This window comes from Agrobacterium sp. CCNWLW32, from assembly GCF_037083425.1.
In the GTDB taxonomy this organism is placed as follows: domain Bacteria; phylum Pseudomonadota; class Alphaproteobacteria; order Rhizobiales; family Rhizobiaceae; genus Agrobacterium; species Agrobacterium radiobacter.
Window position 1 is genome coordinate 1 of the sequence record NZ_JBAOJM010000015.1, and the last position, 56,925, is coordinate 56,925.

General features: G+C 59.8%; 54 protein-coding genes and 1 tRNA gene (1 of these 55 only partly in view). 34 read left to right on the plus strand and 21 right to left on the minus strand.

All coding sequences use genetic code 11. From position 1 onward, the window contains the following. Positions 1-449: 449 nt before the first annotated feature. On the minus strand, positions 450-1,433 hold the full coding sequence (gene dgcA / locus V6R85_RS22485) for an N-acetyl-D-Glu racemase DgcA (RefSeq protein WP_087744088.1): 984 nt from the start codon (positions 1,431-1,433) through the stop codon (positions 450-452). Positions 1,434-1,576: 143 nt separating this feature from the next. Between dgcA and V6R85_RS22490 the strand changes: the two genes are divergently transcribed. The 5 genes from V6R85_RS22490 to V6R85_RS22510 all read left to right on the plus strand — a co-directional run bounded on the left by V6R85_RS22490 (position 1,577) and on the right by V6R85_RS22510 (position 6,652). Next, complete coding sequence (locus V6R85_RS22490) at positions 1,577-2,737, plus strand: ABC transporter permease (RefSeq protein ID WP_060726288.1); 1,161 nt, start codon at positions 1,577-1,579, stop codon at positions 2,735-2,737. 11 nt (positions 2,738-2,748) lie between these two features. Next, positions 2,749-3,585 (plus strand): ABC transporter ATP-binding protein, encoded by an 837-nt coding sequence (locus tag V6R85_RS22495; protein WP_065656139.1) that lies wholly within the window; start codon positions 2,749-2,751, stop codon positions 3,583-3,585. Between the two features lie 8 nt (positions 3,586-3,593). Next, positions 3,594-4,964 carry an MCE family protein gene (locus tag V6R85_RS22500; RefSeq protein ID WP_080866167.1) on the plus strand — a complete coding sequence of 457 codons (1,371 nt, stop codon included), beginning with the start codon at positions 3,594-3,596 and terminating at the stop codon, positions 4,962-4,964. Positions 4,965-4,979: 15 nt separating this feature from the next. After that, positions 4,980-5,585, plus strand: coding sequence for an ABC-type transport auxiliary lipoprotein family protein (locus tag V6R85_RS22505; protein ID WP_060725760.1), 606 nt, complete (start codon positions 4,980-4,982; stop codon positions 5,583-5,585). A 101-nt stretch (positions 5,586-5,686) separates the two neighbouring features. Beyond that, positions 5,687-6,652: an alpha/beta hydrolase family protein gene (locus V6R85_RS22510; protein WP_111834535.1), complete on the plus strand. Its 966-nt coding sequence runs from the start codon at positions 5,687-5,689 to the stop codon at positions 6,650-6,652. A gap of 34 nt (positions 6,653-6,686) precedes the next feature. Here the strand turns inward: V6R85_RS22510 and V6R85_RS22515 are convergent, their stop codons facing one another. Further along, positions 6,687-7,124 (minus strand): PACE efflux transporter, encoded by a 438-nt coding sequence (locus V6R85_RS22515; RefSeq protein ID WP_003502966.1) that lies wholly within the window; start codon positions 7,122-7,124, stop codon positions 6,687-6,689. A gap of 266 nt (positions 7,125-7,390) precedes the next feature. Between V6R85_RS22515 and V6R85_RS22520 the strand changes: the two genes are divergently transcribed. Together V6R85_RS22520 and V6R85_RS22525 are read left to right on the plus strand one after the other, a co-directional pair. Continuing rightward, positions 7,391-7,549: a hypothetical protein gene (locus V6R85_RS22520; protein WP_003502964.1), complete on the plus strand. Its 159-nt coding sequence runs from the start codon at positions 7,391-7,393 to the stop codon at positions 7,547-7,549. 153 nt (positions 7,550-7,702) lie between these two features. Beyond that, positions 7,703-7,951 carry a hypothetical protein gene (locus tag V6R85_RS22525; RefSeq protein ID WP_003502962.1) on the plus strand — a complete coding sequence of 83 codons (249 nt, stop codon included), beginning with the start codon at positions 7,703-7,705 and terminating at the stop codon, positions 7,949-7,951. Positions 7,952-8,091: 140 nt separating this feature from the next. Here V6R85_RS22525 and V6R85_RS22530 read toward each other — a convergent pair whose 3' ends face one another. From V6R85_RS22530 to V6R85_RS22540, 3 genes are all read right to left on the minus strand, one after another. After that, complete coding sequence (locus V6R85_RS22530; RefSeq protein ID WP_020012681.1) at positions 8,092-8,280, minus strand: hypothetical protein; 189 nt, start codon at positions 8,278-8,280, stop codon at positions 8,092-8,094. A 287-nt stretch (positions 8,281-8,567) separates the two neighbouring features. Continuing rightward, the gene (locus tag V6R85_RS22535; RefSeq protein ID WP_003502959.1) at positions 8,568-8,798 is read right to left on the minus strand and encodes a hypothetical protein; all 231 of its coding nucleotides are present in this window, start codon (positions 8,796-8,798) and stop codon (positions 8,568-8,570) included. A 202-nt stretch (positions 8,799-9,000) separates the two neighbouring features. Further along, a complete protein-coding gene (locus V6R85_RS22540; RefSeq protein WP_020812120.1) occupies positions 9,001-9,252 on the minus strand; it encodes a hypothetical protein in 252 nt (83 codons plus the stop codon). A gap of 78 nt (positions 9,253-9,330) precedes the next feature. On the opposite strand from V6R85_RS22540, the gene V6R85_RS22545 reads away from it, so the two are divergent. Then, positions 9,331-10,167, plus strand: coding sequence for a hypothetical protein (locus tag V6R85_RS22545; protein ID WP_223564857.1), 837 nt, complete (start codon positions 9,331-9,333; stop codon positions 10,165-10,167). Positions 10,168-10,339: 172 nt separating this feature from the next. Here V6R85_RS22545 and V6R85_RS22550 read toward each other — a convergent pair. Continuing rightward, a tRNA-Lys gene (locus V6R85_RS22550) sits at positions 10,340-10,415 on the minus strand. Positions 10,416-10,570: 155 nt separating this feature from the next. Beyond that, a complete protein-coding gene (locus V6R85_RS22555; RefSeq protein WP_060725837.1) occupies positions 10,571-10,825 on the minus strand; it encodes a GlsB/YeaQ/YmgE family stress response membrane protein in 255 nt (84 codons plus the stop codon). Between the two features lie 122 nt (positions 10,826-10,947). On the opposite strand from V6R85_RS22555, the gene V6R85_RS22560 reads away from it, so the two are divergent. The 5 genes from V6R85_RS22560 to V6R85_RS22580 all read left to right on the plus strand — a co-directional run bounded on the left by V6R85_RS22560 (position 10,948) and on the right by V6R85_RS22580 (position 19,210). Further along, on the plus strand, positions 10,948-13,617 hold the full coding sequence (locus V6R85_RS22560; RefSeq protein WP_162692717.1) for a mechanosensitive ion channel family protein: 2,670 nt from the start codon (positions 10,948-10,950) through the stop codon (positions 13,615-13,617). A gap of 232 nt (positions 13,618-13,849) precedes the next feature. Continuing rightward, the gene (locus V6R85_RS22565) at positions 13,850-15,154 is read left to right on the plus strand and encodes a hypothetical protein (protein ID WP_336377218.1); all 1,305 of its coding nucleotides are present in this window, start codon (positions 13,850-13,852) and stop codon (positions 15,152-15,154) included. Beyond that, the gene (locus V6R85_RS22570) at positions 15,124-15,486 is read left to right on the plus strand and encodes a hypothetical protein (RefSeq protein ID WP_026364123.1); all 363 of its coding nucleotides are present in this window, start codon (positions 15,124-15,126) and stop codon (positions 15,484-15,486) included. The genes V6R85_RS22565 and V6R85_RS22570 overlap by 31 nt, the downstream gene beginning before the upstream one ends. Before the next feature lie 216 nt (positions 15,487-15,702). Beyond that, a complete protein-coding gene (locus V6R85_RS22575) occupies positions 15,703-18,216 on the plus strand; it encodes a GcvT family protein (RefSeq protein WP_003502951.1) in 2,514 nt (837 codons plus the stop codon). A 160-nt stretch (positions 18,217-18,376) separates the two neighbouring features. Further along, positions 18,377-19,210: a response regulator gene (locus V6R85_RS22580; RefSeq protein ID WP_111834439.1), complete on the plus strand. Its 834-nt coding sequence runs from the start codon at positions 18,377-18,379 to the stop codon at positions 19,208-19,210. A 22-nt stretch (positions 19,211-19,232) separates the two neighbouring features. Here V6R85_RS22580 and V6R85_RS22585 read toward each other — a convergent pair whose 3' ends face one another. Continuing rightward, complete coding sequence (locus tag V6R85_RS22585; RefSeq protein ID WP_107675587.1) at positions 19,233-20,792, minus strand: phospholipase D family protein; 1,560 nt, start codon at positions 20,790-20,792, stop codon at positions 19,233-19,235. A 156-nt stretch (positions 20,793-20,948) separates the two neighbouring features. Between V6R85_RS22585 and V6R85_RS22590 the strand changes: the two genes are divergently transcribed. From V6R85_RS22590 to V6R85_RS22600, 3 genes are read left to right on the plus strand one after another with little or no spacing between them, the layout of a single operon-like run. Next, positions 20,949-21,263: an ArsR/SmtB family transcription factor gene (locus tag V6R85_RS22590; protein WP_003502944.1), complete on the plus strand. Its 315-nt coding sequence runs from the start codon at positions 20,949-20,951 to the stop codon at positions 21,261-21,263. Then, a complete protein-coding gene (locus V6R85_RS22595; protein WP_003502941.1) occupies positions 21,260-21,616 on the plus strand; it encodes an SRPBCC family protein in 357 nt (118 codons plus the stop codon). Before V6R85_RS22590 ends, V6R85_RS22595 begins: the two co-directional genes overlap by 4 nt. Positions 21,617-21,659: 43 nt before the next feature. Then, on the plus strand, positions 21,660-22,268 hold the full coding sequence (locus V6R85_RS22600; protein ID WP_111834438.1) for an ATP-dependent Clp protease proteolytic subunit: 609 nt from the start codon (positions 21,660-21,662) through the stop codon (positions 22,266-22,268). Positions 22,269-22,276: 8 nt separating this feature from the next. Here the strand turns inward: V6R85_RS22600 and V6R85_RS22605 are convergent, their stop codons facing one another. Both V6R85_RS22605 and parE read right to left on the minus strand, forming a co-directional pair. Further along, complete coding sequence (locus V6R85_RS22605) at positions 22,277-23,167, minus strand: NAD-dependent epimerase/dehydratase family protein (RefSeq protein WP_111834437.1); 891 nt, start codon at positions 23,165-23,167, stop codon at positions 22,277-22,279. A 67-nt stretch (positions 23,168-23,234) separates the two neighbouring features. Continuing rightward, a complete protein-coding gene (gene parE / locus V6R85_RS22610) occupies positions 23,235-25,349 on the minus strand; it encodes a DNA topoisomerase IV subunit B (RefSeq protein ID WP_035212455.1) in 2,115 nt (704 codons plus the stop codon). Positions 25,350-25,573: 224 nt separating this feature from the next. Here parE and V6R85_RS22615 point away from each other — a divergent pair, with 224 nt between their 5' ends. The 4 genes from V6R85_RS22615 (at position 25,574) to V6R85_RS22630 (ending at position 29,796) form a co-directional block, all read left to right on the plus strand. Continuing rightward, positions 25,574-26,455: an alpha/beta fold hydrolase gene (locus V6R85_RS22615; protein WP_080866159.1), complete on the plus strand. Its 882-nt coding sequence runs from the start codon at positions 25,574-25,576 to the stop codon at positions 26,453-26,455. 211 nt (positions 26,456-26,666) lie between these two features. Then, positions 26,667-27,437 (plus strand): triose-phosphate isomerase, encoded by a 771-nt coding sequence (gene tpiA, locus V6R85_RS22620; RefSeq protein WP_087744079.1) that lies wholly within the window; start codon positions 26,667-26,669, stop codon positions 27,435-27,437. Positions 27,438-27,552: 115 nt separating this feature from the next. Next, entirely contained in the window at positions 27,553-28,008 is a 456-nt protein-coding gene (gene secG, locus V6R85_RS22625) for a preprotein translocase subunit SecG (protein ID WP_003502931.1), read from the plus strand. Between the two features lie 159 nt (positions 28,009-28,167). Beyond that, on the plus strand, positions 28,168-29,796 hold the full coding sequence (locus V6R85_RS22630; RefSeq protein ID WP_003502929.1) for a CTP synthase: 1,629 nt from the start codon (positions 28,168-28,170) through the stop codon (positions 29,794-29,796). 95 nt (positions 29,797-29,891) lie between these two features. Here the strand turns inward: V6R85_RS22630 and V6R85_RS22635 are convergent, their stop codons facing one another. Continuing rightward, positions 29,892-30,824, minus strand: coding sequence for an alpha/beta hydrolase (locus V6R85_RS22635; RefSeq protein WP_060726281.1), 933 nt, complete (start codon positions 30,822-30,824; stop codon positions 29,892-29,894). Positions 30,825-31,019: 195 nt separating this feature from the next. Then, a complete protein-coding gene (gene fumC, locus V6R85_RS22640; protein WP_373426353.1) occupies positions 31,020-32,489 on the minus strand; it encodes a class II fumarate hydratase in 1,470 nt (489 codons plus the stop codon). Between the two features lie 422 nt (positions 32,490-32,911). On the opposite strand from fumC, the gene V6R85_RS22645 reads away from it, so the two are divergent. Further along, entirely contained in the window at positions 32,912-34,780 is a 1,869-nt protein-coding gene (locus V6R85_RS22645; protein WP_162695541.1) for a L,D-transpeptidase family protein, read from the plus strand. A gap of 312 nt (positions 34,781-35,092) precedes the next feature. Here V6R85_RS22645 and gph read toward each other — a convergent pair whose 3' ends face one another. Beyond that, positions 35,093-35,794 carry a phosphoglycolate phosphatase gene (gph, locus tag V6R85_RS22650; protein ID WP_087744075.1) on the minus strand — a complete coding sequence of 234 codons (702 nt, stop codon included), beginning with the start codon at positions 35,792-35,794 and terminating at the stop codon, positions 35,093-35,095. Positions 35,795-35,984: 190 nt separating this feature from the next. Here gph and rpiA point away from each other — a divergent pair, with 190 nt between their 5' ends. The 3 genes from rpiA (at position 35,985) to gor (ending at position 38,820) form a co-directional block, all read left to right on the plus strand. Next, entirely contained in the window at positions 35,985-36,680 is a 696-nt protein-coding gene (rpiA, locus tag V6R85_RS22655) for a ribose-5-phosphate isomerase RpiA (protein WP_080825029.1), read from the plus strand. 16 nt (positions 36,681-36,696) lie between these two features. After that, on the plus strand, positions 36,697-37,263 hold the full coding sequence (locus V6R85_RS22660; RefSeq protein WP_003502923.1) for a DUF2059 domain-containing protein: 567 nt from the start codon (positions 36,697-36,699) through the stop codon (positions 37,261-37,263). A 168-nt stretch (positions 37,264-37,431) separates the two neighbouring features. Continuing rightward, positions 37,432-38,820 (plus strand): glutathione-disulfide reductase, encoded by a 1,389-nt coding sequence (gene gor / locus V6R85_RS22665; RefSeq protein WP_080866155.1) that lies wholly within the window; start codon positions 37,432-37,434, stop codon positions 38,818-38,820. A 41-nt stretch (positions 38,821-38,861) separates the two neighbouring features. Here gor and V6R85_RS22670 read toward each other — a convergent pair whose 3' ends face one another. Continuing rightward, positions 38,862-39,722, minus strand: a complete 861-nt coding sequence (locus V6R85_RS22670; RefSeq protein WP_111834436.1) for a LysR family transcriptional regulator — start codon at positions 39,720-39,722, stop codon at positions 38,862-38,864. A 144-nt stretch (positions 39,723-39,866) separates the two neighbouring features. On the opposite strand from V6R85_RS22670, the gene V6R85_RS22675 reads away from it, so the two are divergent. Together V6R85_RS22675 and V6R85_RS22680 are read left to right on the plus strand one after the other, a co-directional pair. Then, positions 39,867-40,052 carry a hypothetical protein gene (locus V6R85_RS22675; protein ID WP_003502917.1) on the plus strand — a complete coding sequence of 62 codons (186 nt, stop codon included), beginning with the start codon at positions 39,867-39,869 and terminating at the stop codon, positions 40,050-40,052. Between the two features lie 201 nt (positions 40,053-40,253). After that, positions 40,254-41,630, plus strand: a complete 1,377-nt coding sequence (locus V6R85_RS22680) for a class II 3-deoxy-7-phosphoheptulonate synthase (RefSeq protein ID WP_003502915.1) — start codon at positions 40,254-40,256, stop codon at positions 41,628-41,630. A gap of 66 nt (positions 41,631-41,696) precedes the next feature. On the opposite strand, the gene V6R85_RS22685 is transcribed toward V6R85_RS22680, so the two are convergent. The 6 genes from V6R85_RS22685 to V6R85_RS22710 form a co-directional block, all read right to left on the minus strand. After that, a complete protein-coding gene (locus V6R85_RS22685; protein WP_111780761.1) occupies positions 41,697-43,436 on the minus strand; it encodes a TadG family pilus assembly protein in 1,740 nt (579 codons plus the stop codon). Between the two features lies 1 nt (position 43,437). Then, positions 43,438-43,860 carry a TadE/TadG family type IV pilus assembly protein gene (locus V6R85_RS22690; RefSeq protein WP_020012601.1) on the minus strand — a complete coding sequence of 141 codons (423 nt, stop codon included), beginning with the start codon at positions 43,858-43,860 and terminating at the stop codon, positions 43,438-43,440. A 137-nt stretch (positions 43,861-43,997) separates the two neighbouring features. Continuing rightward, positions 43,998-44,840, minus strand: a complete 843-nt coding sequence (radC, locus tag V6R85_RS22695) for a RadC family protein (RefSeq protein WP_003502909.1) — start codon at positions 44,838-44,840, stop codon at positions 43,998-44,000. Positions 44,841-44,853: 13 nt separating this feature from the next. Next, entirely contained in the window at positions 44,854-45,693 is an 840-nt protein-coding gene (map, locus tag V6R85_RS22700; protein ID WP_065115772.1) for a type I methionyl aminopeptidase, read from the minus strand. Positions 45,694-45,724: 31 nt separating this feature from the next. Continuing rightward, a complete protein-coding gene (gene sfsA, locus V6R85_RS22705; protein ID WP_111784453.1) occupies positions 45,725-46,444 on the minus strand; it encodes a DNA/RNA nuclease SfsA in 720 nt (239 codons plus the stop codon). 33 nt (positions 46,445-46,477) lie between these two features. Continuing rightward, the gene (locus V6R85_RS22710) at positions 46,478-48,337 is read right to left on the minus strand and encodes a PHA/PHB synthase family protein (RefSeq protein WP_060725784.1); all 1,860 of its coding nucleotides are present in this window, start codon (positions 48,335-48,337) and stop codon (positions 46,478-46,480) included. A gap of 138 nt (positions 48,338-48,475) precedes the next feature. Between V6R85_RS22710 and V6R85_RS22715 the strand changes: the two genes are divergently transcribed. Further along, the gene (locus V6R85_RS22715; RefSeq protein WP_223567027.1) at positions 48,476-48,901 is read left to right on the plus strand and encodes a hypothetical protein; all 426 of its coding nucleotides are present in this window, start codon (positions 48,476-48,478) and stop codon (positions 48,899-48,901) included. Between the two features lie 408 nt (positions 48,902-49,309). Here the strand turns inward: V6R85_RS22715 and fnrN are convergent, their stop codons facing one another. Next, positions 49,310-50,035, minus strand: coding sequence for a transcriptional regulator FnrN (gene fnrN, locus V6R85_RS22720; protein ID WP_111834434.1), 726 nt, complete (start codon positions 50,033-50,035; stop codon positions 49,310-49,312). Positions 50,036-50,247: 212 nt separating this feature from the next. Between fnrN and hemN the strand changes: the two genes are divergently transcribed. The 7 genes from hemN to V6R85_RS22755 form a co-directional block, all read left to right on the plus strand. Further along, positions 50,248-51,597 (plus strand): oxygen-independent coproporphyrinogen III oxidase, encoded by a 1,350-nt coding sequence (gene hemN / locus V6R85_RS22725; RefSeq protein WP_111834433.1) that lies wholly within the window; start codon positions 50,248-50,250, stop codon positions 51,595-51,597. 114 nt (positions 51,598-51,711) lie between these two features. Beyond that, positions 51,712-51,996 (plus strand): acyl carrier protein, encoded by a 285-nt coding sequence (locus tag V6R85_RS22730; protein WP_003495848.1) that lies wholly within the window; start codon positions 51,712-51,714, stop codon positions 51,994-51,996. Positions 51,997-52,085: 89 nt separating this feature from the next. Beyond that, complete coding sequence (locus tag V6R85_RS22735) at positions 52,086-52,565, plus strand: 3-hydroxyacyl-ACP dehydratase FabZ family protein (protein ID WP_099085397.1); 480 nt, start codon at positions 52,086-52,088, stop codon at positions 52,563-52,565. Positions 52,566-52,773: 208 nt separating this feature from the next. After that, positions 52,774-53,970, plus strand: a complete 1,197-nt coding sequence (locus V6R85_RS22740; RefSeq protein WP_107675573.1) for a beta-ketoacyl-ACP synthase — start codon at positions 52,774-52,776, stop codon at positions 53,968-53,970. An 11-nt stretch (positions 53,971-53,981) separates the two neighbouring features. Then, complete coding sequence (locus tag V6R85_RS22745; protein ID WP_111834432.1) at positions 53,982-55,265, plus strand: beta-ketoacyl-ACP synthase; 1,284 nt, start codon at positions 53,982-53,984, stop codon at positions 55,263-55,265. 145 nt (positions 55,266-55,410) lie between these two features. Then, the gene (locus V6R85_RS22750; RefSeq protein WP_020810302.1) at positions 55,411-56,439 is read left to right on the plus strand and encodes a zinc-binding dehydrogenase; all 1,029 of its coding nucleotides are present in this window, start codon (positions 55,411-55,413) and stop codon (positions 56,437-56,439) included. A gap of 5 nt (positions 56,440-56,444) precedes the next feature. After that, positions 56,445-56,925, plus strand: partial view of a lipid A biosynthesis lauroyl acyltransferase gene (locus tag V6R85_RS22755; RefSeq protein ID WP_003502881.1) — the 5' portion only. It continues 449 nt past the right edge of the window; 481 of the gene's 930 nt are visible here — the first part of the coding sequence; its start codon is at positions 56,445-56,447; its stop codon lies off the right edge, out of view.

Below are 56,925 nucleotides of genomic sequence, written 5' to 3' on the forward strand. Positions count from 1 at the left end.
CCACCAGACAAACCCACAAACCAAAACCAGATGGCCTTCCAATGGCCGCAAATTTAAACCGGACAGTAGTGGGCTTGACCCGAGGATGACGACGGAGGTTTAGATTCGCCGGTTGCTTTCGTGAAAGCGAGCGCGGATGGAATTACGGCGCGCATCGCGTCATTCTTAGCCCGCGCGAGGGCGGCGCCCCAAATTCCTGGTAGGCCGGATAAATCAGTGACCCTGTCGAGACATGCCCCAGCTCTTTCATGTGAGGAGAGCGCGTGCCGCTTGTTTCTTCTCCCCTAGGGGAAGAAGGTCGCGGCAACGGGATGAGGGGGCGAGGGTAGAGATATCAGGAGAGCTTGCCACCCATCTGATCCTTCGGGCCGTCTTCTCCCCGGCGGGGAGAACAAACAAGCGGTGAGGTCGTGCCTTTATCTTGTTTCTCTGCCTTCAATATCTAGGGCTTACCCCCACAATTCCGGCCGCGCCGGATAAACCAGTGAACCCTCATAAACCAGCCCCGGCTCGCGATCCTCGGCCAGCAGCAGCGGCCCGTCGAGATCGGAAAAGGCTGCTCCCTGGGCGGCGAGTATGGCGGGGGCCATGCCGAGCGAGGTGCCGAGCATGCAGCCGACCATGATGGTGAAACCGAGCCGTTCCGCTTCCGCCTTCATGACAAGCGCTTCCGTCAACCCGCCGGTCTTGTCGAGCTTGATGTTGATCGCGTCGTAGCGGTCGCGCAGGTCGGCGAGGTCCTTGGTGGAATGCACGCTTTCATCGGCGCAGATCAGCACCGGATGGTCGATACGGGAGAGAATGGCGTCCTTGCCGGCGGGCAGCGGCTGCTCGATCAGCGATATCTTCAGTTCCGCCGCAAGTCTCAGATAATATTCGATATTATAATCGTTCCAACCCTCATTGGCGTCGATGATGATGCGCGCCTCCGGTGCTGCGGCGCGCACGGCGCGCAGGCGTGCCTCGTCATCGGCGGTTCCGGTCTTGATCTTCAGCAGCGGGCGGCCTGCGTTTTCCGCCGTTTTCGCGGCCATGGTCTCGGGGTCGGCGAGTGAAATCGTATAGGCGGTGACAAGCGGTTTTGCCGCCTGTCCGAGAATGCTTTCGGCGGCGCTTTTACCGCTCATCTTGGCTTCGAGGTCCCACAGCGCGCAATCGACCGCATTACGGGCGGCGCCGGGTTGCATCGCCTGCTGCAATTCCTGTCGGGTCAGGCCGTCGGCGATCCGCTCCGCCATCGTCTCGATATCGGCGATGACGCCCTCGATGCTTTCGCCATAACGCGGATAGGGCACACATTCACCTCTGCCGGCGAAGGAACCATCGAGGATGGTGCACGTTACGACATCCGCATGCGTGCGGGTGCCGCGTGAAATGGTGAAGCTGCCGGCAACGGGAAAACGTTCTGTTGTGGCTTGCAGGTAACGGGGCATGTTTTTTCACTTCCGATTGGGCGGCAAAAGACACATGACGCCAAATTTATCACGAATTGTCGGCGGTCACTGTGGCTTGCCGAAGGCCAAACCGTTATGAAACCTTTAAGAATCTCGTGACGGCTGCACTCGCTCGGAGCATTATGCAAGAACAGGACACACGGCAACAGGCGAACCCGGCCGCCATCACCGAAGACGATAACGTCTCCGGCGGCGGTTTGCGTTTTGTCATGAGCGGCTCCTGGCGCAATAGCAATCTCTCCGGTGTTTTCCCCAGTCTCGAAAAGATCGAAAAAAGCAGATCCGCCGGCGCGGTGGAAATCGATCTTTCTGCCGTCGAGGCCATCGATACCACGGGCGCATGGATCATCCAGCGTCTGCGCAAGGACCTTGAGGTCAACGGCGCCACCGTCACCGTGACGGGTAATGACCATATTGAAGAGGTCATCGGCCAGTTGCCCGAAAAGGTGGAGATGGAGGGCGAAGCCGGCCCGAAGGAGGGGCTTGCCGAGCGTATTTTTGCGCCCATCGGCAAGGCCGTGATCCAGAACGGCGCGGATTTCCTGGCGGGCATGTATATTCTCGGCTCCGCCGTACGCGGCGCGCAGATGAAGCTCGGGCGCGGACGGGGCGTCTCACCGGCGGCGATCGTCAACCAGATCGACCATATGGGCGTGCGCGCCGTACCGATCATCATGTTGATGTCGTTCCTGATCGGCGCGATCATCGCCCAGCAGGGTGCGTTCCAGCTCAGATATTTCGGTGCGGAAGTCTTCGTTGTCGATCTCGTCGGCATTCTGCAATTGCGTGAAATCGGTGTGCTTCTGACCGCGATCATGATCGCCGGCCGTTCCGGCAGCGCCATCACTGCGGAAATCGGCTCGATGAAGATGCGCGAGGAAATCGATGCGCTGAAGGTGATCGGTCTCAATCCCGTCGGCGTGCTGGTGTTTCCGCGGCTGGTGGCGCTCACCATCGCACTGCCGCTTTTGACCATTCTCGCCAATTTTGCAGCGCTTTTCGGCGCGGCCATCGTGGCGCTGCTTTATTCCGGCATCACGTTCGAGGTGTTCCTGTCGCGCCTGCATGGCGCTGTCGAGGAATCGACCATTGCAGCGGGCATGATCAAGGCGCCGTTCATGGCGCTCATCATCGGCATTGTCGCGGCGGTTGAGGGCATGAAGGTGGGCGGTTCGGCGGAATCGCTTGGCCAGCACGTCACCTCCTCGGTGGTGAAGTCGATCTTCGTCGTCATTCTGGTGGATGGTCTTTTCGCCATCTTCTACGCAGCCATCGATTTTTAAGGGAGGGCGCGTTGGAGAAACTGGACCAGAAACCGCACGAGACCAGAACCGGAAAAGACGGCCGCGAGGTGGTGCTTTCCGTCGAGGGCGTGACCGTCGGTTTCAACGGCCGGAACGTGCTCGAAAATCTCGACCTCGATGTCTATCGCGGTGAAATCCTAGGCTTTATCGGCCCCTCCGGCGCTGGCAAATCCGTGTTGATGCGCGCGATCTTGCGGCTCCTGCCGCGGCAGGCGGGTGCGATCCGCATTCTGGGCACCGATTACGACAAGGCGAGCGAAGACGACCGCATGATGCTCGACCAGCGTCTTGGCGTGCTGTTCCAGCAGGGGGCGCTGTTTTCCGGCCTGACGGTGAAGGAAAACATCCAGCTGCCGATGCGCGAATATCTTGATCTGCCGAAAAAGCTGATGGACGAGCTTGCCTATCTCAAGATCGAGATGGTGGGGCTGAAGCCCGATGCGGGCGACAAATATCCATCCGAACTGTCAGGCGGCATGATCAAGCGCGCAGCCCTTGCCCGGGCGCTGTCGCTCGATCCCGACCTCGTTTTCCTCGACGAGCCGACATCCGGCCTCGATCCCATCGGGGCGGCGGAATTTGATATGCTGATTGCGCGCTTGCGCGATTCGCTCGGCCTGACCGTCTATATGGTGACACACGACCTCGACAGCCTGTTCTCCGTCTGCGACCGCATTGCGGTGCTCGGCCAGAAGAAGGTGCTGGTGGAAGGGACATTGCAGGACATGTTCGCCTGCGACGACCCTTGGGTGCAGTCCTATTTCCGCGGCAAACGGGCGCGCTCTGTCGTTCTTCCGGACGGCAGACACGAAAATCCGGTGGAGTAACAAGAAGCATGGAAACCAAGGCGAACTACACCATAGTCGGAATTTTCACGCTGATCGTGATCGCCGCCGCATTCGGCTTCGTTTACTGGATGGCGGAATTCGGCCGTGGCGGCCCGACGGCGCAGCTTGTCGTGCGTATTCCCGGTTCGGCCAACGGCTTGTCCGTCGGTTCTCCCGTGCGCTTCAACGGTATTCCTGTCGGCACCGTGCGCGGCCTTGCCATCGACCGCGACGACCCGGCCTATTCCATAGCCTTTACTGAAGTGCAGGCCGATGCCCCGGTTTTCCCGTCCACGCGCGCCGTGCTTGAAATCCAGGGCCTGACGGGCGCTGCCTATATAGAGCTTTCCGGCGGCAACAAGGATGGCGAGCGTATTCTGCAGAAAGCCGTCGAAAGCGGCGTTCCCGCCGAGCTGACGGCCGATCTTTCCAGTGTCACCAACCTGCTTGCCACCGCAGACAAGATCCTGAAACGTGCGGACGGAGCGATCGGCGAGCTGCAGGGCTTCGTGCAGGATGCGCGCGGCCCGCTGACGCAGACGGTGCGCAACGCCGAGAAATTCTCCGATGCGCTGGCGGCCAATTCCGACGGCATCAAAAACTTCATTGCAAGCCTCAGCTCGCTTTCGACCACCGTGCAGTCGGTCTCGGTGCGTCTCGATGGCACGCTGACCGCGATCGAAGATCTGGTGAAGGCTGTGGATGCCGGCAAGATCGATTCCATCCTGTCGAATGTCGACAAGGTGACGAAGGATGTGGCCTCGGCTTCGAGCGATATCCAGGGCATCATGGAGACGGTGCAGAGCACGGCGCGCAATTTCGAGGCGGCGAGCACGGAAGTGCAGACGGTCGTGAAGCGCGCGGATGAGCTTCTCGCCTCGGTTGATCCCGCCAAGGTGGGCACCGTCGTCAACGACGTCTCGGCTGCCACGGCCGATGCGCGCGACGCGGTGGCGAACTTCAAGCGGATCGCCGACGATGTCGGCGCGCGCCGCGCCGATATCGACCAGGCGGTTTCCGATTTCACCGAAATGGGCCGCAAGCTGAACCTCGCCTCCAGCCGCGTTGATGGCATTCTCGCCAAGGTGGACGGCATGCTCGGCACGGATGACGCCAATTCGCTGTTTGCCAAGGCGCGCGAGACGCTCACCTCCTTCAAGGCGGTGGCGGACAATCTCAACGCCCGCATCGGGCCGATTGCCGACAACCTGACCCGTTTCTCCAGCTCGGGCCTCAAGGATTTCCAGGCGCTCGTCGGAAGCACACGGCAGACGGTCGACAATCTCAACAACGCCATCACCAATATCGACCGCGATCCGCAGCGGTTGATCTTCGGCGGCGAAACCGTGAAACAATATGACGGCAGAACAAGGCGCTAAGAGGGGTATGGGCCAATGAGACTATCGATGAACGGCCAAAAACGCCGCGCCCTCGTTCTGGCTCCGCTGCTTGCCGCGATGATGGCGGGCTGTGCGGGTGCGCCGAAGAACGATACTTTCGATCTCTCCGTCTCTTCGGCGACGGTGACGCAGGGGCCTTCGCTTAGGAGCCGACAGCTGCTGATCGCCGATCCGACGGCGCTGAAGGCGCTGGACAGTGAGAACATCGTGGTGCGCCTTTCCGGCTCGGAGGTGCAGTATCTCGGCAATTCGCAATGGAGCGACCGCCTGCCGCGCATGGTGCAATCCAAGCTCGTGGAAGCCTTCGAGGATACCGGCAAGCTCGGCGGCGTCGGCCGGCCAGGGCAGGGGCTGGCAATCGACTATCAGGTCGTGACCGATATTCGCGCTTTCGAAATCGATACGGCGAAGAACCTCGCCAATATCGAAATCTCGGTGAAGCTGCTGAATGACCGCAACGGTACGGTGAAGGCGCAGGAAGTGTTCCGCGCCAGCGCCCGTGTCAGCGGCTCCGGCAACGCCAATTTCGTAAAGGCGCTGGATCAGGCTTTCGCTGCCGCCACGCGGGAGATCGTGGCCTGGACGCTGAAATCGCTCTAGGCGTTTCAGCGGTCATTGCCGTCAGAAGAAATCGCTTTATGTTTGCGTCAGACCGGTTGCCGATCGGTCCATATGCAATATTGCCGATCCGTGAGTTCGTGATGCGATTTCTGCTGCTGCTTTGCCTTGTGCTTTCCACCCTGTCTGGAGCCGGTGCCGCCATGGCGGCCGGTCTCCGGCTGATCGAGGTTCCAGCCGCGAATGGCAAAGCTGCCATGAAGGCTGCGGTGTGGTCGCCCTGCGCGGCCGCGCCGGTGGAGGTCAGGATTGGCCCCTTCCTTTTACCCGCTGTCAGGGATTGCCCTGTGCCCGAAGGGAAATATCCGCTCGTCGTCATCTCTCATGGTTTTGGCGGCACCTATTTCAGCCATCGGGACACGGCGGCGGCGCTGGCGGATGCCGGCTTCATTGTCGCGGCGATCAATCACCCCGGAGACAATGCGCTTGAAATGCAGAAGGCGGGTGAACTTTCCGCGCTGACGGGCCGGCCGGCGGATATTGCCCGCTTGCTGGATCATCTGCTCGCTGGCTTTAGCGAAGCCGGTTCCATCGATGCCGGGCGGATCGGCGTTTTCGGATTTTCGCGTGGCGGTTATACCGCGCTGGTGCTTGCCGGCGGCACTCCCGACTTTGCCAATGCCGCGCTGCCCTGTCCGGACCCGCAGGCGCCGATTTGCGCGCAGATGCGGCAGAAGACGACATTACCGCAGCACGGCGGTCAGGATGCACGTGTGAAGGTTGTGGTTGCTGCCGACCCGTTGAATGCCTTTCCCGGCGCGGGCGACCTGAAGAATATCACGATCCCGGTCCAGCTCTGGAGTTCGGAACGCGGTGGTGACGGTGTCGCGCCGCAGGATGTTTTGCGGCTGCGCGGCGATCTGCCGGCGAAACCGGACTATCGGATGGTGAAAGGGGCGGGGCACTTTTCGTTTATCGCCCCTTGCCCCGCCGAGATGGAAAAGGCCGTGCCCCAGATTTGCAGCGATGCGGCTGGCTTCGACCGGGTGGAGTTCCATGGCGGCTTCAACGCCGATGTCGTTAGCTTCTTCAAGGCATCGCTGCGCTGAGGCGCTTTCCTAGCGTGGCAGTGGAAGCCGTCGATCAGACGGCGTCCTGCTGCGACTTCCATTCCGGAAGGGGGAAAACCCGGTCGTAGCTCCAGTTGAAGACAAAAGCATAGACCACGTAAAACAGCGCAAACGAGATATCCATCACCAGGGCGTGCGCAAGGCTGATATTCAGATACCAGGCAATGAAGGGCATCAGCACGATCAGGAGGCCCAGTTCGAACAGCACGGCGTGGGCGACCCGAAGAGCGGGCGTTTTCAGCGTCGTGCCTTTCAGCCGCTGCATGGCGTGGTCGAAGCCGAGATTATAGACATAGTTCCAGACCGTCGCCAGCGTGGCGCTGACGAGGCCGACAATGCCGATATCTTCCATAGGCATGCCAAAGAGCAGTGCGCCCAAGGGAATGACGAGCAGAAGGCCGATGATTTCGAAACTGAGGGCGTGGCGGATACGATCTTGCAGGGAACGCATTTCATTCTCCGGTATGTGACCGGGCCGTCCCGCATGCTGTCGCCGATATGGCCGAGGTCGTCCTCGCGCTGGGTCATATAGAACCTTTGGGCGGAATTTTCAAGCGCTGCGCATTTGGGGGCTGGGAGTGTTCCGCCTGTTTCCTCTCCCGGGCGGGGAGAAGAAAACATACTGCAACGCGTTCGTTTCTCTCGCGCGCACCAACGAAACCGTGATCGGAACAAGACCGGCGCATTTTCGTTATCGCTTATGGAAGGAGGCGTGCCATGCAGCAGAATTCCTCTGAAGGAAGAACGATCAAGGCCGCCAACACGGCGAAGGTTTCGACTTACACGCCAAGCCTCATTTCCCTCAAGGGAAGCTATGTGGCGATGATATTTCGCAGACCGCTTTGCCGAAATCCGCTGGATGTGCGGAAGAAATAAGGGCAGGGGAATCTGCCTGTTACTTGGCCCCGCACATTGATGACGACGACTGCCGAAATGATCGAGAGCTTTAGATGTCTCTAAAGTGTGATTTTCAATCCGGCCCGTCTCCACCTAGACTGGAGATCGCCACAAGAGCGAAGGGAGAATGACATGAAATCAGTTCTCATTATCGCCGCTGTCTTTGGTTTTTCCGCCAGTGCAGCGCTTGCGGAATGCGCAGGTCATCAACAGATCAACGCTTCCGTTCCTGCCGTAGACCGTGAATTCAAAACTGCAAGCATCGTTCCGCCGACGGACCCGGTCGAGAAGCCTGTCGTCATCCTGAAAAAGACCGACCGCCTTCCGGCTGCGGTTGCGACGACCGGTGAGCCCGAAGCCGCAATGCAGCGCATGCAATAGACAGAATAATAACCTCTTCATTCAGAAATCCCGTGCGTGAGGTGATCCGCACGGGATTTTGCTTTTTGAAGACGAGGGGAGGCAGGAATACTAACGGTAAAGGCCTGCTTCGCGAGCCTTCTCCGGCATTTCCAGGGCGACTAGCTGTCGAGTTTCAGCGACAGCTGTTTCGGCCCTTCGTTCTTTTTCAGCACGTAAAGCGGCCGGGTGATGATGACTTCCGTTCGCCGTTGCAGTTCGCGGCGTCGTTCGAGCGCGCGCTCGCGCATGTCGCGGGAGCGGGCGACGACAGAAAGGGCATTTTCTATGGTTGCGTCTGCTGTGTTCATCGCTGACCTCCATAATGTTCACTTTATGTTCTCATTATTGGTGGCTTGTGTCAACACTATGGCAGGGTTGCGGGCAGGTAATCGATACGCCCCGCCACGCTGGGCACGGCGGCGCGAAAGGCTGCGTGGGAGGCGTGGCCGTATGGGATCGGCTTTGCTCCACGCGGCGACCTTCACGACATGATCTGTTCCGGCAGTGTCGACAGGGACACTCCGGGCCAGCTACGTCGATTTTCACGATGATGTTTCGAAGGCGCGGGGCTGATCCGCCCGGCTTCAGGAGGGGATCAGGAGAGGGGACGTTGATCCGGCGCGGGAAGGCCGCCGGCGGTCAAGAGATCGGTGAGATGCTCGCTGGCGAGCGCGACGATGGCAAGGGCGGCCTGCTGGCGGTTCCAGCCGGCATGTTCCGCTTTTTCGATCAGCCCTTGAATGGAAGGCTCCAGCGCGAACTGGCACTCTGCCTGATAGTCCATGGTGTCGATCGAAAGCGACGGGGAATTGATTGCGGCCCGCATCCTTTGGTCTCCCTGTTTTCCGGCATGCCATCATACGCAAGACGCAAATCGGAACATGCACATTCAGAGGCCGGTGATATCGGGTATGGTCATGAGGCCCGCATATCACTGGCAGCGAATCCCCCAGCAGGCGGACGTTAACGGTAAGTCTTGATCGCTGTCAACGAGCGTGGGGTGGCAGGGGATGTCGCCATGCTCGTTTTCAGAGCCTTCCGCTCCGGAAAGGCTTTCGCCGCCAGATCAGCAGCGCCATCACGTAAAGCGCAAAAAGCACGAACCAGGTGACGGGCAGCACCATGAAAAGCGCCGCATAAGCGCAGTTTCCCTCAAAACAGGAGCCGAGAAATCCGGAATCGGCAAGCGCTGCCGACAATAAAAACGCACATATCCCGCTCCCGACTGCGCCGAGAATGAAAAGCAATATGTTGATGAACAATCTCATGACCCCGATCATAGGGATGATTGAGACAGCTTTGGGGAAACGGCGTCACGGCGAGACCTATATTCACCGTTTCGGCAGCCTTGAGAAGGAATGAAGATCTTTTCCAGTCGCAACGAATTGACGAAAACATTAAGTCGAATTTTAAATATGACTCGCGTTTTACGGGAATTCTGGTTTTATTACTTCGGGGTTATAAATGGGGATTTTCAGATGATCAGGGTCGTTTTTATTACGCTCGCATTTTTTCTCTTCGCCATATCGCCGTCTGTTGCTCAGGATACAGCTCCTGACTGGAAAAAATTTGGTTCCGAATATTTGACCTATAATGGTCAGGCCCTGACGTTCGACGCGGCAGACCTGCAGCGCCACCAGAACCGTTTGCGTTGCGTTAAAATGAATAATTACGGATGCGTTATGGGGAGAAGCTGGCAAGGGGCAGCCGGCAACGACAGGGCCGGTCATGCCATCTTCGAGCATCCGAAATGGTCGGTACGCGCAGTTGTCCGGGATTATTGCTCGAAGAACCGCAGGGGATTGCGATCTGCAATGCAGATTGCCGAGACCTATTCACCCTGGTGCGATACGCTCGGCACCGTCGGGGTTCGAAACGGCTGGGGCAGATCATGCACTGGCGGTCCGCAGCCGCCCGCAGGCTTCAAAGGTCCTCTCTGCGCAAAACCCGCAAACGGCACTCCGGCGGCCGGCCAGTGCGGAAGCTGCAATTGCCCCGATGGCGTTGCGCGGGGCATGGCGGCCAGCGTGAACGCCGGGATCAATGACAATCTTGCGCTTTTTGGTGCTGACGGCTCACCGAATGTCGGCAATCTGGTTGCCGTTCTCGGAAGCAAATTCCGGCGGGAGACCGGTTTTGCGGTCAATGAAGGGTTGATCAAGGAAGGTATCGAGCTGGCGGGGCAATGCCGCTGACAGGCTTTTTGCTCCGCGTGAACAATGCGCTTTGGAAATGCTGACAGAGGCGGCGCAAGCCGCCTTTTTAACGGACGGCGTCAAGGCTCGCAGCTTGCCCCCCGGGGCATCATCGGCCCGTATGGCCGACGCTGGCTGCGTCCGTTAATTTTATGATAAATCAAGGAGTTAATGGTGGGTGATGTAGGGCTCGAACCTACGACCCGCTGATTAAGAGTCAGCTGCTCTACCAACTGAGCTAATCACCCGACCGGCACCGTGTGGCGGTGTGAGGGGGCGTATAAAGGGGAAGTTTGGGCTTGTCCAGCGCGGAAATGAAATTTCTTCGATTTTTGTGACGAAAAAATTTCAGTCGCGCTGGAAAAGCCTGGAAATCCGGGGTTTTACGGATTTTTCCTTTTATTCATCCGCGTCTGAAAGCCCGGCCGATAAGGATGAGGATGCAGGCGCCGATGAAGCCGGCGATGAGATAACCGAGCCAACCTTGCAGAACGATTCCAAATAGCGAAAGGATGGCGTTGGCGACGATCGCACCGACGATTCCAAGAAGGATGTTCATGAAAACACCCATATTGCTTTTCATGAATTGTTCGGCGAGCCACCCGGCGACACCACCGATGATGATGGCTGCGATCCAGCCAATGCCAGCAGATTCCATGATTTCCTCCCATGTTGCTGCATCATCAAAGGTGATGATTCCCGTGGTGAAAAGCAAGGCAAACTCCTGAAAACCTCGCTTTATGCGGGTGGTTTTCCGCACGGCAGGCGCTAAATAGCCTGATGCGGCGCAAAGAGACGAAAGGCATGGATGTGCGGTTGATGTTGGGCGGATTGATGGACGGCAAACGGGTGTTCGACGGCTTGACGCGGGATCGGCGGCAAAGGACCGCAATAGCGGCGATAATGGCCATGGTGCTGTTCCTGGTCGGCGGTCTTTTGTCGGCAATGCCCGCCTCGGCGCAGGAGGGAACGACATCGCCCGCCCCAGTGGCTATCCAGGCTTCGACCGTCGAACAGGCGAGGGCGGAGCTGGAGAAATGGAAGGCCGATGTCGCGGCAATCGCCCGGCAGGTGGAAGCGGGCGGCAGCGACGACGTGCAGCTTGTGGACCTCAAGGGACGGGCCGATACCATTGCCGCCGATGCGGCCGCCGCCAACACCAAACTGCGCACCCGTCTCGACCAGATCAAGACCCGGCTGGATGCGCTGGGTGCGGCGCCTGCGGACGACCAGCCGCCGGAAGCCAGCATGGTGACGGAAGAGCGAAACCGGCTGACGGCGGAACGGGCCGAGGTGAATGCGATTGCCGGCGAGGTGGAGAGCACGGCCACCAATGCCGCGCAGATCTCCAACAATATCACCGCCGTTCGCCGGGCGCTTTTCGCCGCCACGCTGTTCAAGCGCACGGAAGTTTCGGCACAGACGCTGGGCGATGCGTCCTCCGCCTTTCTGACCGAGCTGACCAACCTGAACAACGCTTTCAGCGGTTGGGCGAGTTTCGTCTGGAATTACAAGCGCCTGCCGATGTTCGGGGCCGTGACGCTGTCGATCATGGCGGCGCTCCTGTTTCTGGTGGGTGGTTACCGCTTTTTCGGCAGCCGCATGGACCGGCGGGCGTTTACGGGCGAGCCTTCCTACCTGAGACGGCTTTCGGTGGCCTTCTGGTCCACCATGGTGCAGTCGCTGTCGCTTTTCCTGTTTCTCGTCACCTCGGCGTTTTTCCTCGATAATTTCAACGTGCTGCGGTCTGATATCGCGCCGATCCTGTTCGGGGCGATGGCGGTCACGGGCTTCGTTTATTTCGTGTCGCGGCTGAGCTATGCGATCTTTGCGCCGACGCAGTCGGAATGGCGTCTGCTGCAGGTTTCCAATCGCGGCGCACACACGCTGTCCTCGGCCGTGCTGCTGATGGCGCTCGTCAACGGGCTCGATTATCTGTTCGGCACGATCAGCGAGACGCTGTATTCGCCGCTGATCGTCACCGTTGCCAAGAGTTTCGTCGCCTCGATCATTATCGGCCTTATCCTGCTCACCGTGTCGTTCCTGCGGCCGGTCATCGGCGAAGGGCAGGATTACGAGACCGGCAACCAGCGACTGCCGCGCTGGCTCGTCATTCTGCTGCGGGTTGGCGGTCTCGTTCTCATCGGCGCCTGCCTGACGGGTTATGTCGGTCTTGCGCGCTTCCTCGCCACGCAGATCGTCGCCACCGGCGCGGTGCTGGCGACGATGTATATCGGCATTCTCTCCGGCAAGGCGATTTCACGGCAGGGGGCCTTTTCGGAATCCCTTGCCGGCCGTTATCTCGGACGACGGTTCGGCCTCGGCCCGGTAGCGCTCGATCAGGCCGGTCTTGCCGCCGGGCTCGGCATCTATGCGGTAGCACTTGCCTTCGGCGTGCCGCTCATCCTGTTTTCCTGGGGGTTCCAGCCGGGCGATATTGAAAGCTGGGCCTATCGCCTGCTGACCGGCATCACCGTCGGCAATGCCTCGATTTCGCTGATCGGCCTCTTTGGCGGTGTTCTCGTCTTCGCCATCGGTTATATCATCACCCGCTGGTTCCAGAAGTGGCTGGACAACAACGTCATGGCGCGCGGGCAGGTGGATGCCGGCGTGCGCAACTCGGTCAAGACAGGTATCGGTTATCTCGGTATCGCAGTTGCGGCCATCTTCGGTGTCTCTTCCGCCGGTCTCAACCTTTCAAGCCTGGCGCTGGTGGCTTCTGCCCTTTCGGTCGGTATCGGTTTCGGCCTGCAGAACATCGTCTCGAATTTCGTCTCCGGCCTCATCCTGTTGGTCGAGCGCCCCTTCAAGGTGGGGGACTGGGTGGTGACAGGCACGACGGAGGGCACCGTCAAGCGGCTTTCCGTGCGCGCCACCGAGATCGAAACTTTCCGTGGACAATCGATCATCGTGCCGAATTCCGAATTCATCAATTCCTCTGTTGGTAACTGGACACACCGCAACCGCATCATGCGCGCCGAAATCCCGGTTTCCGTGTCGTACGATTCCGATCCGCAGAAGGTCATGGATATTCTGCTGGAACTCGTGCGCGCCCAGCCGCCGGTGCTGCGCAATCCCGAGCCGCATGTGGAATTCCTGCGCTTCGGCGATTTCTCGCTGGATTTCGAACTGCGTTTCCATCTCGCCGATCTCTCGAACGGGCTTGGCGTGAAAAACGCGCTGCGCATCGCGATCCTCCAGCGCTTCCGGGAGGAGGGGATCGACATCCCGTTCCCGCAGCGCAACCTCAATATCCACGTCGAAGGCGACGCCAATCCGCAGATGCTGGCGGCGCTGCTTTCGGAAGAGGGCGACAAGGCGGTGGTGGCCCATACGGGTGCGGCATCGCCCGTTGCCGGCAATGCGCCGGAAAAGGATGCCGGCAAGGCGGGCGACAAGACTGTTGCGGAACAGCCAGCCGCGGCAAAAGCGGTCGGAAAGGACAAGTGAGCGGCTGCGGCTGGTATCAGTCCGGACGGGTGCGGGGCAGGCTTCGCATCCGACTGTCTTGCGGTGAATGATGGGCGCGCCGGGGCGGCTTTTACTTGATGGAGGCCGGATATGCCCGACCGCCGTCATGAAAATATAATCAGAATACCCGTAATGACTGTATTGTTGTGTAAACTGTAAGTTGATATATTGTGGTTATTATTTAGTTTATTTCTTTTCTGTCGGGGTTCAAATGCCGGATCCAATCGATGAGAATGCCCAGCCTGCCCAGCCTGCCCAGCCTGCCCAGCCTGCCCAGCCTGCCCAGCCTGCCCAGCCTGCCCAGCCTGCCCAGCCTCCGGGCCCGGTTTCTGCAAAAACATCTCTTCGGGAAAGACTGAAGGGTTTTTGGGCGTGGATGCAGCCCCACGCCGCCCGGCTGTCCCTTCTGACGGCGGGGGTCGCTATCGGCTCGGCGGGTCTGTTTTTCCTGATGGGCGAGACGGATGTGACCGACGATTACCTGCCCAAACGCTGGAACGAATCCATCCGCCGGTTGGGTATCACGCCGGTCTACCCGCCCCAGGAGGACATTTACGTTGGCGATATCATCGCCGAGGTCGTAGATTCAGGCCACAAGTTCAAATCCCTGCCGGACGACCTCCAGAGCGAATCCTTCATCGGCCGCTACGTCAAGGTGACGCAGATACCGGATCTTCGACGATACCTTTCCCTGAAATCGGAAGCCCCTTATTTCGGCGACAATACCTGGCAGCAGAGTGAGGAAAAGCTTGCTCTTTCGCAGCCGCGCACCGAAGTCCAGAATAATGGCAAGACGTCGGGTCTCGAGGTGAAGGATGTGCTTTTCCCGGTTATCAAGATCGAGCGACGAGAAGGTATGGCCGGGCTCTGGAACACTATCGGTTTCGGCGGCGCGCGTGCGGATGTCGAGGAAATCGAGCTGCAGAACGTTCAGACGTACGCCATCAATCCTTTTCACGCTCAATACGCATTGATTCAGTTTTGTGCCGGCGAGAAAACGCAGCTTCTTTGTAACGATGAATATCTGCGGGAGAAGCTGTCCTATATTCTCGGCCGCGACATTTTGAGAAGTGCGGAAACCAAGGATTGCGGTCTGCGCTACATCTACGACATCCGGCTGCTTGTGGGGCGCCAGGCATTCCTGACGCGTGGTGTGAAGGTCACCAACGGCCGTGGCCGGTTGGTTGAGGCCAATCTGGCCGGTAGCAAGCCAGACATGAAGCAATTGCAGGATGCCGTGAATTCGGCGGCAACCGACCGACCCAAGGAAACCCCGGCGAACGCCGCCGTGAAGGAAAAGCTCGCTGCTGAAAATACCATCCGCAGCGCCAATAGTTCGGGCCTGTTCTCCGAACGTCGTTTTGCCCGGCCCCTCGTTATTGGTTTCAATTCCGTTTCGCTGGGTATGCGCGGCAGTACACCTGCCTGGAGGGATGATCTGGCAAAGGCAGCCGCCGATGAGAAAGTAAAAGGCACGACGCTGGCATGCGCGACATCAACGGAGGCGCAGAAATGAAAAACGCATCGATTTTGTTCGGACTTTTCTGCTTCTTTCTCGCCAGTACTCAAAATGCCCTCTCGCAGCCTGTTGGTGGCAACGGTTCCCCGATCAACGCCGATTGCCAATTTGAGATTCCGCCTTGCGAAACTCCAATCGTCAGTGTTCCAGGTAAGCCTCCGGTCTCTCCACCACCGGCAGCAGGGGGAGGAGGCATTCACAATCTGCCTGGAGCCTCCGTTTTCAAGGAAACGATAATTATTCCCGGCAACAACATGTTCGAAGAATTCAAACTGGATCAGCCCAAGATGCTTGAGATGCAGAAGCAGCTTCAGAATCGGTCACCCTGAATATCGGATCGATACTATCCAGCCTGTGTCGCCGTCTCCACAGGGGCGGCGGCAGTCGAACCAAAGCCCACCCCGGTGGAGGCAATTTCTTCCCTGTCGCAGCACCCTATGGCCATGTCGCAATCAGGCGGCTGAACGGTCGACAAGCGCTTCATATTCCTCCCATCCAATGTCGGCGGAATAAGGCAAGGCCGGCGCTTTTCAGGGGTTCTGTAAATGAAGACACATGCACGGGCGGTGGTGATCGGTGGCGGCGTCGTCGGCGTTTCGACGCTTTATCATCTTGCCAAGAAGGGCTGGAGCGACAGCGTTCTCATCGAGCGCAAGGAGCTCACCTCGGGTTCCACCTGGCATGCCGCCGGGCTTCTGCCGCTGTTCAACATGAGCTATTCGGTCGGCCAGATCCACAAATATTCCGTCAAGTTCTATGAGGAGCTTCAGGAAGAGACCGGCATGAATGTCGGCTTCTCCAAGGTCTCCAACATCCGTCTCGCCCGCACCAAGGATCGCTGGGACGAATATATGTATTATGCCGGCATTGCCGAGACCATCGGTGTGCGGGTCAACATGCTGACGCCGGAGCAGGTGAAGGAAATCTGGCCGCTCTGCGAGACGGACGGCCTGCTGGGCGCCATCCAGCATCCGGATGACGGTTATATCCAGCCCGCCGATCTGACGCAGGCGCTGGCCAAGGGTGCGCGTGATCGTGGCGCGACCATCTATCGCAACACCACCGTCACCGCCATCGAGCAGCTGGAAGACGGTCACTGGAAGGTGACGACGGATAAGGGCGAGATCATCGCCGAACATATTATCTCCTGCACGGGCTCCTTTGCCCGCAAGACCGGCGAGATGGTCGGCATCAACATTCCGGTCATTCCGGTCGAACATCAGTATATCGTTACCGAGCCGCACCCGGCCATTCAGGAACGTCGCCGCCAGGGCCTGCCGGAAATGGGCGTTCTGCGCGAATCCGACTCGGCCTGGTATATGCGCGAAGAAGCGGGCGGTCTGATCCTCGGTCCTTACGAAGTCGGCGCGCCGGTCTGTTATGTCGACGGCCCCTCCGACGACAGCGAATATGAGCTGTTCCAGGAAGAACTCGACCGCCTGATGCCGCATATCGAAACCGCCATGGTGCGTGTTCCGGCCTTCGGCGAAGTGGGCATCAAGAAGGTCTATAACGGTGCTATCGCCTATACGCCCGACGGCAACCCGATTGTCGGTCCCGCACCGGGCCTGAAGAATTTCTGGCTGAACGAAGGCCATTCCTTCGGCATCACCGCCGCCGGCGGCGCCGGCTGGCAGCTGGCCGAATGGATCGTCGACGGCGAGCCGACGCTCGACCTGATGGGTGTCGATCCGCGCCGCTTCGGGCCTTACGCAACGGAAGGTTACCTCATCGCCAAGAACGAGGAAGCCTATGCCAACGTCTTCACCATGCATTATCCGGATGAGGAGCGTTCCGCCGCCCGTCCGCTGAAGACCACGCCGGTTTATGACCGCCTGAAGAAGCTCGGCGGCGTGTTCGGCTCGGTTTATGGCTGGGAACGTGCCAACTGGTATGCGCCGGAAGGTTATTCGCTGCGCGAGGAAGACTTGGGCGTGGGGGCCGATGTCATCACCAGCCACAATCATGCGCCGGCTCTGGATGATGGCCGTATCGTTGAAAAATGGTCCTTCCGCCGCTCGAATTATTTCGAACATGTCGGCAACGAGGTGAAGAACGTTCACCAGAATGTCGGCGTGCTTGATATGTCCGCCTTCGCGAAGATGGAGGTTTCCGGCCCCGGTGCACGGGCATGGCTCGACAGCATTCTCGCCAACATCGTGCCGAAGAAGCGTGGCCGCATCGCGCTCACCCATCTTCTGACGCCGACTGGCGGCGTGAAGGCGGAATTCACCGTCTATGAGTGGGCGCCGGGCCGCTTCTACATGGTTTCGGCCGGTGGTCTCGAGACGCATGACCATGACGTGCTGCGCCGCCTTGCGCCCACCGACGGGTCCGTGGTGCTGCAGCCGATCACGCAGAAATACGGCGTGCTGGTTCTGGCCGGTCCGAAGTCGCGCGATCTCCTGAAGAAGCTTACTCGCACCAGCCTTGATAACAAGGATTTCCCCTGGCTCACCGGCAAGCAGATTTCCGTCGGCGTGGCGACGGCGCATGCGCTGCGCGTCAACTTCGTGGGCGAACTGGGCTGGGAACTACACCATCCGATCGAGATGCAGAACTACATCTTCGACCGGCTGATGGAAGCGGGCGCCGAATTCGGCATCAAGCCTTTCGGTATTCGCGCCATGGTGTCCATGTCGCTCGAAAAATCCTACCGCAATATGGGCCGCGAACTGTCGGTTGAATATAACGCCTATGAATCCGGCCTCGACCGCTTCGTGCGCCCGGAAAAATCCTTCATCGGCCGCGATGCGCTGGTGGCTTACAAGGAAGCCGGCGCGAAATGGGTGTTCTCGACGCTGACCGTATCAGGCAATACGGATGTCGATGCGCGCGGTTCGGAAGCAATCGTTGATGAAAACGGCGTGCTTGCTGGCCGCGTGACAAGCGGCGGTTTCGGCTGGCGCATGGGCAAGTCAATTGCGCTCGCTATGCTCAAGCCGGATTATGCGGCCGTCGGCACCAAGCTCAAGATCCGCATTCTCGGCACGTCCTATGATGCCGAAGTGGTTGAAGAGAGCCCGTTCGACACCGAAAATGCGCTTCTGCGCGTATAAGACCACATCCCCTCCCAAAGTCGGAATACGGCCCCTCGCGGGCCGTATTTCCTTTTAAGTAAGCATGTGCTCAACTGGCTTTCACGCAAAAGTGTTATTAATCATTCTGAAAAATGAGCCTGCTATCTTTCCCTGACATACGATGGGGGATCGGGGCAGAATGAATTTCCTGGGCATTACGGGCATGCAATATTCTGGCGTGCCTTTTACCAACAGCCGCATCTTGCTGGCGGAAGATACAAATGTGTTCACCCAGATGGTGAGCATGCGCCTGAATGAATTACTGGGCGTTACCGTGGAAGTGTGCCGCAATTTCGAGGAGTTGCAGGCCTGTTACGAACATTCTCCCGAACCGGTGACGCTGGCGATTTCCAACATCAACCTGCCGGGGGCGGAAAAGGGCGAGGCGCTGGAATATCTGATCGATCTTTCGATCCCGACCATCGTTTTCACCAGCACCTTTCACGAGGGGACGCGCGAAACGCTGATCGCCAAGGATGTGGTCGATTATATCCTGAAGGACAATATTTTCGCCGTGGATATGCTGACGGAATCCGTCTGCCGCTTTCTCACCAACCACCGCCACCATGTGCTGATCGTTGATGACAGCCCGACGGCGCGGGCGCTGCTTTCGAGCCGTCTCAAGCGCTATAATTTCCGCGTCAGCCTGGCAGATAGCGGCGCCAAGGCGCTCGAAATCCTGAAGGCCAATTCCGATATTGGCCTCGTGGTGACCGACTATAACATGCCCGACATTGACGGCTTCGAACTGACGCGGCGCATCCGCACCGTGCGCGGGTCGCATGAGCTGCGCATCATCGGCGTGTCTTCCTCCACCAACCGGCTGCTTTCCGCACGGTTCCTGAAGGCGGGCGGCAATGATTTCATGCTGCGGCCCTTCATCGACGAGGAGTTCTATTGCCGCGTCAATCAGAACCTCGATACGCTGGTTCAGATACGGCTGGCGAAAGCGGGGGGCAGGCCGGCGGCCTGAAGGGGAGCGGCGTGACGGCCTGTCAAAGCTGCGATTCAAACGGCAGGAAGCGCATGATACCGGCGACGATGCGGCGGCTGATGGCGGCGTCGGGTTCGCGCCGGTAGGTTTTCGTCCGCCCCTGTTCTTCCGTCATCCAGACAATGTGCCTGCCTTTGTCGATTTCCAGCTCGAAGCTCATGGTGCGGCGGATTTCGTCGGCGAATATCTCATCCATGCGGGCAACCAGCGGGGCTGAGTTGAACACGACGCCCATTTCCGTATTGAGCGAGGCGGAGCGTGGATCGAAGTTGAGCGAGCCGATATAGCCGCTCTTGCCATCACGGGTGAAGGCCTTGGTGTGCAGGCTCGCCTGTCCCGAGCCGCGCAGGGTGAAGTTCGACTGATCCGCCTGCGCGCGCAGCTCATGCAGATGCACCCCGCCGGAGAGAAGCGGTTTTCGATAGCGGGCATAACCGGCGTGAACGGCGGCAACATCGGTCGCCGCCAGCGAATTGGTGAGGATGGCGACTGACACGCCATTTTCGGCGAGTTGCAGGAATATTCCCACCCCCTGTTTGCCGGGAATGAAATAGGGGGAGGTGATGTGCAGGCTGTCACCCGCCGCCTGCATCAGCGGCAGCAGGCTCTCCATCAGGAAGTTATGACCCTTGCGGCGTTTGCCCGCCGCTTTCTCCGGCGGGTCGGCGAGGATATCCGCCGCCTCGACCCAGTGCAGACGGTCCGACATCAGGAAATGGTCGCGGCCATGCTGGCTTTCGACGCGTTCCAGATAGGGTTTGGCCGCCTCGCTTTTCGGCAGGGCATCCAGTTCGCGGCGCAATTTGGCGAGTTTGTTTGGCCGTCTTGCCAGAAGCGACCGCACGGGAACGGAAACGGCGCTGTTCCAGTAATCGTCGAATATTTCGGTGGCGTCGGCGACGATCCTGCCGAAACCGAGAATATCGAAATCATGGAAATTCGCGCGCTCGGCGGCATCGAAATAGGCGTCGCCAATATTGCGTCCGCCGACGATCACGGCCCGCCCATCGGCAATCCACGCCTTGTTATGCATGCGCCGGTTGACGCTTCGGAAACGCAGCACCAGTTCGATGCCTCGATGCAGCATGTTTTCCCGCGCCCGGGTGGGATTGAACAGCCTGAGTTCGATATTGGGGTGGCTGTCGATGGCGTGGAAGATACGGTCTGAGATGGAAACGCCGAGATCGTCGAGGAGCAGACGCACGCGCACACCGCGATCGGCGGCGGCGATGACTTCGCGCATCATCAGCCGTCCGGTCAGGTCGGCATTCCACATGTAATACATGAGATCGAGGCTGCGCCCCGCCGCCCGGGCCGCCGCCACGCGCACCGCAAAGGCATCGAGATTGGAATGTAAGAGGCAGAGCGCATTCTTCTCGTTCCAGCCGTTTCTGATCGATTGCCAGTGCCGGTCCAGCGCCGTTTCATCTTCGGCAACGGGCAGGGCGGTGGAAGGGCGCTTGGGAATGGCCTTTTCCCGCTGCTTGCCGATGACGACGAACAGGCTCGGTCCTATGACCAGGAGAAGAATGATGATGATGAAGACCGTAAATGCAGTCACTTGTTTTGATCGCTCCCGGCCCGAAGAGTATCAGGCGCAGTGAAAACGCGCGAGGGGAGAAAGCGTTCACGGAATTGGACGCTGTGGATGAAAAACGCTGCCTTCCGCCCGCCGAAGGGACTTGTGAATCAGATAAGTGTGTGCTTATGTGTTGTCATGACTGAGAACGATATTTTCCGTGCGCTGGCCGATCCGACACGCCGCGCCATTTTCGAGAAGCTGGCGGACGGCGCCATGAACGCTTCCGCCTTGCGCGAAGGCATCGAGATTAGCCAGCCGGCCATGTCGCAGCATCTTTCTGTCCTGCGCGGGGCGGGGCTGGTGGTTGAAAGACGGCAGGGCCGTTTCGTCAATTATGAGGTCGATCCGGGAGGATTGACCCGCATTGCGGCATGGCTCGCCAAATATCGCGCCTATTGGCCGCAGCGCATCGAGGCTCTGAAGCTCCTGCTGAAGGATATGGATCAATGAACAGGCAAATACCGGAAGCACCGAAAAACGGTCTGGAGCTTGAATATGATCTGGACGAGCCGCCGCAGAAAGTGTGGCGTGCGATCAGCATTCCCGCTTTTCGCGAACACTGGTTGCCGAGGCAAGCCCTGGCGGAATCAGAGGCGATAAAAACCACGCCGGGGCAGGAGGTCTGCTACCGGCTGCGGGAGGATCATCCGCCATTTCTGGAAAGCACCGTCACGTTCCAGATCGCAGCGAATGACCGTGGCGGCACCAGCCTGCGCATCATTCATGACCTGCCCGTAAATACCGGCCGCATGACGAAGGCCGCCGCAAACCACAACGGTTCGCCGATCAAGCTCGCAGCCTGATCCGGCACGTTTCCCAATATTCTTAAACGACAGGAGTTCGCCGATGCGCGAAACGATGCAACTCGTCCCTATGGTAGTCGAACAGTCGTCAAGGGGAGAAAGGTCTTTCGACATCTACTCCCGCCTGTTGCGCGAGAGGATCATCTTCCTCAACGGAGAGGTGAACGATACGGTTTCCGCGCTGGTTTGCGCGCAATTGCTGTTTCTTGAAGCGGAAAACCCGAAGAAGCCGATCCATCTCTACATCAATTCGCCGGGTGGCATGGTGACCAGCGGTTTCGCCATGTATGACACGATGCGTTACATTCGCGCGCCGGTGCATACCTTGTGCATGGGGACGGCCCGTTCCATGGGCTCGTTCCTGCTGATGGCGGGCGAACCCGGCACGCGGACGGCGCTGCCCAATGCCAGCATCCTCATTCACCAGCCATCAGGCGGTTTTCAGGGGCAGGCGTCGGACATGCTTATCCACGCCGAGGAAATCAGGCAGACAAAACACCGCATGACGCGGCTTTATGCCGAACATTGCGGGCGCAGCTACGAGGAGTTCGAGAGGGCGATGGATCGCGACCGCTTCATGACGGTGCAGGAGGCTCTGGAATGGGGCCTGATCGACCGCATTCTGGAAGTCCGCGAGGATGCGGCGGCATAGGGCCGGACTTACTCGGATTTCCGGCTGATATTGGCGCCTGCTGGCAGGACTTCCAGGCTGCACCGGGCAAGCTCAGCCACTACTTCCTCGAAACCGAAGCGGGATGTCCAGCCCAGCCCCTCTGCGGCGCGTGCGGGTGAATAGATCCGGTCAATGGTCGCCGGCAACGTCCACCCCATCTGCGCGAAAGTGGCGGCGAGGGCCGGGGTCCGCTGCCGCAGGATGAAGGCTGCATCCCGAGCGAGAATGTCGCAGTCATCAGCGGAAAACGGGGTCGCGGCCGATATGATATAGCGTTGGAAATCGTCTCCAGCATTGCTCAGCGCCTGCACATGGGCATCGGCGACATCGCGGATATCGACGCCGCGATGCAGCCGGTAGGCCGCCATCACATCGGCGGGCTCCGGGAAACTTCTGGACATGCGCAGCACGCGCACGGCGAGATGCGGGCCGGCCATCTCCGCCAGCACCTGCTCGGCTTCGAGCTTGGTGCGGTGATAGATGCTTTTCGGCCGGGGCGGCGTCTCTTCATCGATAAATGTGCAGGACCCTGCAGATACCGCCTGTCCGTAAAGCGCCGTGGTGCTGGTGAAAACCAGCCGTGGCACACCCGCCGCCATGGCCGCTTCCGCCAGCATGCGCGTCCCGTCGACGTTGATGCGCTGAAATTCTGCGTCTGGAACGATGCCGACATGCGGTGCATGGAGCGCTGCCGCATGGATCACCGCATCCGCTCGCTCCAGAGCGGAACGCAGCAGTTTTATGTCCGCGAAATCGCCGACAATGTGAGTGGTGGAAAAGGGGGAGCGGTCAATGCCGGTAACATCGTGCCTGCCGGCCAGGGCGCTGAAAATCGCGCGGCCGACCCGACCGGAACTGCCCGTCAGCACTATCCGCATGAGGTTCCCTCCACATCAACACAAAAGGCAGCGCCATGCGCTGCCTTTCAGGGGTGCATCCGGATGATCAGATATCCAGATTATCCGCGAAGGCCGCTCGTTCCTGAATGAAACGGAAGCGGGCATCGGCCTTGGTGCCCATCAGATTGTCGACGGCCTCGCGGGTGCCTTCGAAATCCACATCGTCGATCTCGACGCGCAGCAAGGTGCGCTTTTCGGGATCCATGGTGGTTTCCTTCAGCTGCTGGGCCATCATTTCGCCAAGGCCTTTGAAGCGGCCGATTTCGACCTTCTTGCCCTTGAAGACGGTTTCCATCAGTTCGGCGCGGTGGGCGTCGTCGCGGGCATAGGCGCTCTTGGCGCCCTGACGGATGACGTAGAGCGGCGGCACCGCCAGATAGAGGTGATTGCCGCGAATGAGTTCCGGCATTTCCTGATAGAAGAAGGTGATGAGCAGCGAGGCGATATGGGCGCCGTCGACATCGGCATCGGTCATGATGATGATGCGTTCATACCGCAGGTCTTCTTCGCGGTATTTGGTGCGGGTGCCGCAGCCGAGCGCCTGGATGAGATCGGCGATCTGCTGGTTGGCCGAGAGCTTTTCGCGGCTGGCGCTGCCGACGTTGAGGATCTTGCCGCGCAGCGGCAGAATGGCCTGATTGGCGCGGTTGCGGGCCTGCTTGGCGGAGCCGCCCGCCGAGTCACCCTCGACGATGAAGAGTTCCGCATTTTCCGCCGTGTTCTGGGCGCAGTCCGCCAGCTTGCCGGGCAGGCGCAGCTTGCGCACCGCGGTCTTGCGGTTGACTTCTTTTTCCTTGCGGCGGCGCAGGCGCTCTTCGGCGCGCTCGATCACCCAGTCGAGCAGCTTCGCCGCTTCGCCCGGATTGCCGGCGAGATAGTGGTCGAAGGGATCGCGCAGCGCGTTTTCAACGATGCGCTGGGCCTCGACGGTGGCGAGCTTGTCCTTGGTCTGGCCGACGAATTCAGGCTCGCGGATGAAGACCGAGAGCATGCCGGCGGCAGAGATCATCACGTCGTCGGTGGTGATGTCCTTGGCGCGCTTGTTCTGCGTCAGATCAGCGTAATTTTTGAGGCCCTTGGTGAGCGCGATGCGGAAACCCGCCTCATGCGTGCCGCCTTCGGGCGTCGGGATGGTGTTGCAATAGGAATGAATCTGCGTATCGCCGCCATACCAGGTGACGGCCCATTCCAGCGCGCCGTGGCCGCCGGTCTTTTCGGTGCGGCCAGAGAAAATCTCGCGGGTGACGGTGAATTCCTTGCCGAGCGTGGCGGCAAGATAATCCTTGAGGCCGCCGGGGAAATGGAACACGGCCTTCTCAGGGATTTCGCCGCCGGCCGGCACCATGCCGGGATCGCAACTCCAGCGGATTTCGACGCCGCCGAAGAGATAGGCCTTGGAGCGGGCCATGCGGAAGATGCGGGCCGGTTCGAACTTGGCGTGATCGCCAAAGATTTGCGGGTCCGGATGGAAACGCACGCGGGTGCCGCGACGGTTGTGCACGTCGCCCAGCTCCTCCAGCCCGCCGATCGGCGCGCCGCGCGAAAAACGCTGGCGGTAAAGCTTGCGATTACGCGCCACTTCCACTTCCAGAAGATCGGACAGCGCATTGACCACGGACACGCCGACGCCGTGCAGGCCGCCCGATGTCTCATAGGCCTTGCCGTCGAACTTGCCGCCGGCATGCAGCTTGGTCATGATGACTTCGAGCGTCGACTTGCCCGGAACCTGCGGATGGTTTTCCACGGGAATACCACGGCCGTTATCGGTGACTGTCAGGAAACCTTCGGTATCGAGATGGACTTCGATGAAGTTGGCGTGGCCGGCGACGGCCTCGTCCATGGAGTTGTCGATGACTTCGGCAAAGAGGTGGTGCAGCGCCTTTTCATCGGTGCCGCCAATATACATGCCGGGGCGCATGCGCACCGGTTCCAGCCCTTCGAGCACGCGGATCGACGAAGCACCGTAGTCGTCACCAGAAGGAGACACGGGGGCAGGCGGCGTGACGGCCGCAACGGCTGCGGGTTTCGGCTGCACATTCAGGTTGGCGGGCACGTTGGCGGCCGCGGTCGCCGGCGTCTTCGCGGCGTCCTCGTTCGTTTCCGTATCGCTGTTTCGTGCTGCCGGAAGACCGGAGAAGAGATCGTTGCTGTCGTCCATCATGTCCAAAGTTCAAAAGCGTGTGTCAGAATTTCGCCATGCGAATCATTATGCCAGTAGCGTCAATCATAACGCCAAACGCGGTTCCCGTCCGATTGAAGTGGGTCCGTCGGGCAAACGCGGCGCATCCTATGCCACGATTGTGTCAGGGTTTCGCAACAGGAGGATTGCGCTGCCGGCCTTGCAATGGCAAGTCTCGCAGCCACGAATGAACGGTTAGCCAAGGCATGTCCACAGCTCATTTCACGTTTTGTACTCTTTTCAGCCTGACTGTTGCGGCCATGCCGGTTGCGGCTTCGGCCTCCGACGGGCCGCTGCGCCCCTTCAAGGATGAGCTGTTTTCCGCCCAGACGTTGCTTTCCACCGGAGATGGCGGCGCATCCGAGGTCATCGACTATCAGGAAATGCGCGACATCAACGGCCGCGACGAAGTGCCGGAGCGGCGGGTGAAGCGGCAATATGTCGATATGACGCCGAAGAAGGCGCAGGCGCTTGAAACCGTGTCGGTCGAGGGCAGGGCGCTCGAGGTGGGGCGCGTCGGGCCGGCAAGCGGTCAGGCATTCACCGTCATCTTCATCCACGGGCGCGGCGGTGACCGGCGGCTCGGCATGAATGACTACACCTTCGGCGGCAACTTCAACCGGCTGAAGAATCTGGCCGTCGCCAATGGTGGCACCTATTATGCGCCGAGCGTGCGTTCCTTCGATGAGAACGGCGTTGCAGATGTCGCGGCGCTGATTGCCGATGCGGCCAAAAAATCGGGCGGGAAGCCGGTCGTACTGACCTGTGCCTCGATGGGCAGCTTCATCTGCTATGGCATCAGCCGCGACAAGGCTGCTGTCGCCAACCTCAAGGGCATGGCGATCCTCGGTGGTGCGGTCGATCCCGATTTTCCGAAAAGTGCCTTTGCCAAGGCCAGGAAGCCGGTGTGGTTCACCCATGGCAGCGCCGACAAGGTCTATTCGGTCGATCAGCAGGCGACGATCTTCCGTACCCTGCTGAAGGCCGGTGAGCCGGCGCGGTTCACGCGGTATGAGACCGGCAGCCACGGCACGCCGGTGCGCATGACCGACTGGCGGGCGGTTTTGAACTGGATTTTGAGCCGCTGAGGCCTCAATTTGGGTCAGCGGCGGTGAAATTTGCGAAATCGGCCGTCGTTTTGAACCTAAGGGCCGCTTTTTTGTACCATTTGCGGCCTTCTGCGGTTAAAGGAATATCCCGGGATTTCCGGCAGTATTTCTGTCGTGATTAAGGGCCGCTTGCGGCTGAGGGATGGGGCGCCGCCAAAGGCGGGGCCAGAGACAAAGGGAATGGATACGCATGACGCCGAATGTTCGACCGCTTGTTGCCGGAAACTGGAAGATGAACGGCACCCGTGCCTCGCTCGATCAGATCAAGGCCATGGCAGAAGGCGTCAAGGGCGCGCTGTCCGAAAAGGTGGATGCGCTGATCTGCCCGCCCTCGACACTGCTCTATGTCGCAACAGCGCTCTGTGATGACAGCCCGCTGATGATCGGCGCGCAGGATTGCCACCAGAACGCATCCGGCGCTCATACCGGCGATATTTCCGCCGAGATGATCGCCGACTGCTTCGGCACCCATGTCATCGTCGGCCATTCCGAGCGCCGCACCGACCATGCCGAGACGGATCATCTGGTCCGCGCCAAGACCTCTGCCGCCCATCAGGCCGACCTCATCGCCATCGTCTGCATCGGCGAGACGGCGGATGAGCGCAAGGCGGGCCAGACGCTCGATATTCTCAAGCGCCAGCTTGCCGGCTCGCTGCCGGATGAGGCGACGGCCGAAAATACCGTCATCGCCTATGAGCCTGTCTGGGCAATCGGCACGGGCCTGACGCCGACGGTCGAAGACGTGCGCGAGGCCCATGCCTTCATGCGCGACGAACTCGTCAAGCGCTTCGGCGATGCCGGCAAGACCATGCGCATCCTCTATGGCGGCTCGGTAAAGCCGGCCAATGCGCTGGAACTGATGGGCGTCGAGAACGTCGATGGTGCGCTGATTGGCGGTGCGAGCTTGAAAGCTTCCGACTTCCTTTCCATCTATGCGGCATACGAGCAACTGACGGCTTGATCCAAGCTTTCCTGCACGAGTGGCGGGAAAGGGGCTTGGAATAAGCCGTCGCCTCATGTAAAGAGCCGCAAAACCTTCTTTATGGTGCTCCGCGCGGGGCATGGAATGGATTGTCATGCAGACCGTTTTGATTGTTATTCACCTCATGATCGTGCTGGCGCTTGTCGGCGTGGTCCTGATTCAGCGTTCCGAAGGCGGCGGCCTCGGTATCGGCGGCGGTTCGGGCTTCATGTCCGCGCGCGGAACGGCCAATGCGTTGACCCGCACAACCGGCATCCTCGCCGCGCTGTTCTTCCTGACGTCGCTCGGCCTTGGTCTTATGACCCGCTACGAATCGCGCCCGACCGACATCCTGAACCGTATTCCGGCCACGCAGGGTCAGGGCAACGGCATTCTCGACACGCTCGGTCCGGCAACGACGCCGGCCCCGGCTCCGGCTGAAAATGGCGTTCCGACAAATAATGGTGCGGCCGCTCCGGCGCAGACGACACCGGCCCCTGCCGCTTCCGGCACGGCCGCCCCGGCACCGGCGCAGCCCGCCGATCCGAACGCAGTTCCGACCGGTCAATAAGCCCGGTTTTGATTTAACGCTCCGGCAGGCCAAAAGCCTGCCGGTTTTCTTTTGTTCGCATTCCGGCTCGCCCCATCGCGGATTCGTCAACAGCGAATTTTCGAAACCATTAATTTTGGGCTGGCGGAATCAGAGGTAAAAAGGTATCCGGTGAATCCCATGGCGCGATATGTATTCATCACAGGCGGCGTGGTCTCCTCTCTAGGCAAGGGCATCGCCGCGGCAGCACTCGGAGCTTTGTTGCAATCCCGTGGTTATCGGGTGCGGCTTCGCAAACTCGACCCCTATCTGAACGTTGATCCCGGCACCATGAGCCCGACACAGCACGGCGAAGTGTTCGTGACGGATGACGGTGCCGAGACGGACCTCGACCTTGGCCACTATGAGCGCTTCACGGGGCGTTCGGCCACCAAGACCGACAACATCACGACCGGTCGTATCTACAAGAACATCATCGACAAGGAACGGCGCGGCGACTATCTCGGCGCAACCGTTCAGGTCATTCCGCATGTCACCAACGAGATCAAGGATTTCGTGATCGAAGGCAATGACGACTACGACTTCGTCATCTGCGAAATCGGTGGCACGGTGGGTGATATCGAGGCGATGCCGTTCATGGAGGCGATCCGCCAGCTCGGCAACGACCTGCCGCGCGGCACGGCGATCTATCTTCACCTGACGCTGATGCCTTACATTCCGGCAGCCGGCGAGCTGAAGACCAAGCCGACCCAGCATTCCGTGAAGGAACTGCAGGCGCTCGGCATTCACCCCGACATCCTGCTTGTGCGCGCCGACCGGGAAATCCCGGAAGCGGAACGCCGCAAGCTTTCGCTGTTCTGCAACGTGCGTCCTTCCGCCGTCATCCAGGCGCTGGATGTGGCGAATATCTATGACGTTCCGATTGCCTACCACAAGGAAGGTCTCGATTCGGAAGTGCTGGCCGCCTTCGGCATCGAGCCGGCGCCCAAGCCGCGTCTGGAGCCGTGGGAAGAGGTCTGCAACCGCATCCGCACGCCGGAAGGCGAAGTGACGATTGCGATCGTCGGCAAATACACCGGCCTCAAGGATGCCTACAAGTCGCTGATCGAGGCGCTGCATCACGGTGGTTTTGCCAATCGCGTCAAGGTCAAGCTGGAATGGATCGAGTCCGAGGTCTTCGAAAAGGAAGATCCCACACCCTATCTCGAAAAGGTCAACGGCATTCTCGTGCCTGGTGGTTTCGGTGAGCGTGGTTCCGAAGGCAAGATCATGGCGGCGCAGTTCGCGCGTGAGCGCAACGTGCCCTATTTCGGCATCTGCTTCGGCATGCAGATGGCGGTCGTGGAAGCGGCCCGTCACCTTGCCGGCATCGAAAATGCCTCCTCCACCGAATTCGGCCCGACTTCCGAGCCGGTCGTCGGCCTGATGACGGAATGGGTCAAGGGCAACGAGCTGGAGAAGCGCTCCTCCAAGGGCGATCTCGGCGGTACGATGCGTCTTGGCGCCTACAAGGCGGCGCTGAAGAAAGATACCAAGATCGCCGAAATCTACGGCACCACGGATATTTCCGAGCGCCACCGCCACCGCTACGAGGTGAACGTGGACTACAAGGACCGCCTGGAAAATTGCGGCCTCGTCTTCTCCGGCATGTCTCCGGATGGCGTCCTGCCGGAAACGGTGGAATATCCTGACCATCCGTGGTTCATCGGTGTGCAGTATCACCCGGAACTGAAGAGCCGCCCGCTTGATCCGCATCCGCTTTTCGCCAGCTTCGTTGAGGCGGCGGTGGAGCAGAGCCGGCTGGTTTGACAGTTTGAATGAGATGAAGAGGGCCGCTTTTGCGGCCCTTTTGTTTGGTGATAATGGGCTTGGGACGCGCGGTGCGCTGCGATGCGCCCCATGCATCAGGTCAGAAAGCTGCGTTTCTTAAGCCACGCTTCGTACCATGTCGGCCATGCTTCGGTGAGAGTTCCGGGCTTGCCCATGCCAAAGCCGTGACCGCCGGACGCGATTGGATGAAACTCGACATCCGCGCCGGCCTTTTCGCAGGCCTGCTGCATGATACGGCTGTTGGCCGGATCGGAAATGCGATCGTCATCGGCCTGCGTCAGGAAAATCGGCGGGCAATCCTTTCCCACATGGCTTTCCACCGACCATTGCCGCGTTGCCGCATCCGTCGGATGTCTGCCGACAAGCGATTTGCGGGTCGAGGTATCGTCATAGGGAGCCGATAGCGTGATGACCGGGTAGATCAGCGCTGCGATATCCGGCCGGGCTGATTGCCTGTCGATATCATCGAGGGCATCGTAAGATGAGAAGGCGGAGCGGGCCGCAGTCAGGCCCATCAGGTGGCCGCCCGCAGAAAAGCCAAGCGCGCCGATCTTGTGCGTATCGATCTGCCATTGCGAAGCGCGGGCGCGGATGAGCCTGATGGCACGCTGTGCATCCTGAAGCGGGGCAAGCGGACCGGCGACCCAGCCTTCGATCGGCAGGCGATAGGTGAGGACGAAGGCGTGGATACCCCTTGCGGCAAGCCAGCGTGCTGCAGGATAGGATTCCTTGCCTTCTTCGATGCGTTTATATCCACCGCCACCCGCGATAATGATGGCGGAACCGTTTGGTTTCTCGGGTGCGAATATTTCAAGGCTCGGCAGGCTGATATTGCTGACCGCGCCTTTCCTGCTGATCTCCAGAGCGCCACCCGGACCGCTGCCGCCGGGAGGTGGGCCGGGCCAGAGAGGTATTTGCAGCCGCCTGTCCCGGGCCAAGACATCTGGGATTTTCAAGGCCGCCGCGAAAAGCGCGCCGCCCAGCAGGAGATTGCGGCGGCATATCATGGCGTCATCCTCATCGCGCTTGGGGTTTCGGCATTTGCGCCGGAGACCGGCTCACAAGGACGATCTTCAAAACGGCAGGCGAGGTCAATACCGGACCATCGCAGCCTGTCCAGCTTGGAGCCTGTCCTTATCCATCCGGCAATAAAAAACGGGCCCGAAGGCCCGTTCCAATTCCAGCGATAAATCCCGACCGGCTTATTTCGGGCCGATCATGTTTTCCGGGCGTACAAACTGGTCGAATTCCTCGTTGGTGAGGTATCCGCCACCGACCGTTTCTTCGCGCAGGGTCGTGCCGTTCTTGTGCGCGGTCTTGGCGATCTTGGCGCAGATATCGTAGCCGAGCTTGCTGTTGAGCGCAGTCACCAGCATCAGCGAGTTTTCGACGCCCTTCCGGATGTTATCTTCGCGTGCCTCGATACCGACAACGCAATTGTCGGTGAAGGAGACGGCCGCATCGCCCAGAAGCTGGACCGACTGCAGGAAGTTGTAGGCCATCATCGGGTTATAGACGTTGAGCTCGAAGTGGCCCTGCGAACCGGCAAACGAGAGCGCTGCATTGTTGCCGAAGATGTGGGCGCAAACCTGCGTCAATGCTTCCGACTGGGTGGGGTTCACCTTGCCCGGCATGATCGACGAGCCGGGCTCGTTTTCCGGCAGCGACAATTCACCGAGACCGGCGCGCGGGCCGGAACCGAGGAAGCGGATGTCGTTGGCGATCTTGAACAGTGCTGCAGCGGCCGCATTGATCGCGCCATGGGAGAAGACCATGGAATCGTGCGAAGCGAGCGCTTCGAACTTGTTTGGCGCAGTGACGAAGGGCAGGCCGGTGATCTTGGAGATTTCTTCCGCGACCTTCTCGGCGAAGCCGATTGGGGCGTTGAGGCCCGTGCCTACAGCCGTGCCGCCCTGGGCGAGCTTGGAAAGTGCGGGCAGGGTGGTTTCGATATTGGCGATGGCCGAGGAGACCTGCGCGGCATAGCCGGAGAATTCCTGGCCGAGCGTCAGCGGCGTTGCATCCTGGGTGTGGGTGCGGCCGATCTTGATGATCTTTTCGAACTGCTTGACCTTGGCTTCCAGCGCCTTGTGCAGGTGCTTCAGGCTCGGCAGCAGGTGGTGAACGATCTCTTCCACGCAGGCGATGTGCATCGCCGTCGGGTAGGTGTCGTTCGAGGACTGGCTCATATTGACGTGGTCGTTGGGGTGAACCGGCTTCTTGGTGCCCATTTCGCCGCCGAGCATTTCGATTGCGCGGTTCGAAATCACCTCGTTGGCGTTCATGTTCGACTGCGTGCCGGAACCGGTCTGCCAGACGACGAGCGGGAAATGTTCGGTCAGCTTGCCGTCGATGACTTCCTGAGCAGCCGCGATGATGGCGTCGCCGACTTTCGGGTCGAGGCCGGCCAGGGCCATGTTGGCGCGGGCCGCTGCCTGCTTGACGATGCCGAGCGCGCGAACGACAGAGGCGGGCTGCTTTTCCCAGCCGATCTTGAAGTTGCCGAGCGAGCGCTGCGCCTGCGCGCCCCAATAGCGATCGGCCTGAACTTCAATGGGTCCAAATGTATCGGTTTCCGTGCGTGTGGCTGTCATCAGTATTGCCTTTTTACTCGTGTTCCTCCGCCAAAACGGCGCCTTCGCCCGCCTTGCGCGGCCGATATATAGAATCATCGCGCCGGCAATGAAAGCGCTGCAATGGGGCGGAGGCAGATATTTCCCGCCGTGCAAAAGCGATTTTACCGTGTGGCGTGGTGCGCGGAGAAAAAGGCGTCGGCGTGTCATTTTTACTACGACGCGAAATGGCCGGAAAACCGGGCTTTACCGGGTGCGCTGACGCTCCGTTGGGGCAGGGTAAAGTGAATGAAATAAATAGAAATTTAACCATTCTCGCCAATTCTGGAAATTACGTTTTTATGGCTTTGGCTGTATCATAAGGTTCATTTCGGCACGGTTGTGGGCTTTGGGCGTTTTCTTTTCAACGGGCCGGCGATCGGCTAGACAGGCATGAAACTGATGCCCGCCCTTTGCTGGCGGTGCTGGGTGCTACGAGGATCAAATTGCAAGTCACATCTGGAAAATCATCGGCAGCGCTGGTGCTGGCTCTCGGTCTTTCCGTTTCCACCGCTCTTCCCGGCAGCGCCGGGGCGGTAACGCTGATGGACCTCCTGCGCGGCGGCCCCGGCAAGATCGCGCGTGATCGCGGTGAATTGCCGCCGGCCGGCATCGTCACCTCGCCCTCGACCGCTGGACCGGGCGCAGGACAGAGTGCGGACGCTTCCGACCCCGAGCCTTTGCCGCGCGTTTCCGGCCCGCGCTATTACGACTACAAGGCGGATGCGGCGCGTGCGGTAAACACCGCGAATTTCGGCGAAGGTCTCGCCAATCTGAAGTTCAGCGCCACGCCTGAGATCGCCAAGGCGCTGGAAGCCTATTATGGAGCCGGCGGCAAGACGCTGTGGGTTTCGGAAGGTGAGCTTACCGCGCGTGCCAATGCCGTCATCGCCTTTTTCGAGACGGTGGGCGAAAGTGGCCTCGATCCGGCCGATTACAGCATTTCCGCACCGGCAAAGGACGTGACCGCCAGCATCAGCAGCAATGCTGCAGGCACGACTGCAACGGGTACGCCGGTCGAAACGGCCTCGGCACCCGTATCCGACGCCTATCAGCGGGCGCAGATGCAGTTCGAGCTGGCGCTCTCCGCCAAGGTTCTTGCCTATGTGCAGGATACGACCCGTGGCCGTGTCGATCCGAACCGGCTTTCCGGCTACCATGATTTCAAGCGCAAGACGGTGAACCTCGCACCCGTGCTGAAGCTTGCGGGCCTCAGCCCCGATGTCGCCGCGTATCTGCGCAGCCGCGAACCGTCTAGCGCCGAATATCTTGCGTTGAAGACCGAACTTGCCCGCCTGCGCGGCGAGGGTGATGCGGCACATGTCGTGCGCGTTCCCGCCGATCTGGTGCTGAAGCCCGGCAACAGCAGCGCGGATATGGCCAATGTCGTCAAGGCCATCGAACATCGTGCTTCGCCCGCCTTCAAGGCCGAGCATGCGGCGATCATTTCCGCCTATCAGCAGACGCCGGATTATACGCCTGATCTCGTCGATCTGGTGAAGGCGTTCCAGAGCGAAAACGGCCTGAAGCCGGATGGCGTGATTGGCCGCGCGACCGTGCGCGCCATGGTCGGCGAAAGCAATGACGCCAAGATCGCCAAGGTGCAGGTGGCCATGGAGCAGGTCCGCTGGCTGCCGGCCGATCTCGGCCAGCGTTACGTCTTCATCAACCAACCCGCTTTCATGGCCTATTACCACAATGACGGCCTCGAGCAGTTCGGCATGAAGGTGGTGGTCGGCTCGAAAGCCAACCAGACCTATTTCTTCCAGGATGAGATCCAGACCGTCGAGTTCAACCCCTATTGGGGCGTGCCGCAGTCGATCATCGTCAATGAGATGCTGCCGAAGCTGCGCCGTGATCCGTCCTATCTTGACCGGCTGGGTTACGAAGTGCAGGTGGGCGGCCGTGCCGTTTCTTCCACCAGCGTCAACTGGTACGGCTCGACCAACGCGATTTCCGTTCGTCAGCCGCCGAGCAGCGACAATGCGCTGGGCGACCTGAAGATCCTGTTCCCCAATGCGCATGCCATCTACATGCATGACACGCCGGCCAAGAGCTTCTTCAACCGCGACATGCGGGCGCTGAGCCATGGCTGTATCCGCCTGGTCGATCCGCGCCGCATGGCCGCGGCCGTTCTCGGCACCAGCGTCGACAAGGTTGGCGAGCAGATCGCATCCGGCAAGAACCGGGCCGTGCAGGTGCCGGAGAAGGTTCCTGTCTATGTGGCCTATTTCACCGCGTGGCCGGACAAGGACGGCAAGGTGCAATTCTTCGACGATGTCTATGATCGCGACAGCTATGTGCAGAAGGCATTCGCCGTGACGACGAAGGCGCGGGCCGCGTCGATCTGATCAGCATACCATCAAGAGAAAAAGCGCCGGAGACGGCGCTTTTTTGTTTGAAGGAAAGGCCTTCCCGATTTGTTTGGTGGTAGGGTCCGCCTGCTACATTTGGCGTTAACGGCAACACCGTACTCTGTCACCCCGGACTTGATCCGGGGTCCAGCGCGATCAAGTCCTTGATCGCGAGAGACTCTTCTCGCGGTGCAAACGCGCCGTGGCTGGATGCCGGATCAAGTCCGGCATGACGGAAGAAGGGGCGCGCAACCCTCAATGTGGTTGAGTGTGCCGCTCCCTCGCTTTTTCCGCCTAGCCCACAGCCTCTCAGGCCGCAGCCGCACCCTTAGCAACCAGTTCTTCGAACAGCGCCGGCGTCAATTCATTGAAATCGTCGATCACGACATCCGGCTCGAGTTTCACCATCGGCACATCCGTATAACCGAAGGTGACGCCGATCGATGGCACGCCAGCGTTCTTTGCGGCGAGGATGTCGTTGATGCTGTCGCCGACCATGACAGTGCGTTGCGTGTCACCGCCGGCCTTTTCGATGGTGCCGAGGATGTGGCGCGCATCGGGCTTGCGGTACTCAAAGGTATCGCCGCAGGTGATGGCGGCGAAATAGGGCGTGAGGCCGAGTTTTTCGAGTAGCGGCACAGCGAGGATTTCGGTCTTGTTGGTGCAGACGGCAAGCGTGATGCCGGCGGCCTTTAGCGCGTCCAGAGCCGCGACGATGCCCGGATAGGGAAGGCTTTCGCCGGGCATTTCGGCGCGGTAATGGGTGATGAAGCGCTCATAGAGCGGATCGATCTCGGCTTCCGGCAGTTCCGTCTCGCGCAGTGCGAAGGCGCGCTTGATCATCACCCGAGCGCCCTGGCCGACGAGATGCGTCAGGTCGTCATAGGTAACGGGGGCAAGCCCGGCTGCAGCGATGGTGTGGTTAAGGCTCGAGACGAGATCGGCGGCGGTATCGACCAGCGTGCCGTCGAGATCGAAAATGGCGAGCGGGGAGAGCGTGCGGGTTGTCACGGGAACTGGCCTCTTGGAGAATGCGGATGCTGGGATATGGGTGTTTTCATTTGCGCCAAGCCTAGGCAAACGGGCCTGTCTTTGCAACCGCGTCACAACGTTCTGTTCGTTGCCTTGAAAAAGGCTTTCGTTTGGCTTTCGACCCGTGTAAACAGCACGGCGACGACAAAGCTACCGGAGTTTCAGGCACATGGATGCCCGCCAGATGAAGATCAAGGCCGCCGAGGCCGCATTGTCCCACGTGCAGGACGGGATGCGGCTTGGTATCGGCACGGGTTCGACGGCCGAGGAATTTGTCCGGCTTCTGGCCGAAAAGGTCGCAGCCGGTCTCAAGGTCGAGGGCGTGCCGACATCCGAGCGCACCGCGCGCCTGTGCGTCGAGCTTGGCGTGCCGCTGAAATCCCTCGATGAATTGCCGGAACTCGATCTGACCATCGATGGCGCTGACGAGGTCGATCATGCGCTGCGTCTCGTCAAGGGCGGCGGCGGCGCGCTTCTGCGCGAAAAGATCGTGGCTGCGGCATCTGCCCGGGTGATCGTCATCGCCGACCAGAGCAAGGTCGTCGAGACGCTTGGCGCCTTTCCGCTTCCCATCGAAATCAACCCGTTCGGCCAGGTGGCAACGCGCATCGCCATCGAAAAACTGGCGGCACGATCCGGCCTTTCGGGCGAGTTGACGATGCGCTCATCCGGCGATGGCGCCTTCATGACCGACGGTGGACACCTCATCCTTGACGCATCTTTTGGCCGTATTCCTGATGCAGAAGCGCTAGCACGCGAGCTGAACACGATTCCCGGTGTCGTCGAGCACGGACTTTTCATAAATTTGGCATCGCTTGCCATCATCGCGGGTCCTGAAGGCGCCCGCGTGATGCAGGCAGTATAACAGGAGCGAGATTTTCATGGTCAAACTAGCGGGACTGGGCAAAGCTGCCGCTGCTTCGATCCTCATTTCCGGCATCGTGTTCGGTACTGCCGCACGCGCTCAGGAAATTTCGGAAGCGCATATCGCTGCCGCACGGCAGGCTATCACCTCTCTTGGCGTTACCGACCGTTTCGACGACATTCTGCCTGGACTGGCGGAGCGTCTGAAAGCCGAACTCATTCAGGCCTCACCGAATGTGCAGGACGCGATCACCGAGACCGTTGACGCGAAGGCGCTCGAGCTTGCGCCGCGCCGCGCCGATCTGGAACGCGAAGCCGCGCTAACCTACGCGCGCGCCTTCACCGTTGAAGAGCTGAACGCCATTTCCACCTTCTACAGCAGCGAAGCGGGCAAGAAGCTCCTGAAGGACGGCCCGATCGCCACGCGCGAACTGATGAAGGCCGCCGACATCTGGGCCGCTGGCGTCAACCGCGATCTGAACACCTCCAGCATGGCTGAGTTGCAGAAGGTAGCTGGCGCCGATCTGAAGCCGCTTCCGGCAGATCAGACCAATACGGGCGGCGCTCCGGCTCACAAGCCCTGAGTGCGTGACATAGAGCATTGGGCCCAAAAAGCTCAGGTTCAGAAATATTCAAAGCCCGGTCGCAAGACCGGGCTTTTCATTTGTGCGTCGCAGCACCTATATGTGCCGTGAATGCGCCGCCACCCGTCTCGAGGCTGAGGACGGCGGTTTTGATCAGGGGTTTTGACTATGACAGCTTATGACTACGATCTCTTCGTCATCGGTGGCGGTTCTGGCGGCGTGCGCAGCGGCCGTGTAGCGGCCTCGCTCGGCAAGCGCGTGGCAATCGCCGAAGAATACCGCTATGGCGGCACCTGCGTCATCCGCGGCTGCGTGCCGAAGAAGCTGTTCGTCTACGCCTCGCAATTCCCGGAACATTTCGAGGACTCGGAAGGATTTGGCTGGAGCGTCGGCGAACGCAGCTTCGACTGGAAGAAGCTGATCGCGGCGAAGGACAAGGAAATCACCCGTCTCGAAGGGCTCTATCGCAAGGGTCTTGAAAACGCCAAGGCGGACATTTTCGACAGCCGGGCGGAACTGGTTGACGCCCACACCGTGAAGCTCACGAAAACCGGCCAGACGTTCACGGCCGAGCGTATCGTGATCGCCGTCGGCGGCACGCCGAACGAGCACAAGGCGCTGCCCGGCCATGAGCTAACGATCTCGTCCAACGAGGCTTTCGATCTGGAAGAGCTGCCGAAATCGATCCTGATCGCCGGCGGCGGTTACATCGCCGTGGAATTCGCCAATATCTTCCACGGGCTTGGTGTCGAAACGACACTGATCTATCGCGGTAAGGAAATCCTCTCGCGGTTCGATCACGACATGCGCAAGGGCCTGCATGAGGCGATGGAGGCCAAGGGCATCCGCATCATTCTGGAAGACATCATCGAGGACGTCAGCAAGGATGGCGCCGGTGGCTTCGTGGCGCGCACGAAGCAGGGCGGCTCGCTGCATGTCGGCCTGGTGATGCTGGCGCTTGGCCGCGATCCGAACACCAAGGGCCTTGGCCTCGAAAATGCCGGGGTTAAACTCGATGCGCGGGGCGCGATCATCGTCGATGATTACTCGCGTACGAACGTGCCGAACATCTTCGCGCTGGGTGACGTCACCGACCGGGTACAGCTGACGCCGGTGGCGATCCACGAGGCCATGTGCTTCATCGAAACCGAATACAAGAACAACCCGACCAAGCCGGATCACGAACTGATCGCGACGGCGGTGTTTTCGCAGCCCGAAATCGGCACGGTCGGTCTTTCGGAAGAGGAAGCCGGCAGGAAATATCCGGAACTGGAGGTCTATCGCGCACAGTTCCGCCCGATGAAGGCGACCTTATCCGGCCGTCAGGAAAAGACGATCATGAAGCTGATCGTCAATGCTGCCGACCGCAAGGTTGTCGGCGTCCATATTCTCGGCCATGAGGCGGGTGAGATGGCGCAGCTTCTCGGCATCACGCTGAAAGCCGGCTGCACCAAGGATGATTTCGACCGCACCATGGCGGTGCATCCGACAGCGTCCGAGGAACTGGTGACGATGTATTCGCCGAGCTACCGCGTGGTGAACGGCGAAAAGGTCTAGTCACCCTCCACTTCGGCACATCATTGATTTTCGCCCGATTATCACCGACGCCCGCTGAACAGGCTCTCGTTGCTCTTCAAAAGGGCAACGAGACGGTCTATGGCGAGCCGCATTTCAGCGGCATGCCGGTCGTCATCGTTGACGACGATCCACAGCGGATGGGATAATTCTTCGATCGCCTCGCCATCGCGGACAAGGCCGGGCAGGGCATCGCCAACGAAACACGGCAGGACGCCTTTTCCCGCGCCGCTCTGGATAAGGCCCGGTAAAAGTGAGGGCGCGTTCGTCCAGGTGTGGATAAGCGGTTCCCGATGACGGAATACCCATTTCTCCGCGTCGGACGCCGCCACCTCGGTTCCAATTGAAATCCATTGCGTGAACTCTTCGCCCGAACTGTCCTGCGGGCGATAGGCGCAATAGGCGACGTCGACCGATTTGCGCACGGCAAAATTTCCGGTGGCTGGCTTGTCGTGCCTTATCGAAATCAGGCCACGCCGATAGGTCAGTTCGTCTTCGTTCTCGCATTGCTTGCAGCACAGCCGAAAAGCGTCGGATGGGCCCCGGATGGCTGCTGTATTGGCCGCTATGAAGCCCGCAATCCAGATGTCGCTCGATATCGAAACAATCGGCAGCGAGAAGGCCTCACCGTGCCATTGCGCGATCTCTGCCGCGCTTTGCCGCATGATCAGAACCTTTTCGAGCAGGACCTCGCCATCCGGGGCGAGCCTGTATCCGTTCTGGCTTCGAATGAAGAGCGTTCGTCCGATCTTGCGCTCCAAAAGGAGCATTTTTCGGCCAATCGTCGGCGCGCTGAGCCCGGCTCTGCCTGCAGCACCGGCCAAACCTCCCTCTGTCGCAACAATGTCGAAAAGCTTCAGATCGTCCCAGTCCACTTCCTTCACGGCATCTTCTCCAAATCACCGCAGCACCTTATGCGCATCAGGGGCCGCTTTCTCCGTTTTTGTATGAAACGGGTCTTTCAAACGTGCATCTATGCTCTCCCGCCGGGTCCGCTTAACTCGTCTCTCCACACCAAGGAGACAAAAATGTTGCCGGAAACCATGTTCCTGATGGAAAAGATGAGACGCACTGAAGCACTGTGCAGGCAAGGCGGGGGCGATGATGAGTGGGAGACCTGGCCATCCTCTGCCATGGACCGACTGGCGGTCTTTCTCTTCCATCTGCCTCTTTCCTTGCGCCAATACATCCGCACAAAACGGGGAATTTCTTGATTGCACGGGAGCAGGCGGACACCATCTTGTGATATTTTAATCGTTTGAAACGATTTTTCTGCGTCAGACGGCATCAAAAGGGTCGGAAAGGGAGGAGCGGGTGCACGAGTGTCTATGCAAACTCGGCGCTTGGAGCTATAAGCCGCTCAATTTTTCGAGGCGGTCGCGCCGCTGTTGCGCGGGCGAGAAAAGGGTAAGAACATGGCACAGAATTGGACCCCCGGCAGCTGGCGGCAAAAGCCAATCCAGCAGGTTCCCGAATATCCTAACGCGGCAGCGCTTGCGGCAACGGAAGCCACGCTTGCGACCTATCCGCCGCTCGTTTTTGCCGGTGAAGCCCGTCGCCTGAAAAAGCAGCTTGCCAATGTGGCTGAAGGCAACGCCTTCCTGCTGCAGGGCGGCGATTGCGCCGAAAGCTTCCTCGAGCATGGCGCGGACAATATCCGCGACTTCTTCCGCGCTTTCCTGCAGATGGCCGTCGTGCTGACCTATGGCGCGCAGCTGCCTGTCGTGAAGGTAGGACGCATTGCTGGCCAGTTCGCCAAGCCGCGCTCTTCCAACGTGGAAGTGCAGGATGGCGTTTCCCTGCCGTCCTACCGTGGCGACATCATCAACGGCATCGAATTCAACGAGGCTTCGCGCATTCCGAACCCGGAGCGTCAGCTCGACGCCTACCGCCAGTCGGCGGCGACGCTGAACCTGCTGCGCGCTTTCGCGATGGGTGGCTATGCCAACCTCGAAAACGTTCACCAGTGGATGCTCGGCTTCATCAAGGACAGCCCGCAGGCGGACCGTTATCGCAAGCTGGCCGACCGCATCTCCGAAACCATGGATTTCATGAAGGCGATAGGTATCTCGGCAGACAGCAATCCGAGCCTGCGTGAAACCGACTTCTTCACCAGCCATGAGGCGCTGCTGCTCGGTTACGAAGAGGCGTTGACCCGCGTCGATTCCACCTCCGGCGACTGGTACGCCACGTCCGGCCACATGATCTGGATCGGCGACCGCACGCGTCAGCTCGACCATGCGCATGTGGAATATTTCCGCGGCATCAAGAACCCGATCGGTTTGAAATGCGGACCGTCGCTGACGCCCGATAACCTGATCGAGCTGATCGATGCGCTGAACCCGGCGAACGAGGCTGGCCGCCTGACGCTGATTTGCCGTTTCGGCCACGACAAGGTGGCGGACAGCCTGCCGAAGCTCATCCGTGCGGTGGAAAAAGAAGGCCGCAAGGTCGTCTGGTCCTGCGATCCGATGCATGGCAACACGATCACGCTCAACCACTACAAGACGCGTCCGTTCGAGCGGATCCTGTCGGAAGTCGAAAGCTTCTTCCAGATCCACCGCGCCGAAGGCACGCATCCGGGCGGCATCCATATCGAGATGACCGGCAAGGATGTGACGGAATGCACGGGTGGTGCGCGCGCCGTGACGGCGGATTCGCTGTCCGACCGTTACCACACCCATTGCGACCCGCGCCTCAACGCCGATCAGGCGCTGGAGCTGGCGTTCCTGCTGTCCGAGCGCATGAAGAGCGGCCGCGACGAGAAGCGTCTGGCGATTGCCAACGCCTGATCTAACGAAATAAACAAAAAAGCCGCCGGGAGACCTTCCGGCGGCTTTTTCGTGTGCGGTGCTGAACTATTGCACCAGCGCTGGTTGCTGGCAGCGGACATCCGTGACCCGCACATCGGCTTCGCCGATCTTGACGCCGAGAACCAGCAGCACGTTATAGAGCAGCTGATCGACGGGGGCTGTGACCACCGCAAGCGTGTTGGCAAGCGCCGCCTGAATGCCCGCCAGACCTCCGAGATCAAGGTTGAGGAAGAGAAGCCTGATATCCAGATTAAGGTTCTTCAGCAGTGAACTGACAAGAGTGGTAACGGTGTCCTTGGTGGAGACACTCTTGATCTTGGCCTGGGTAATATCGGACTGAGTGAAGGTCAGCTTGGTCTTGGTCATGTTGGTGGCGTTGATGAGGGCGCTGCCATTGATGGAGAGCAGCGCCGAATCCACGATCGCCGCCTTGGTGACGCGCGGATCCTTGCCGAAATTGGCAAAGGCCGTGGTATCGACATTGCCAAGAGCGATTTCCGCAACGCCGGGAACGACCTCGACATCGACGGTTCCCTGTCCGCCGCCCGTGCAGCGAATATCGGCAAGCCGCGCTTCGGCATGGGCGACTTCCACATAGAGCGGAAGATTGACCTTGAGGCCTGCTATGGCCTGAAGCCCGTCAACCACGACATTGACCGCAAGCCGGGTCTGTGCGGTGCGCACCACGGTGCCCTGACCTCCGACGGCAAGCGACGGCGTTTCGACCGGCGGTTCACCGATGGCAAGCGTTGCCTTGACCGAGGCGAGACCGAGAAGATTGGCGTTGAGATTGAGGCCCAGCTGATTGCCGCCATTGCCGGCTACCGCTGCGGCATTGATGAGATCGAAGACACCGGCGGTGACCTTGAGGTTTTCACCCGTACCGATCAGCTTGTCCGAGAACGGGCCGAGATTGAGGATTTCCTCCAGCTTTATCTTGACGTTGCTCTTGTTGACGGTTTTTTGCAGCGTATTCAGAATGTTGACGACCGCCGGCTGCAATCCCGTTGTTTTCGTCAGCACGTCGAGGAATTTGCCGTAGCTGATTTCGGTCTTCAGAACATCCTTGTAGGTGCCGGCGGTGAGGTTGAGATCAATGGCCAGCGCCTCGACGATCTTCAGTGCGTTGACATCGGCGGCGAGAAGCGCCTGATAATCCATCAGCTTCAACGACACCGTGGTGCCAAGCAGGCCGCCGAGAAGGCTGTTGAGAATTCCCTCATCGAGGCTGGCGAGCCGCGATCCCACCGAAAATGCCGCGATCTTCTGGGATGAGGCCGTTCCGACCGCCGAAACCTTTGGCGGCTTGGTGAAGGCGGAGGCGAAGAATATCTGCCCCTGTTCGACGATGTTCACTTTTATCGCATTGGTGGGCAGGGCGTTATCGACAAAACGCTGGCCGACAGGGACCGTCGCATCCGGCTCATAGTGACCCTTGATGACTTCGGCATAACCCTTGCTGCTGGCGAATTCATTCAGGGGATCGAAGGGCTGGAGCCCCTTGGCGGTCAAAATGCCCTGGGCCGTCCGGACGCCGAGATCCATGCCGTTGAGGGCAAAATATTGCTGAACCGCTTTTTCGGCATCGGTGGCGTTGGCTGCCGCCGAGATGGCGGCGAGGTCGGCGGTCTGCTGCAATTGCCGTTTCTGTAATGTCAGGTAACCGTAATCGACACCGAGCGCCAATATGCCGATGAAGAGCGGTGCGGTGAGCCCCGCCGAGATGGCGATGTTGCCCGTTCTATCCCTAAGGAAGCGGGGGAGCAGGGAATGGATATCTCGCATGTCATGCTCCTCCGATCCGGATGGTGGAAAAACGCCGGATGACCGGCTCGGGCAGGGTGTAGCTGTAGAGGCTCCAGATCGGCAGGTTGCGGGCGTCATATTCGACCTTGACCGTGAACTGGTTGGCATTGGCGGGATCGGTGGCGACGTTGACGGTGAAACGCGTCTTGTCCATGAAGGCGTAGCTGAGATCGCTTTTGCTGACGAAATCGCGGGCAAGCTGCTGGCGTTCGGTGGTGTTCAGTCCGGCAACGGCCGTTCTTGCCGCATCGGCGGCGATCTGCTGCACCGAATAGGCGGCCATCAGATAAATGCCGTAGGCGATCATCGTGAGCAGGACGAGAAAGAATATCGGTGCGACGATGGCGAACTCGACAGCAGACGAGCCGGATCTATCGCGAAAGAAACGCACTCCATTAAACATAAAGCACCCCCGTTCCTTCAGGCATCAAGGTTCGATGCCTTGATTTATTATTTTCGGAAATGCTAATTTATAGGTGTTAATTTTGTATTGATGCCGCCTCTATGGGTTGCAGCTCGCGTTAAACTTTCGCGTTTGCTTCAGATCAGCCGAAGGCCCTTGAAGCTGGCGTGGCCATCCTTGCCGATGATGATATGGTCGTGAACGGCGATGCCGAGCGGCTTTGCCGTATCGATGATGGTTTTGGTCATCTCGATATCCGCTCGCGAAGGGGTGGGGTCTCCACTCGGGTGATTATGGATTAAAATCAATGCAGTAGAGGATAGTTCAAGCGCGCGCCGCACGATTTCGCGCGGGTAGACCGGCGTGTGGTCCACGGTTCCCTGACCCTGTACCTCGTCGGCGATCAGGACGTTGCGCTTGTCGAGGAAGAGGATGCGGAACTGTTCCCGCGTCTCGTGGGCCATGGCGGCATGGCAATAATCGATGACCGACGACCAGGAGCCGAGAACCTGCTTGTTGCGGATTTCGCTTTTCAGCATGCGCTGGGAAACGGAGGCGACAAGCTTCAGATCAAGCGCCACGGCTTCGCCCACGCCCTTCACTTCCTGCAGCAAGGCCAGAGGAGCACCGAGAACGCCGCCAAGGGTTCCGAACCGGGCAAGGAGGGCCTTGGCGATGGGTTTGGTATCGCGCCGCGGGATCAGCCGGAACAGCAGAAGCTCCAGCAACTCGTAATCGGCAAGCGCTGCATCGCCGCCATCGCGGTAACGCGCCCGCAGCCTGTCGCGGTGACCGTGATAATGGGCCGCATCCGCTTCCTGTTCTGAGATGGCTGCGGCCCGCTCGGGTTTCCTGGGCGCATTTCGCGGTTCTGCAAAAAAGCCGCGCTCATCCGCCCCTTCAAAGAGATCGCCTTCGCCCGCCTCAAAGCCTGACGTCGTGGAAAGATCGGCGGAAGGCGAGGCGGGGCGTTTTGCCATAGGCGGTCTGGCCTTATGCGGGGGGAAGCGGCGGCAGGCCCGGACGATCAAAACCACCCGGTGACAGCGTGAAGATTTCGCAGCCGGTGGCCGTGACACCAACGGCATGTTCATATTGGGCGGAAAGGGAACGGTCACGCGTCACCGCGGTCCAGCCGTCCGAAAGCACCTTCACATGCGGTTTGCCGAGATTGATCATCGGCTCGATGGTGAAGATCATGCCCTCGCGGATTTCCGGGCCTTCATCGGGGCGGCCGTAGTGCAGGATGTTGGGTGTGTCATGGAACAGGCGTCCGACGCCATGGCCGCAGAAATCACGCACCACGGAGCAGCGTTCCGCTTCCGCATAGGCCTGGATCGCAGCGCCGATCGCGCCGGTGCGTACGCCGGGCTTTACGGCCGCAATACCGCGCAGCAGGCATTCATAGGTCACTTCCATCAGCCGCTCGGCAGCGCGCTTGATCTGGCCGACCGGATACATGCGGCTCGAATCGCCATGCCAGCCGTCAAGCACATAGGTCACGTCGATATTGACGATATCGCCTTCGCGCAGCGGCTTCTCATCCGGAATGCCGTGGCAGACCACGTGGTTGATCGAGGTGCAGACGGATTTCGTATAACCACGATAATTCAGCGTCGCCGGCAGCGCGCCATGGTCGGCGCCGAATTCGAAGACGAAGCGGTCGATGGCGTCAGTCGTCACACCCGGCTTGACGATGGCTGCCAGTTCATCGAGGCAACGCGCCGTCAGCTGGCAGGCCTTGCGCATGCCATCAAAATCCTCAGGCGTATAAAGGCGGATGACGCCGGTATTCTTGAGGGGGGCGGAGGCTGCGTCGATATAGGTGACCATCATAGTGCTTTCTGTCTCTTTACGTCCCTGTTCATAAAACAGCCGGACGCCATTCGTCCATCTTAACCGTTCCGCTGACTGAAATTTGTGCCGGGGAGACCGTGCATTTCACCGCATAGGCCTCCACGCCGCGCGCCATCGCCCGCTGAAACGCCAGCGCATAGACGGGATCGAGATCGTCGCAGATACGCATCCGGTCGCAATCATCGCGCTGGATGAGATAGAGCATCACCGTACGGTAACCAGCTTCCGCTGCGTCACCCAGTTCTTCGAGATGTTTCGCGCCGCGTTTGGTGGCGGTGTCAGGGAATTCGGCCAGACCTTTTTCGCGCATGAAATGCACGTTCTTCACTTCCACATAGGCATCCGGCCGGCCGGGTTCCGACAGCAGGAAATCGATGCGGGAATTGCGGCCGTATTTCTGTTCGCGCCGGATCGTCGAATAGCCGTCAAGCTCAGGAATGCGGCCGTTCAGGATCGCCTCTTCCGCCAGCCGGTTCGGCATGCCGGTATTGATGCCGACCACGGTGCCATCGGCCTCGACCATTTCCAGCATGTGACGGTATTTGCGGGTGGGGCTGTCGTGTTCGGAAAGCCAGATGCGGGAGCCCGGTGTCGTCAGCCCGCGCATGGAGCCGGTATTGGGGCAGGAGCCCGTGATCGTCGTGCCGTCTTCCAGAACGGCATCGAACAGGAAACGCTTGTAGCGGGAGATCAACGTTGCGGGAATAAGCGGGGGCGTGAAGAACATGGGGCCTGAAAGATTAAGAGGTAGCGGGCGTGATCAGGACAGGACATAGGTTCCCGGCGCATCGCCGAGCACCGGACGCCTGCCATCTCCCGGTTTTCGCGCCTTCACCTTTTCGGCACTCTGGTTTTCGATCCAGCTCTGCCAGTGCACCCACCACGAGCCCTTATGGGCCGTGGCGGCGGCCTGCCAGGCGTCGAAGTCCCCAGCTGGTGACGGCCCCGTCCAATATTGGTATTTCTCAAGCTGCGGCGGGTTGACGACGCCGGCAATGTGGCCGGAAGCGCCGAGCACGAATTCCACCGGCCCGCCAAACAACGCAGCGCCCGTGAAGACCGATTTCGCCGGCGCGATATGGTCGTCGCGGGTGGCGAGATCGTAGACAGGGATATTGATATCGCCGAGATTGATCCGTTTGCCGGCAACGCGCATCAGTCCACGCGCGAGATTGTTCTCGAGATAACAATTGCGCAGATAAAACGAGTGGCTGGCGGCGGTCACCCGGGTCGAATCGGAGTTCCAGTAGAGCAGGTCGAAGGGCAGGGGCTCGGTGCCGCGCAGGTAATTATCGACCACATAGGGCCAGATGAGATCGGAGGCGCGCAGCATGTTGAAGACGGTCGCCATGATCGAGCCGTCGAGATAACCGACCGCCTGCATGTGCTTGTCCAGCGCCGCCAGCTGGCCTTCGTCAATGAAGACCTTGAGGTCGCCGGCATGGATGAAATCGGTCTGGGCGGCCAGCAGCGTGGCGCTACGGATGCGTTCATCGCCTTCCTGCGCATGCAGCGCCAGCGCCGAGGATAAAAGCGTACCGCCGACGCAATAACCTATGGCGTTGATTTGCCTCTCACCGGTCCGCTCCTCGATGGTATCAAGCGCAAAATCGATGCCTTCGCGGATGTAATCGTCCCAGCCCTTCTCGGCCAGACGGGCATCCGGATTGATCCAGGAGACCATGAACACGCTGTGGCCCTGCTCAAGGCACCAGCCGACGAAGGATTTCTGTGGGTTGAGATCGAGAATGTAGAATTTGTTGATCCATGGCGGCACGATCAGCAGCGGCCGCTTGAAGGCCTTCTGCGTCGTCGGCGCATAATGGATGATTTCGCAGAGCGGGCTTTTCGCCACCACCTTGCCCGGCGTGACGGCGATATTCTGGCCGATGACGAATTTGCTGTAATCGGTCTGGCGCAGTTTCAGGTGGCCATTGCCGGCTGCGACATCTTCCGCCAGCTGCGCCATGCCCTTGACGAGATTGGCGCCGCTGGAAGCCACCGTCTCGCGGAAGACCTGTGGATTGGTGAAGACGAAATTGGCCGGTGAAAGCGCCTCCGTTACCTGCCGCATATAGAACAGCGCCTTGGTGCGGGTATGTTCGTCAAGGCCTTCGGCTTCCGTCACCATCCGGTCGGCAAAACCGACGGTGGTCTGGTAGGCTTTCAGGAGAAAATCGAAGAAGGGATTGGCCTGCCAGTCGGCATCGGCAAAACGCCTGCTCCTGCGTTCGGCAGGACCGCTTTCGGCGGGTTTTTCAGAAGCCGAATCGGCGTCGTCGGAAAACTGCGCCACCGATTTAGCCCAAAGATCGTAATAGCTGGAAAGCAGATGGGTCTGCGCTTCGAGCGAGCGCTTCGGTTCGGCCATCCAGTATTCGGCGACATCGGAGAGCGTCTTGACCAGATCGGTCACGGGATCAGCGCTTGCCTGGGGGATTTCGCCGCGTTCGCGCGGCGCCAGCCATTCGGAGGCGGCCTTGCCGAGATTCTCGAGCGCGCGGGCGATATTGATCGCGAAGGTTTCCGGGTCGCGGATCAGGTAGGCTTCGGCGGAAGTAGCGTCGAAACCGGGCGTTTTTCCACCCTTTTTCTCTGCCCCGCCGTCAACACCTGCCATGCGCCATCCTCCACCAAATTTGTGTTTGCACATTCTGCATGAAAACGAATACAAGTTCCACCAGCAAGGGGAGGCCGCAAAGGGCCGAACCGCAGTCGAATTCGATATCGGCGATATCCTTACAGGCGGAACATGACGATGGGCAAGCACATGGGCACATGGGGAACATATGCGGAAAACGCCGCGAGAATCGCTGTTCTTTCGCTCTCTGGCACCTTGCTCGTCACCGCGCTTGCAGCCTGCAAGGCACCGGAGCCGATCGTTGCGCCCGCCCATATGCGCCGTCCGACGACTGAAATCGTCGGTCCGCGCCCCGTCAGCGACAATGCGGTGAGCCAGAAGCGCGATACCGGCACCTATCCGACCTTTTCGCAGCCGCTGACGGCCGCGGGCACCCAGATGGGTGAGGATGAGGCCTCCACCATGGAATCGAGCCTGTCGCGCCTCGGTGCGGCACGGCGCAACGGCCAGATTTCGGAAGCCGAATACAAGCGCCGGGTGGCCGAGCTGCGGGCGCTTGCCGAAAACCAGAAGCCGGTTGCGACGCCTGCAGCCTCGCAGTGAGATCATGCCGCGTATTTGCGCGGTTTCAGAGACTGGCCAGACCATCTTTGTTGACAAGACATGCCCCCCAAACGGTCGATTCCCTATGGAGCGAGCGGGTGTGCTTTGTTTCTTCTCTCTGGCGGAGAGAAGAAACATGCGGCGATGCCGAGCTTGTAACCCCTTCTTTACCCTGCCTTTGAACCATCCGCTTACCCAAGATGTTAAGCGGATGGATGAGGTTTGCCGCTATGATGCAGCCATAACAAACAGGCCGCTGAAAAAGCGGGGCACGGGGTGAAATATCATGAAATGCATCGCCGCTTTGCTGGTTCTTGCCGGTTTTGCGCTCGCACCCGCACAGGCGCGGGCGCCGCACATCAATTTCGGGACACCTGCACTTCAGGGGCAGTGAGAGGGCAAATTCCGTCAGTCGTTGCCGGCGGCTTCGCTCAGCACGTCGAGATCAGGCACCGTGATGTGACGGTTGTTTTCGATGCGGATAATGGCTTCCTTGCGCAGCTTTGTCATTTGCCGGCTAACCGTTTCGATGGTGAGGCCAAGGAAATCGGCGATGTCGGCGCGTGAAAGCGGCAAGTCGAAACAGGATTTGTCGTCGTTTTCCGGGTCGATATGGGTGGCGATCATATAAAGGAAGCTGGCAACCTTTTCCTGTGCCGATTTGCGACCCAGCGTCAGCATCCAGTCACGCGCCTCGTCCAGTTCCTTCAGGGACTGGTTGTGAAGCTTGCGTTCCATGTCAGGCACTTCGGACACCATGCGGTCGACAACGCGGCGCGGAAAGAGACAAATCTCCACATCGGTTGCGGCTTCCGCCGTCATCTTGCTTTCCGCCAGGAACGGACGGCCGAGGAAATCCGGTGCGAATTGCAGGCCGACGATCTGCTGACGGCCATCCGACATCATTTTCGACAGCTTCACCACGCCCTTCAGGATATTGCCATAGGAGGTGACGAGTTCGCCCTGGCCGAGAAGCTCGTTGCCGGCTTCCAGCTTTTTGCGGCTGGAATGGCGGTTGAGATCGCAGAGCTGCTGTGGTGTCAGCGTGCTGCAAAGACCGCCGTGACGCGCCTCGCAGGAGCGGCAAACAACGGGCTCTTCCGAATTGTGGATGGTCTTCTGCAGCGTGTCCATAAGCCTTTTCCAATGCTGGCTTTTCGGGACGATTGCGACCGTGGGTATCAAATACGGTCTCTTTGAAGGCTTGCGCCATGTAGCCGTCGTCCCCGCGTCTACTTTAGCAAGAACTTATGGCGCAATTTGATTGAAGTCAAAGTTGCAAACTGTCGCAGCCGTTACTGAAAGAGAGGAAATCGACATTTTCTTGATAAAAGGCAAATCGGGTGATGAATACCGAACTTCTTCACAAATATTCGGGTGCAGTGCCGCGTTACACGAGCTATCCGACCGCGCCGCATTTCCACGAGGGAATCGATAATGGCACTTATCGCGGCTGGCTCGGCGCGCTTGGCTACCGGAATCGCATATCGCTTTATCTGCATATTCCCTATTGCGACCGGCTGTGCTGGTTCTGCGCCTGTCACACCAAGCACACGCTGAAATACGAGCCGATTGCAGTTTATCTTGAAGCACTTAAGCAGGAGATTGCGGCGGTTGGCGCGCTTGTTTCGCCTGATGCGGTGGTGAGTGCTGTTCATTTCGGCGGCGGTTCGCCCACCATGCTGAAGCCGGAGGACATGCAGAGCCTGATGGACTGTCTGCGGCGTCACTTCACCTTCGGGCTCGCACCTGAAATCAGCGTCGAGATGGATCCCAATGATCTGGACGACAGCCGCTATGATGCGCTTGCCGCCATCGGCATGTCGCGGGCGAGCCTCGGCGTTCAGGACTTCGATGACAAAGTGCAAAAAACCATCAACCGCATCCAGTCCTTCGAACAGACGAAATCCGTCGTGGATGCCGTTCGGGCGAGGGGCGTGCATTCGGTCAACTGCGACATCCTCTATGGGCTGCCGTTCCAGACCTGTGAGACATTGGAAAGGACCGTCAACCAGATCGTGTCGCTCGATCCCGATCGCATCGCGCTTTTCGGTTATGCCCATGTTCCCTGGATGAAAAAACACCAGTCGCTGATCCCCGAACACGCGCTTCCGGATATTGCCGAGCGCTACCGCCAGATGACGATGGCGGGCGAGATGCTGAAACAGGCAGGCTACAAGGCGATCGGCATCGACCATTTCGCCAAGCCGACCGATACATTATGCCAGACCGCAGAAGCCGGCGCGCTGCGACGGAATTTCCAGGGCTACACGACCGACACCGCCGATGCGCTGATCGGGCTTGGTGCATCGTCGATCGGCAGGCTGCCGCAGGGTTATGTGCAGAACATGGTGGCGACGGGGGAATATCAGCGCATGGCGGGCGAGGGCGGTCTTGCCGTCGTCAAGGGCATTGAACTGTCGGAGGAGGATCATCTGCGCTCGCATGTCATTGAACGGCTGATGTGCGATTTTTCGATCGATCTTTCGGAATTGCAGCACCGTTTCGGTAAGGTGAGCCATTCCGTGAGGAATCAGGCACAGCTGTTCGCCGCAGGCGACAGGGATGGCGTGGTGCGTCTGGATGCCGATATTTTTGCCGTGACGGAGGCTGGAAAGCCGTTCGTGCGTAACATCGCGGCAATCTTCGACACCTATCTCGGTAACGGACGCGGCCGTCATTCGGTTGCTGTTTAGGCAACAGTTTTGGGGCAAATTACAAAGTTACGTCACGAAACCATTGGCTTTTTTGTGCGACTTGCCTATGTGGTGCGTCAGACAGGATAATTCATACGAACGACAATAAGGATTATGGGCGTGACAGCTACATTCGACAAGGTTGCCGACATTATCGCCGAAACCAGCGAAATCGACCGCGAAACCATTACGCCGGAGAGCCACACGATCGACGATCTGGGCATCGACAGCCTCGACTTTCTTGATATCGTTTTTGCGATCGACAAGGAATTCGGCATCAAGATTCCGCTCGAGCAGTGGACGCAGGAAGTCAACGAAGGCAAGGTTTCCACCGAAGAATATTTCGTGCTGAAGAACCTCTGCGCCAAGATCGATGAATTGCGCGCAGCCAAGGGCTGAAGCAACGATGCCCGCTTCAGGCGGGCATTTTTCTTTCTGGACCCAGCCTTTAAAGGCGGGTCGCAACCGACCAGAGACGGGCCGGACAGATGCTGCTTGAATATTTTCAGATGATCGACAAGGTCGAGGCCGTGGACATGGCGACGCGCACGTTGAAGGCGCAGTCGATCGTTCCCGACCAGAGCCCGGTATTCGAAGGTCACTTCCCCGGCATGCCGCTGGTTCCGGGTGTGCTGCTGATCGAAACCATGGCGCAGGCTTCCGGCATGCTGGTTCTGGCCTTCAGCGATTTTGCGTCCATGCCGTTCCTGATGTCGGTCGACGGCGCCAAGATGCGCACCTTCGTGGAGCCGGGCGCGGTTCTCGACATCGAGGCCGTGCTGGAGCATGACGGTTCCGGTTTTGCCGTCACCAAGGCGAAAATCACCTCGGACGGCAAGAAGGTCTGCGACGCGCAGCTTAAATTGCGCACCATGCCGTTCAGCGAAATTCCGCTCGGGCCTATCGTCAAGAAGCGGGCGGAAGAAGTCGGCCTGATGGCGGCGATTGCCGCGGATGCGCAGAAATAAGCGTTTCCACCCGTTTCGAAGGAGAGCGTTTTTCCCGTCGGCCCGGTTTTGACGCACGAAATTCGTGGGCTCGCGACGGCGGATCGGGCCTTCACCATTGCCAATCCGCATCGCGCGCTTTATTCCGCAACGCATGAAGTGGTTGTTCGCAACCGCTGTGGATAGCCGTGACCGTTTCTGCGGGGCCGGCTGCAAAGGATGACAGACGATGAAATCTGACAATGATGTGGTGATAACAGGGGTCGGCATCGTGACCTGTCACGGCGTTGGCAGCCAGGCGCATGTGGCGCTTCTTTCTGGAACCGCCGCGCCGGCGACGATTGTCGAGACCGAAAAATTCAAACCCTATCCGGTCCATCCCATGCCTGAGATCGACTGGTCCGCGCAGATTGCGAAGCGCGGCGACCAGCGCCAGATGGAAAACTGGCAGCGGCTTGGCGTTTTTGCCGCCGGTCTGGCGCTCGATGATGCCGGGCTGAAGGAAAATGCCGAAGCCTGCGCCACAATGGACATGATCGTTGCCGCCGGTGGTGGTGAGCGCGACATCAATGTCGATACGCTGATCGTCGACGAGGCGCTGAAGCGCAATGACCGCGAAAAGCTGCTCAACGAGAAGCTGACGACGGAACTGCGCCCGACGCTGTTTCTCGCCCAGCTTTCCAACCTGATGGCCGGCAACATCTCCATCGTGCACAAGGTTACCGGGTCTTCCCGCACTTTCATGGGCGAGGAAGCGGCGGGCATTTCCGCCGTCGAAACCGCATTCCACCGCATTCGCTCCGGCGAATCGAGCCACGCGCTGGTGGGCGGTGCTTTCTCTGCGGAACGTCCCGACATGATCCTGCTGTTTGAAGCCATCGGTGCACATGCGCAGGGCGGCTGGCAGCCGCTCTGGTCGCGTGGTGACCAGGACGGCGGCGGCATGGTTTCCGGTTCTCTCGGTGCGTTCCTTGTGCTGGAATCGCGCAAGCACGCCAGCGAGCGTGGCGCGCGCATCTATGCCCGCATCGACGCCATCGAGGGTGATCGCGGCAGCCGTGACGAAGGCAAGATGGAAAAGCGCATGGAGCGTCTGCTTGCCCCTGCCAAGGACGGCGCAGCCACTGTCATCTTCTCCGGCGCAAGCGGTTATGACGGTGTGACGGCCCGCGAGAAGGACATTCTCGAAAAGGCTCTGCCAAATGCTGTCATCCGCGGTTTCGGCGGTATCACCGGCCACGGGCTGGAAGCGCAGTTCCCGCTTGGGCTGGCGCTCGCGGCGCTGACCCTTGAAAGCGGCGCGAAGGTGCCGGCTTTCGACGCGGCCGAGGAAAAACCCATGGGCGAGGCGGCCAGCGAAGCCGTCGTCACCACCGTCGGCCATGTGCGCGGCGAAGGTGTCGCCGTTCTGTCCCGTGACGTGTGAGGAGAAAGACCATGACTTCCAACTTCAAGGATCATCTCGGTCGTCCCATCGTTGCCGTGACCGGCATGGGCATCATCACGTCGCTCGGGCAGGGGCTCGCCGATAACTGGGCGGCGCTGACATCAGGCAAATCGGGCATCCACAAGATCACCCGTTTCCCGACCGAGGGGCTTTCGACGCGGATCAGCGGCACGGTGGATTTCATCGATATCCCGGTTCCGAATTCGGTCGAGCGTTCCTATGCTTTTGCGCGTGAGACCACCATCGAGGCTCTGGCGCAGGCCGGTATATCAGGTGATTTCGACGGTCCGCTGTTTCTTGCAGCACCGCCAATCGAGCCGGAATGGAGCGCCCGTTTCGAGCTTGCCGACCGGTCGCCGCCGGCCGCCCAGCCGGGTGACGCCTATGAGCGGTTCCTGACGGCTTTCCGCCAGCGTCCCGATCCGGCATTCCAGGAAGCAGCACTTTTCGGCGCGATTTCCGAGCGTCTTTCCAACCGTTTTGGCACGCGCGGCCTGCCGGTCACGCTTTCGACCGCCTGTGCATCCGGCGCGACCGCGATCCAGCTTGGTGTCGAAGCAATCCGCCAGGGCCGCACCGAGCGGGCGCTGACGGTTGCGACAGACGGTTCGGTCAGCGCCGAAGCGCTGATCCGCTTCTCTTTGCTGTCGGCGCTTTCGACCCAGAACGATCCGCCGGAAAAGGCCTCCAAGCCATTCAGCAAGGACCGCGACGGTTTCGTGATCGCCGAAGGTGCGGCGACGCTGGTGCTGGAATCGCTCGAAGCCGCCGTTGCACGCGGTGCCAAGGTTCTCGGCATCATCAAGGGCGCCGGCGAAAAGGCCGACAGCTTCCACCGCACACGCTCTTCGCCCGATGGCGGCCCGGCGATCGCGACGATCCGCGCGGCACTTGCCGATGCGGGCGTGGCCGAAAGCGATATCGGTTATATCAACGCCCACGGCACCTCGACGCCGGAAAACGACAAGATGGAATATGGCTCCATGCTTGCCGTCTTCGGCGAGGGCCTGAAGAATATCCCGCTGTCGTCCAACAAGTCGATGATCGGCCATACCTTGACCGCCGCAGGCGCTGTGGAAGCGGTGTTTTCGCTGCAGACCATGCTGACCGGCACCCTGCCGCCGACAATCAACTACAACAATCCCGATCCGACCATCACGCTCGACGTGGTGCCGAATGTGAAGCGGGATGCTCAGGTGAGCGCGGTTCTGTCCAACTCCTTCGGATTTGGCGGGCAGAATGCAAGCCTTGTCATGACGCGGGAACCGGCCTGACCGGTTTCACCACTAACAGGAGCGTTTTCGCTTGAATTGCGAAAACGCTCTCGCTTCTTTGATTACGCATTCCGGCCGCAAAACCGTTACAGAGGTTTGCTGGAATAGCCCTTTAGATAAACGCCCTCGGGCGAAGGACTGATATATGCGCGCTCTTCAACTCGTGGACGACCGGAAGCTCGAAAAAGTGGACCTGCCCGAACCGGATGCTCCGGCACCGGGCGAGGTGACGCTGCGCGTCAAGGCGGTTGCGCTCAACCACATCGATGTGTGGGGCTGGCGCGGCATGGCTTTCGCCAAGCGCAAGATGCCGCTCACCATCGGTGCGGAAGCCTCCGGCGTGGTCGAAGCCATCGGTCCGGGCGTGTCGAACGTGCTGCCCGGCCAGCTCGTCGCAATCTATGGCGCGCGCACCTGCGGGCTGTGCAAACCCTGCCGCGAAGGCCGTGACAATCTGTGCGAACATGTGCAGGGCGTTCACGGTTTCCATCTCGATGGTTTTGCCCAGGAAAAGATCAATATTCCCGCCCGTCAGCTCGTGCCCGCGCCGCATGGCATCGATGCCGTTGCGGCTGCCCTTGCGCCTGTCACCTTTGGCACGGTCGAGCACATGCTGTTCGACAATGCCAAGCTCGAATCCGGTGAGACGATCCTCGTGCATGCCGGCGGTTCCGGCATCGGCACAGCGGCGATCCAGCTTGCCAAGAAGATGGGCTGCACCGTCATCACCACCGTCGGCTCCGACGACAAGATCGAACGGGCGAAGGCTCTGGGCGCCGACCACGTCATCAACTACCGGACCGACCGTTTTGAAGGCGTCGTGCGCAAGCTGACGAAAAAGAAGGGCGTCGACGTTGTATTCGAACATGTTGGCAAGGACACCTGGGCGGGCTCGATGTTCTCGCTGAAGCGCGGCGGCCGTCTCGTCACCTGCGGTTCTACGTCTGGTGTCTCCACCGATATCAACCTGATGATGCTGTTCCAGCAGCAGCTGAAGCTGCTCGGCTCGTTCGGCTGCCGCATGGAAAACATGGCCAACGCCATGCAGAAGATGGCGCGTGGCATCGTGCATCCTGTTATCGACACCGAAGTCACCTTCGACGATATCGACCGGGCGCTGGAACGTATGGAGACGCGTCAGGTGTTCGGTAAAATCGTTCTGCGGATGGATTGACCGTCTTGAAGCTTTTCCTGACACGGATCGTCCTGAAACTGGACCACTTCCGGCAGTGGCTGATCGCGACATTCGCCTTCGGCCTTCTCAACCTGCTGAAGCTCTTCCCCGCCGATGCGGGCATTCGCGCCGCCGACCGGCTGGCGCGCTGGGTGGGGCCGAAGACTGGTCGCCACAAGCTGATGCTTTATAATCTGGCACGCGCCTTTCCGGAGAAGTCAGAGGAAGAGCGGCTTGCGATCGCCATGGATAGCTGGGCCAATATGGGCCGGCTTGCGGCGGAATATGTGTTTCTCGACCGGCTGTTCGATTTCGATCCGGAAAAGAACGAGCCGGGCCGCATCGAGGTCGAGGGCACCTCGACCTTCCTCGAACTGCGCGACAATCCACGACCCTTCATCGTCTTTACCGCCCATAGCGGCAATTTCGAGCTGCTGCCGGTTGCCGGCTCGGCTTTTGGTCTCGATGTGACGGTGTTGTTCCGGC

Coding starts and splice junctions, on each gene's coding strand:
- dgcA (WP_087744088.1), bottom strand. CDS start 1,433: ATGCCCCGTTACCTGCAAGCCACAACAGAACGTTTTCCCGTTGCCGGC.
- V6R85_RS22490 (WP_060726288.1), top strand. CDS start 1,577: ATGCAAGAACAGGACACACGGCAACAGGCGAACCCGGCCGCCATCACC.
- V6R85_RS22500 (WP_080866167.1), top strand. CDS start 3,594: ATGGAAACCAAGGCGAACTACACCATAGTCGGAATTTTCACGCTGATC.
- V6R85_RS22505 (WP_060725760.1), top strand. CDS start 4,980: ATGAGACTATCGATGAACGGCCAAAAACGCCGCGCCCTCGTTCTGGCT.
- V6R85_RS22510 (WP_111834535.1), top strand. CDS start 5,687: ATGCGATTTCTGCTGCTGCTTTGCCTTGTGCTTTCCACCCTGTCTGGA.
- V6R85_RS22515 (WP_003502966.1), bottom strand. CDS start 7,124: ATGCGTTCCCTGCAAGATCGTATCCGCCACGCCCTCAGTTTCGAAATC.
- V6R85_RS22520 (WP_003502964.1), top strand. CDS start 7,391: ATGCAGCAGAATTCCTCTGAAGGAAGAACGATCAAGGCCGCCAACACG.
- V6R85_RS22525 (WP_003502962.1), top strand. CDS start 7,703: ATGAAATCAGTTCTCATTATCGCCGCTGTCTTTGGTTTTTCCGCCAGT.
- V6R85_RS22530 (WP_020012681.1), bottom strand. CDS start 8,280: ATGAACACAGCAGACGCAACCATAGAAAATGCCCTTTCTGTCGTCGCC.
- V6R85_RS22535 (WP_003502959.1), bottom strand. CDS start 8,798: ATGCGGGCCGCAATCAATTCCCCGTCGCTTTCGATCGACACCATGGAC.
- V6R85_RS22540 (WP_020812120.1), bottom strand. CDS start 9,252: ATGATCGGGGTCATGAGATTGTTCATCAACATATTGCTTTTCATTCTC.
- V6R85_RS22545 (WP_223564857.1), top strand. CDS start 9,331: ATGAAGATCTTTTCCAGTCGCAACGAATTGACGAAAACATTAAGTCGA.
- V6R85_RS22555 (WP_060725837.1), bottom strand. CDS start 10,825: ATGGAATCTGCTGGCATTGGCTGGATCGCAGCCATCATCATCGGTGGT.
- V6R85_RS22560 (WP_162692717.1), top strand. CDS start 10,948: ATGCGGCGCAAAGAGACGAAAGGCATGGATGTGCGGTTGATGTTGGGC.
- V6R85_RS22565 (WP_336377218.1), top strand. CDS start 13,850: ATGCCGGATCCAATCGATGAGAATGCCCAGCCTGCCCAGCCTGCCCAG.
- V6R85_RS22570 (WP_026364123.1), top strand. CDS start 15,124: ATGCGCGACATCAACGGAGGCGCAGAAATGAAAAACGCATCGATTTTG.
- V6R85_RS22575 (WP_003502951.1), top strand. CDS start 15,703: ATGAAGACACATGCACGGGCGGTGGTGATCGGTGGCGGCGTCGTCGGC.
- V6R85_RS22580 (WP_111834439.1), top strand. CDS start 18,377: ATGAATTTCCTGGGCATTACGGGCATGCAATATTCTGGCGTGCCTTTT.
- V6R85_RS22590 (WP_003502944.1), top strand. CDS start 20,949: ATGACTGAGAACGATATTTTCCGTGCGCTGGCCGATCCGACACGCCGC.
- V6R85_RS22595 (WP_003502941.1), top strand. CDS start 21,260: ATGAACAGGCAAATACCGGAAGCACCGAAAAACGGTCTGGAGCTTGAA.
- V6R85_RS22600 (WP_111834438.1), top strand. CDS start 21,660: ATGCGCGAAACGATGCAACTCGTCCCTATGGTAGTCGAACAGTCGTCA.
- V6R85_RS22605 (WP_111834437.1), bottom strand. CDS start 23,167: ATGCGGATAGTGCTGACGGGCAGTTCCGGTCGGGTCGGCCGCGCGATT.
- parE (WP_035212455.1), bottom strand. CDS start 25,349: ATGATGGACGACAGCAACGATCTCTTCTCCGGTCTTCCGGCAGCACGA.
- V6R85_RS22615 (WP_080866159.1), top strand. CDS start 25,574: ATGTCCACAGCTCATTTCACGTTTTGTACTCTTTTCAGCCTGACTGTT.
- tpiA (WP_087744079.1), top strand. CDS start 26,667: ATGACGCCGAATGTTCGACCGCTTGTTGCCGGAAACTGGAAGATGAAC.
- secG (WP_003502931.1), top strand. CDS start 27,553: ATGCAGACCGTTTTGATTGTTATTCACCTCATGATCGTGCTGGCGCTT.
- V6R85_RS22630 (WP_003502929.1), top strand. CDS start 28,168: ATGGCGCGATATGTATTCATCACAGGCGGCGTGGTCTCCTCTCTAGGC.
- V6R85_RS22635 (WP_060726281.1), bottom strand. CDS start 30,824: ATGATATGCCGCCGCAATCTCCTGCTGGGCGGCGCGCTTTTCGCGGCG.
- fumC (WP_373426353.1), bottom strand. CDS start 32,489: ATGATTCTATATATCGGCCGCGCAAGGCGGGCGAAGGCGCCGTTTTGG.
- rpiA (WP_080825029.1), top strand. CDS start 35,985: ATGGATGCCCGCCAGATGAAGATCAAGGCCGCCGAGGCCGCATTGTCC.
- V6R85_RS22660 (WP_003502923.1), top strand. CDS start 36,697: ATGGTCAAACTAGCGGGACTGGGCAAAGCTGCCGCTGCTTCGATCCTC.
- gor (WP_080866155.1), top strand. CDS start 37,432: ATGACAGCTTATGACTACGATCTCTTCGTCATCGGTGGCGGTTCTGGC.
- V6R85_RS22675 (WP_003502917.1), top strand. CDS start 39,867: ATGTTGCCGGAAACCATGTTCCTGATGGAAAAGATGAGACGCACTGAA.
- V6R85_RS22680 (WP_003502915.1), top strand. CDS start 40,254: ATGGCACAGAATTGGACCCCCGGCAGCTGGCGGCAAAAGCCAATCCAG.
- V6R85_RS22685 (WP_111780761.1), bottom strand. CDS start 43,436: ATGCGAGATATCCATTCCCTGCTCCCCCGCTTCCTTAGGGATAGAACG.
- V6R85_RS22690 (WP_020012601.1), bottom strand. CDS start 43,860: ATGTTTAATGGAGTGCGTTTCTTTCGCGATAGATCCGGCTCGTCTGCT.
- radC (WP_003502909.1), bottom strand. CDS start 44,840: ATGGCAAAACGCCCCGCCTCGCCTTCCGCCGATCTTTCCACGACGTCA.
- map (WP_065115772.1), bottom strand. CDS start 45,693: ATGGTCACCTATATCGACGCAGCCTCCGCCCCCCTCAAGAATACCGGC.
- sfsA (WP_111784453.1), bottom strand. CDS start 46,444: ATGTTCTTCACGCCCCCGCTTATTCCCGCAACGTTGATCTCCCGCTAC.
- V6R85_RS22710 (WP_060725784.1), bottom strand. CDS start 48,337: ATGGCAGGTGTTGACGGCGGGGCAGAGAAAAAGGGTGGAAAAACGCCC.
- V6R85_RS22715 (WP_223567027.1), top strand. CDS start 48,476: ATGGGCAAGCACATGGGCACATGGGGAACATATGCGGAAAACGCCGCG.
- fnrN (WP_111834434.1), bottom strand. CDS start 50,035: ATGGACACGCTGCAGAAGACCATCCACAATTCGGAAGAGCCCGTTGTT.
- hemN (WP_111834433.1), top strand. CDS start 50,248: ATGAATACCGAACTTCTTCACAAATATTCGGGTGCAGTGCCGCGTTAC.
- V6R85_RS22730 (WP_003495848.1), top strand. CDS start 51,712: ATGGGCGTGACAGCTACATTCGACAAGGTTGCCGACATTATCGCCGAA.
- V6R85_RS22735 (WP_099085397.1), top strand. CDS start 52,086: ATGCTGCTTGAATATTTTCAGATGATCGACAAGGTCGAGGCCGTGGAC.
- V6R85_RS22740 (WP_107675573.1), top strand. CDS start 52,774: ATGAAATCTGACAATGATGTGGTGATAACAGGGGTCGGCATCGTGACC.
- V6R85_RS22745 (WP_111834432.1), top strand. CDS start 53,982: ATGACTTCCAACTTCAAGGATCATCTCGGTCGTCCCATCGTTGCCGTG.
- V6R85_RS22750 (WP_020810302.1), top strand. CDS start 55,411: ATGCGCGCTCTTCAACTCGTGGACGACCGGAAGCTCGAAAAAGTGGAC.